The organism is Hungatella sp. SB206, assembly GCF_051132295.1.
GTDB classification, from domain to species: Bacteria; Bacillota; Clostridia; order Lachnospirales; family Lachnospiraceae; genus Hungatella; species Hungatella effluvii.
This window is the reverse complement of record NZ_CP096603.1, coordinates 4733033-4790078: the sequence shown is the minus strand read 5'-3', so window position 1 is coordinate 4790078 and position 57046 is coordinate 4733033. Positions and strand designations below refer to the sequence as shown.

Annotated in this window: 61 protein-coding genes and 3 tRNA genes (2 of these 64 cut by a window edge); 49 read left to right on the top strand and 15 right to left on the bottom strand. The window is 49.4% G+C overall.

Annotated features, from left to right (window positions below; genetic code table 11):
- The 4 genes from M1L66_RS21305 to M1L66_RS21290 form a co-directional block, all read left to right on the top strand.
- Positions 1-214: the final stretch of a hypothetical protein gene (locus M1L66_RS21305; RefSeq protein ID WP_243270149.1), read on the top strand. It extends 2030 nt beyond the left edge of the window; the window shows 214 of its 2244 coding nt (coding positions 2031-2244); the start codon falls outside the window, past its left edge; it ends in the stop codon at positions 212-214.
- Between the two features lie 265 nt (positions 215-479).
- Positions 480-1070: an SOS response-associated peptidase gene (locus M1L66_RS21300; protein WP_434688059.1), complete on the top strand. Its 591-nt coding sequence runs from the start codon at positions 480-482 to the stop codon at positions 1068-1070.
- Between the two features lie 54 nt (positions 1071-1124).
- Positions 1125-1547, top strand: a complete 423-nt coding sequence (locus tag M1L66_RS21295) for a putative ABC transporter permease (protein WP_434688057.1) — start codon at positions 1125-1127, stop codon at positions 1545-1547.
- 314 nt (positions 1548-1861) lie between these two features.
- Positions 1862-2611: a M15 family metallopeptidase gene (locus M1L66_RS21290; protein ID WP_187018954.1), complete on the top strand. Its 750-nt coding sequence runs from the start codon at positions 1862-1864 to the stop codon at positions 2609-2611.
- A 127-nt stretch (positions 2612-2738) separates the two neighbouring features.
- Here the strand turns inward: M1L66_RS21290 and M1L66_RS21285 are convergent, their stop codons facing one another.
- From M1L66_RS21285 to M1L66_RS21270, 4 genes are all read right to left on the bottom strand, one after another.
- Complete coding sequence (locus M1L66_RS21285) at positions 2739-2849, bottom strand: hypothetical protein (protein WP_434694297.1); 111 nt, start codon at positions 2847-2849, stop codon at positions 2739-2741.
- A gap of 17 nt (positions 2850-2866) precedes the next feature.
- Entirely contained in the window at positions 2867-3007 is a 141-nt protein-coding gene (locus tag M1L66_RS21280) for a hypothetical protein (RefSeq protein WP_434688054.1), read from the bottom strand.
- 26 nt (positions 3008-3033) lie between these two features.
- Complete coding sequence (locus M1L66_RS21275) at positions 3034-3273, bottom strand: CD3324 family protein (protein ID WP_434688052.1); 240 nt, start codon at positions 3271-3273, stop codon at positions 3034-3036.
- A gap of 933 nt (positions 3274-4206) precedes the next feature.
- Complete coding sequence (locus tag M1L66_RS21270) at positions 4207-5175, bottom strand: alpha/beta fold hydrolase (RefSeq protein WP_434688050.1); 969 nt, start codon at positions 5173-5175, stop codon at positions 4207-4209.
- Between the two features lie 240 nt (positions 5176-5415).
- Here M1L66_RS21270 and M1L66_RS21265 point away from each other — a divergent pair, with 240 nt between their 5' ends.
- Complete coding sequence (locus M1L66_RS21265) at positions 5416-5769, top strand: hypothetical protein (protein ID WP_434688048.1); 354 nt, start codon at positions 5416-5418, stop codon at positions 5767-5769.
- Positions 5770-5869: 100 nt separating this feature from the next.
- Here the strand turns inward: M1L66_RS21265 and M1L66_RS21260 are convergent, their stop codons facing one another.
- Complete coding sequence (locus M1L66_RS21260) at positions 5870-6331, bottom strand: helix-turn-helix domain-containing protein (protein ID WP_055661024.1); 462 nt, start codon at positions 6329-6331, stop codon at positions 5870-5872.
- A gap of 443 nt (positions 6332-6774) precedes the next feature.
- On the opposite strand from M1L66_RS21260, the gene M1L66_RS21255 reads away from it, so the two are divergent.
- Together M1L66_RS21255 and M1L66_RS21250 are read left to right on the top strand one after the other, a co-directional pair.
- Complete coding sequence (locus M1L66_RS21255) at positions 6775-6951, top strand: hypothetical protein (RefSeq protein WP_187018963.1); 177 nt, start codon at positions 6775-6777, stop codon at positions 6949-6951.
- Between the two features lie 48 nt (positions 6952-6999).
- The gene (locus M1L66_RS21250) at positions 7000-7248 is read left to right on the top strand and encodes a hypothetical protein (protein WP_434688045.1); all 249 of its coding nucleotides are present in this window, start codon (positions 7000-7002) and stop codon (positions 7246-7248) included.
- A gap of 272 nt (positions 7249-7520) precedes the next feature.
- Here the strand turns inward: M1L66_RS21250 and M1L66_RS21245 are convergent, their stop codons facing one another.
- The 3 genes from M1L66_RS21245 to M1L66_RS21235 all read right to left on the bottom strand — a co-directional run bounded on the left by M1L66_RS21245 (position 7521) and on the right by M1L66_RS21235 (position 8437).
- Positions 7521-7904: an NUDIX hydrolase gene (locus M1L66_RS21245; RefSeq protein WP_187018967.1), complete on the bottom strand. Its 384-nt coding sequence runs from the start codon at positions 7902-7904 to the stop codon at positions 7521-7523.
- 347 nt (positions 7905-8251) lie between these two features.
- Positions 8252-8325, bottom strand: a tRNA-Met gene (locus tag M1L66_RS21240).
- A 39-nt stretch (positions 8326-8364) separates the two neighbouring features.
- Positions 8365-8437 (bottom strand) — tRNA-Val (locus M1L66_RS21235).
- Positions 8438-8604: 167 nt separating this feature from the next.
- Here M1L66_RS21235 and M1L66_RS21230 point away from each other — a divergent pair.
- From M1L66_RS21230 to M1L66_RS21170, 13 genes are all read left to right on the top strand, one after another.
- On the top strand, positions 8605-9531 hold the full coding sequence (locus tag M1L66_RS21230; protein WP_187018969.1) for a diacylglycerol/lipid kinase family protein: 927 nt from the start codon (positions 8605-8607) through the stop codon (positions 9529-9531).
- 156 nt (positions 9532-9687) lie between these two features.
- A complete protein-coding gene (ispF, locus tag M1L66_RS21225) occupies positions 9688-10233 on the top strand; it encodes a 2-C-methyl-D-erythritol 2,4-cyclodiphosphate synthase (protein ID WP_002603272.1) in 546 nt (181 codons plus the stop codon).
- Positions 10234-10250: 17 nt separating this feature from the next.
- On the top strand, positions 10251-11654 hold the full coding sequence (cysS, locus tag M1L66_RS21220) for a cysteine--tRNA ligase (protein WP_187018971.1): 1404 nt from the start codon (positions 10251-10253) through the stop codon (positions 11652-11654).
- A complete protein-coding gene (locus tag M1L66_RS21215) occupies positions 11639-12091 on the top strand; it encodes a Mini-ribonuclease 3 (RefSeq protein ID WP_002603274.1) in 453 nt (150 codons plus the stop codon). Before cysS ends, M1L66_RS21215 begins: the two co-directional genes overlap by 16 nt.
- On the top strand, positions 12088-12825 hold the full coding sequence (gene rlmB, locus M1L66_RS21210) for a 23S rRNA (guanosine(2251)-2'-O)-methyltransferase RlmB (RefSeq protein WP_055660440.1): 738 nt from the start codon (positions 12088-12090) through the stop codon (positions 12823-12825). The genes M1L66_RS21215 and rlmB overlap by 4 nt, the downstream gene beginning before the upstream one ends.
- 50 nt (positions 12826-12875) lie before the next feature.
- Positions 12876-13886 (top strand): transglutaminase-like domain-containing protein, encoded by a 1011-nt coding sequence (locus M1L66_RS21205; RefSeq protein WP_243270150.1) that lies wholly within the window; start codon positions 12876-12878, stop codon positions 13884-13886.
- Positions 13887-13915: 29 nt separating this feature from the next.
- Positions 13916-14968, top strand: a complete 1053-nt coding sequence (locus M1L66_RS21200) for a type II secretion system F family protein (protein WP_270816349.1) — start codon at positions 13916-13918, stop codon at positions 14966-14968.
- 11 nt (positions 14969-14979) lie between these two features.
- The gene (locus M1L66_RS21195) at positions 14980-15300 is read left to right on the top strand and encodes a hypothetical protein (protein ID WP_187018976.1); all 321 of its coding nucleotides are present in this window, start codon (positions 14980-14982) and stop codon (positions 15298-15300) included.
- A gap of 18 nt (positions 15301-15318) precedes the next feature.
- Positions 15319-15798: a DUF4860 domain-containing protein gene (locus M1L66_RS21190; protein ID WP_187018978.1), complete on the top strand. Its 480-nt coding sequence runs from the start codon at positions 15319-15321 to the stop codon at positions 15796-15798.
- Positions 15799-15802: 4 nt separating this feature from the next.
- Positions 15803-16306, top strand: coding sequence for a hypothetical protein (locus M1L66_RS21185; RefSeq protein WP_187018979.1), 504 nt, complete (start codon positions 15803-15805; stop codon positions 16304-16306).
- Between the two features lie 13 nt (positions 16307-16319).
- Complete coding sequence (locus tag M1L66_RS21180; protein WP_434688038.1) at positions 16320-16799, top strand: short-chain dehydrogenase; 480 nt, start codon at positions 16320-16322, stop codon at positions 16797-16799.
- 48 nt (positions 16800-16847) lie between these two features.
- Positions 16848-17915, top strand: a complete 1068-nt coding sequence (locus M1L66_RS21175) for a type IV pilus twitching motility protein PilT (RefSeq protein ID WP_002603282.1) — start codon at positions 16848-16850, stop codon at positions 17913-17915.
- Between the two features lie 68 nt (positions 17916-17983).
- Positions 17984-18946, top strand: coding sequence for an L-lactate dehydrogenase (locus M1L66_RS21170; RefSeq protein WP_187018983.1), 963 nt, complete (start codon positions 17984-17986; stop codon positions 18944-18946).
- Between the two features lie 55 nt (positions 18947-19001).
- Here M1L66_RS21170 and M1L66_RS21165 read toward each other — a convergent pair whose 3' ends face one another.
- Positions 19002-19274 (bottom strand): helix-turn-helix domain-containing protein, encoded by a 273-nt coding sequence (locus M1L66_RS21165; protein ID WP_002603284.1) that lies wholly within the window; start codon positions 19272-19274, stop codon positions 19002-19004.
- Positions 19275-19422: 148 nt separating this feature from the next.
- Between M1L66_RS21165 and M1L66_RS21160 the strand changes: the two genes are divergently transcribed.
- The 3 genes from M1L66_RS21160 (at position 19423) to M1L66_RS21150 (ending at position 21622) form a co-directional block, all read left to right on the top strand.
- Complete coding sequence (locus M1L66_RS21160) at positions 19423-19770, top strand: hypothetical protein (protein WP_434688033.1); 348 nt, start codon at positions 19423-19425, stop codon at positions 19768-19770.
- 314 nt (positions 19771-20084) lie between these two features.
- A complete protein-coding gene (gene tnpA / locus M1L66_RS21155) occupies positions 20085-20513 on the top strand; it encodes an IS200/IS605 family transposase (RefSeq protein WP_187018650.1) in 429 nt (142 codons plus the stop codon).
- 14 nt (positions 20514-20527) lie between these two features.
- A complete protein-coding gene (locus tag M1L66_RS21150) occupies positions 20528-21622 on the top strand; it encodes an RNA-guided endonuclease TnpB family protein (protein ID WP_434688031.1) in 1095 nt (364 codons plus the stop codon).
- A 146-nt stretch (positions 21623-21768) separates the two neighbouring features.
- On the opposite strand, the gene M1L66_RS21145 is transcribed toward M1L66_RS21150, so the two are convergent.
- From M1L66_RS21145 to M1L66_RS21130, 4 genes are all read right to left on the bottom strand, one after another.
- Entirely contained in the window at positions 21769-22644 is an 876-nt protein-coding gene (locus M1L66_RS21145) for a hypothetical protein (RefSeq protein ID WP_434688029.1), read from the bottom strand.
- Between the two features lie 13 nt (positions 22645-22657).
- The gene (locus M1L66_RS21140) at positions 22658-23149 is read right to left on the bottom strand and encodes a zinc ribbon domain-containing protein (RefSeq protein ID WP_434688027.1); all 492 of its coding nucleotides are present in this window, start codon (positions 23147-23149) and stop codon (positions 22658-22660) included.
- A gap of 933 nt (positions 23150-24082) precedes the next feature.
- Positions 24083-24226, bottom strand: coding sequence for a hypothetical protein (locus M1L66_RS21135; protein ID WP_155521551.1), 144 nt, complete (start codon positions 24224-24226; stop codon positions 24083-24085).
- 208 nt (positions 24227-24434) lie between these two features.
- Positions 24435-24507 (bottom strand) — tRNA-Thr (locus tag M1L66_RS21130).
- A gap of 160 nt (positions 24508-24667) precedes the next feature.
- On the opposite strand from M1L66_RS21130, the gene M1L66_RS21125 reads away from it, so the two are divergent.
- The 10 genes from M1L66_RS21125 to M1L66_RS21080 all read left to right on the top strand — a co-directional run bounded on the left by M1L66_RS21125 (position 24668) and on the right by M1L66_RS21080 (position 36657).
- Positions 24668-27217, top strand: coding sequence for a transglycosylase domain-containing protein (locus M1L66_RS21125; RefSeq protein ID WP_434688025.1), 2550 nt, complete (start codon positions 24668-24670; stop codon positions 27215-27217).
- Positions 27218-28118: 901 nt separating this feature from the next.
- Complete coding sequence (gene mgtE / locus M1L66_RS21120; RefSeq protein ID WP_002603357.1) at positions 28119-29468, top strand: magnesium transporter; 1350 nt, start codon at positions 28119-28121, stop codon at positions 29466-29468.
- 129 nt (positions 29469-29597) lie between these two features.
- Complete coding sequence (locus M1L66_RS21115) at positions 29598-30077, top strand: GNAT family N-acetyltransferase (RefSeq protein ID WP_187018993.1); 480 nt, start codon at positions 29598-29600, stop codon at positions 30075-30077.
- 193 nt (positions 30078-30270) lie between these two features.
- Complete coding sequence (locus M1L66_RS21110; protein WP_187018995.1) at positions 30271-31203, top strand: NTP transferase domain-containing protein; 933 nt, start codon at positions 30271-30273, stop codon at positions 31201-31203.
- A gap of 5 nt (positions 31204-31208) precedes the next feature.
- Positions 31209-32234 (top strand): XdhC family protein, encoded by a 1026-nt coding sequence (locus M1L66_RS21105; protein WP_434688021.1) that lies wholly within the window; start codon positions 31209-31211, stop codon positions 32232-32234.
- Entirely contained in the window at positions 32231-32872 is a 642-nt protein-coding gene (locus tag M1L66_RS21100; protein ID WP_434688019.1) for a nucleoside-triphosphatase, read from the top strand. The genes M1L66_RS21105 and M1L66_RS21100 overlap by 4 nt, the downstream gene beginning before the upstream one ends.
- Positions 32872-33885 carry a FecCD family ABC transporter permease gene (locus M1L66_RS21095; protein WP_434688017.1) on the top strand — a complete coding sequence of 338 codons (1014 nt, stop codon included), beginning with the start codon at positions 32872-32874 and terminating at the stop codon, positions 33883-33885. Before M1L66_RS21100 ends, M1L66_RS21095 begins: the two co-directional genes overlap by 1 nt.
- 13 nt (positions 33886-33898) lie before the next feature.
- A complete protein-coding gene (locus M1L66_RS21090; protein ID WP_187019002.1) occupies positions 33899-34681 on the top strand; it encodes an ABC transporter ATP-binding protein in 783 nt (260 codons plus the stop codon).
- 3 nt (positions 34682-34684) lie between these two features.
- The gene (locus M1L66_RS21085; protein WP_207729044.1) at positions 34685-35443 is read left to right on the top strand and encodes a Rossmann-like domain-containing protein; all 759 of its coding nucleotides are present in this window, start codon (positions 34685-34687) and stop codon (positions 35441-35443) included.
- 20 nt (positions 35444-35463) lie between these two features.
- Positions 35464-36657, top strand: coding sequence for an ABC transporter substrate-binding protein (locus M1L66_RS21080; protein ID WP_434688015.1), 1194 nt, complete (start codon positions 35464-35466; stop codon positions 36655-36657).
- A 484-nt stretch (positions 36658-37141) separates the two neighbouring features.
- On the opposite strand, the gene M1L66_RS21075 is transcribed toward M1L66_RS21080, so the two are convergent.
- Both M1L66_RS21075 and M1L66_RS21070 read right to left on the bottom strand, forming a co-directional pair.
- Positions 37142-37264, bottom strand: coding sequence for a hypothetical protein (locus M1L66_RS21075; RefSeq protein WP_279288617.1), 123 nt, complete (start codon positions 37262-37264; stop codon positions 37142-37144).
- A gap of 594 nt (positions 37265-37858) precedes the next feature.
- A complete protein-coding gene (locus tag M1L66_RS21070; RefSeq protein ID WP_070102457.1) occupies positions 37859-38029 on the bottom strand; it encodes a DUF1540 domain-containing protein in 171 nt (56 codons plus the stop codon).
- Between the two features lie 179 nt (positions 38030-38208).
- Here M1L66_RS21070 and M1L66_RS21065 point away from each other — a divergent pair, with 179 nt between their 5' ends.
- The 16 genes from M1L66_RS21065 to gltB form a co-directional block, all read left to right on the top strand.
- A complete protein-coding gene (locus tag M1L66_RS21065) occupies positions 38209-39561 on the top strand; it encodes an MATE family efflux transporter (protein WP_434688012.1) in 1353 nt (450 codons plus the stop codon).
- Between the two features lie 5 nt (positions 39562-39566).
- Positions 39567-41480, top strand: coding sequence for an NAD(+) synthase (locus tag M1L66_RS21060; protein ID WP_187019006.1), 1914 nt, complete (start codon positions 39567-39569; stop codon positions 41478-41480).
- Positions 41477-42256 (top strand): TrmH family RNA methyltransferase, encoded by a 780-nt coding sequence (locus M1L66_RS21055; protein WP_187019007.1) that lies wholly within the window; start codon positions 41477-41479, stop codon positions 42254-42256. Before M1L66_RS21060 ends, M1L66_RS21055 begins: the two co-directional genes overlap by 4 nt.
- A 142-nt stretch (positions 42257-42398) precedes the next feature.
- Complete coding sequence (locus M1L66_RS21050) at positions 42399-42839, top strand: NfeD family protein (protein ID WP_055657192.1); 441 nt, start codon at positions 42399-42401, stop codon at positions 42837-42839.
- A 1-nt stretch (position 42840) separates the two neighbouring features.
- The gene (locus M1L66_RS21045) at positions 42841-43779 is read left to right on the top strand and encodes an SPFH domain-containing protein (RefSeq protein WP_002603372.1); all 939 of its coding nucleotides are present in this window, start codon (positions 42841-42843) and stop codon (positions 43777-43779) included.
- A gap of 133 nt (positions 43780-43912) precedes the next feature.
- Positions 43913-45067: a patatin-like phospholipase family protein gene (locus tag M1L66_RS21040; RefSeq protein WP_187019009.1), complete on the top strand. Its 1155-nt coding sequence runs from the start codon at positions 43913-43915 to the stop codon at positions 45065-45067.
- 163 nt (positions 45068-45230) lie between these two features.
- On the top strand, positions 45231-46166 hold the full coding sequence (gene argF / locus M1L66_RS21035) for an ornithine carbamoyltransferase (protein WP_187019011.1): 936 nt from the start codon (positions 45231-45233) through the stop codon (positions 46164-46166).
- Between the two features lie 3 nt (positions 46167-46169).
- A complete protein-coding gene (locus M1L66_RS21030) occupies positions 46170-46478 on the top strand; it encodes a DUF6637 family protein (RefSeq protein WP_002603375.1) in 309 nt (102 codons plus the stop codon).
- Positions 46479-46483: 5 nt separating this feature from the next.
- Positions 46484-47461 carry a biotin--[acetyl-CoA-carboxylase] ligase gene (locus M1L66_RS21025; RefSeq protein ID WP_187019012.1) on the top strand — a complete coding sequence of 326 codons (978 nt, stop codon included), beginning with the start codon at positions 46484-46486 and terminating at the stop codon, positions 47459-47461.
- A 2-nt stretch (positions 47462-47463) separates the two neighbouring features.
- The gene (mutY, locus tag M1L66_RS21020; protein WP_187019015.1) at positions 47464-48561 is read left to right on the top strand and encodes an A/G-specific adenine glycosylase; all 1098 of its coding nucleotides are present in this window, start codon (positions 47464-47466) and stop codon (positions 48559-48561) included.
- Positions 48562-48566: 5 nt separating this feature from the next.
- Positions 48567-49469, top strand: a complete 903-nt coding sequence (locus tag M1L66_RS21015) for a diacylglycerol/lipid kinase family protein (RefSeq protein ID WP_110324376.1) — start codon at positions 48567-48569, stop codon at positions 49467-49469.
- 106 nt (positions 49470-49575) lie between these two features.
- On the top strand, positions 49576-50721 hold the full coding sequence (gene rpoD, locus M1L66_RS21010; RefSeq protein WP_002603379.1) for an RNA polymerase sigma factor RpoD: 1146 nt from the start codon (positions 49576-49578) through the stop codon (positions 50719-50721).
- Positions 50722-50881: 160 nt separating this feature from the next.
- Complete coding sequence (locus tag M1L66_RS21005; RefSeq protein WP_055656956.1) at positions 50882-51505, top strand: epoxyqueuosine reductase QueH; 624 nt, start codon at positions 50882-50884, stop codon at positions 51503-51505.
- A gap of 100 nt (positions 51506-51605) precedes the next feature.
- Positions 51606-51872 carry an HPr family phosphocarrier protein gene (locus M1L66_RS21000; protein ID WP_002603381.1) on the top strand — a complete coding sequence of 89 codons (267 nt, stop codon included), beginning with the start codon at positions 51606-51608 and terminating at the stop codon, positions 51870-51872.
- A gap of 105 nt (positions 51873-51977) precedes the next feature.
- A complete protein-coding gene (locus tag M1L66_RS20995; protein ID WP_434688005.1) occupies positions 51978-52475 on the top strand; it encodes a kinase in 498 nt (165 codons plus the stop codon).
- A 446-nt stretch (positions 52476-52921) separates the two neighbouring features.
- Positions 52922-57046, top strand: partial view of a glutamate synthase large subunit gene (gltB, locus tag M1L66_RS20990; RefSeq protein WP_187019016.1) — the 5' portion only. It continues 435 nt past the right edge of the window; only the first 4125 of its 4560 coding nucleotides appear in the window; its start codon is at positions 52922-52924; its stop codon lies beyond the right edge, outside the window.

Below are 57046 nucleotides of genomic sequence, written 5' to 3'. Positions count from 1 at the left end.
TATGGACGCAAAGCCGGTATCCCTGACTTCGGAGAAGAACCCGTCCCCGCGCACCGTGCAGATCATTCTGCGCACCGGTGAAATCAAGGAAAAGGATAAGAGCACCGCTGCAGAGGTGGATGAGAGCTACCACCCGGAGGGAAATGTGTTCCACCGCATCGCCAGTATCTTTACGCGGATCTGGAATATGATTACGTCGCTGTTTCATAAATAAAGAATTGTGAGAAAAGGTTCCGGAGCTGTTAAAAGCGGCCGGGGCCTTTTCTTTATGGGATATCTAAACATCGGGCGCGATATGACATTGCATTTGACAGAGTAGTACAAAGGCATTAAAATTGATAGAATATAAAGCATATTCATATATTAACAGGAATCGCGGCAATCCTGTGTGGCTGCCCGATCGGCGGCCTCGAAGTGTATTTTTAAGGAAAACATGGAATACTACCAGTAAAAACAGGGCAAAAGGACGGGAGAATCATATGTGCGGACGATATTATGTGGATGACGAGACGGCGCGGGAGATCGAAAAATTAGTGGAAACAGTCAATGACAAGCTTCGTCTGGAGCGGCTGAGAAAGGATATTCATCCCACAGATGAGGCGCCGGTTCTGGTGGCGGGAGACCGGGAAATGAAGCTGGAATGGCAGCACTGGGGCTTTCCTAATTTTCAGGGGAAGGGCGTGATCTTTAACGCCAGGTCTGAAACGGTGCTGGAAAAGAAGATGTTTCGCGAGAGCATTCTGCATCGGAGAATCATCATTCCCTGTACCTGGTTTTATGAGTGGAACCGGAAAAAAGAGAAAGTGACATTTTACCGGGAGGACGCTCCGGTGATCTTCCTGGCCGGTTTTTACAATGTGTTTGGAGACGAAAAGAGATTTACGGTTTTAACGACGGAAGCCAACCAGTCGATGGTCAGCACCCATGACCGGATGCCGTTTATCGTCGAGCCGGATCAGATGAAAGACTGGGTACTGGATGACACAAAGTTCAGCGGAATGCTGAAACAGACCCCGGTGCTGCTGGAAACGAAACAGGAATACGATCAGCAGGAACTGAAATTTCTATAGCAATTTACGGCAGAAAGAAGCATATCCTTTACAAAGAGTCTGAGGCGGAGGGGTATGCAGGTGAAACAGACGGGCAAATATCTGCTCCTGTTTGTAACAGGGGGCCTTCTATATAATATCATAGAGATTTTACTGCGTGGCTGGAGTCACTGGACCATGTTCATTCTGGGCGGCGTCTGTTTTATCTGCCTTGGTTTGATCAATGAACTGCTTCCGTGGACGCTGCCCCTGTGGAAGCAGATGCTTCTGGGGGCGGCGATCATTACATATTTTGAATTGATTACGGGGTGTATCGTCAACATCTGGCTGGGGTGGAATATCTGGGATTACAGCGGACTGCCCGGTAACATCCTTGGGCAGATCTGCCCGCAGTTTTCCTTCTTATGGCTCTGGATCAGCCTTGCCGGGATTGTTCTGGATGACTGGCTGAGATACTGGCTTTTCGGAGAGGAGCGGCCCCGTTACAGACTAGTATAGCGTTTCGAAATTAACCAGACTAAAAACGCAGGATAGATTTTCGAGAGTGCCGGACTAAAAACGTAGGCGTAGCGGGCTACGCTGAGGCTTTTAGTCCGGTGCTATCGGAAATATAGACAAGTTTATAGTCTGGTTAATTTCGAAACGCTATACTAGTATGAGACGACCGCTAACGTGAGCCGGGACACGACTGTCCACGAACTGTCATATGATATCTTAGAGACGCTTATGTTTGCGCATGAAAGGAGCGGCTTTCAACAGTGGAAGACGTCAGCCTCCCTTCGGCCGGAAACATGAGGAAAGGAGATAATCAGATGAAAGATATCACATTGTGCCATCCCCGTCTGCAGGTATTGGCCGCCAATATGGTGGAAGAGTGCAGAAAACAGGGACTGGCAGTTAAAATAGGCGAGACGCTGCGCACCAGAGCGGAGCAGGATGCGCTTTACGCACAGGGCCGTACAAAACCAGGCAGTATCGTGACCAATGCGCCGGGAAGCTCTTACAGTTCGTTTCATCAGTGGGGAACCGCCTTTGACATCTATCGAAATGACGGGCAGGGAGCCTATAACGAGTCCGGCGGCTTTTTCGAAAAAGCCGGCGCGGTAGGTGTGTCGTTGGGCCTCATATGGGGTGGAAACTGGAAATCGATCGTGGACAAGCCGCATTTTCAGCTGGCCGATTGGGGCAGCTCCACGGAGGGGATCAAACGGCTGTACAAAGACCCTGCTGAATTTATGAAAACCTGGGTTACGGGAAAGGCAAAGACAGGCTGGATTGAAGATGTGTACGGCCGCTGGTACCGCCATGACGACGGAAGCTATACGAAAAATGACTGGGAAAAGATCGACGGTAAATGGTACTGGTTCAATGAATCGGGATACGCCTACCGCAGCCAGTGGGTGCTGAGTAAAGAGAAATGGTATTATTTAGGCGAGGACAATGCCATGGTTACAGGCCTTCAGGTGGTCGATAACAGCGCATACTTTTTTGATGAAACCGGGGCAATGGCTACCGGGAAGATTACGCTGGAGACAGACGAAAAGGGAGCACTGCGCGGCTGAGAAGCCGGCGGAAAGGCGGCAGGAGTTTTTGAAACTGCCGCCTTAAAATGGTAAAAGATCAGGGGACCGGAGAGGGATTGCACTCAGCTGTTCCCTGGCTTTTCCGTTTATGAAGTGTCTCCCGGTGTCATTTAAAATACTGGGAGTATGCAGACAGAAATAAATCATACTCATTTTTCTCTGTAATCCAGATAATTACGTAGTATTCTTCGATTCCAAGGCGGGAATAGGCTTCCAGTCGATGATTGCCGTCATTTAACTCGAATTCCCCTCGGTTTTGCCGTCCTCGATCAGGTAGTGGACGATTAATGGGGGCATATCCGTTTCTTTCTTAAGAACCTCCGATAGCTCGTTTACATGCTTCTCAAACCATTCCTCATTAATCCGCCATTTCATGTTTTCTTCAGGGCCGCAGCAGCGGGTCAAGAGCCATAAGGGCATTTATAGTATTCATCAGCTAACTGTTCAACGCTGGCGCCCGCATTAAATTTTGACTTGATGTCACGATTGCGTTCTATGAGATACTGTTTATATCCCGACGTCTCGCCCCATGCACGTTTTTTGTCACTCGATGGGATATAGACCAGCTTGCCGGATACGTACTTCTGTATTTGCTTTAATAGCCGTTCGGGAAAGAGATCTCTGCCGTTTTCGTATTTCAATTCTATCATCTCCTTTCAAGAGTATTCTATCGGAGTATTGCTGTATTTGATATAGAACGAATTTGTATAGTTGTTTTTTACCTATGATTTTGCAGGGGAGGCAGCACGCAGCCGACAAAAAGAACCGGTGTGTCAACACGGTAGCGGTGGGGAATACAGGTACATTAGAGCATCAGCAGCATGCATAAAGGGCAGGATAAGCCACTGGAAGGTAAGTCAGGATTTCTCAGATAAAATAAACGTCTGTATATATTTATCCATATTAGAGAAAGCCTGCTTTTTCAACTGCTTCTGAAGAAAAATCAGCAGGACACAAACCGCTAGACCGCATAGCCCGCCAAAAAAGCCGGGAAGCGTAAAACTGAAGATGCCAATACATGAAATACCGGCCAGGATTATAAGGATAAGCGCGTGAATGAACGTTAAAAACCTGTCCCTTATATAGGTTAATTCAAGCAGAGAGTCGGAGCAGTCTACGCGAAATGTGCATTGAAACCGATAGATTCCGTTTTCTATAGTTTTTATCGTTCTGATTCCGGGAATTGCATTTTTATTGTGGTAAAGGCTGATTATTTACCAGGAGTCCATACGTGCTGTCTGCGAAGATGAGAAGCGTTTCAATAATTCCCATTCTTTCATGTGACAATGGTAGGTAAGTTGTGATTTCATAAGATCTCCTTATTGGAAATTACATGCCTTCGCAGAACATAGGCAACATTATCTTTTCCATTCCATCGGCGTAAACCTAAGGCTATTAACCGTCTGCTCCACATCTATATCATGGAGACCTAACTTGTGATATACGGGACGGAATGGGGGTGATAAGACAGGTATCGAACTGATTAAAATGATTTTAACATACAATGAACGAAATGGATACAAAAAGTGAGGGCGGTGAGTAGAGAAGCCTGTCATATTGAAGGTGTGTTCCCCTTATTTTGTAAGAGATTTCATAAAATTTATACTTTCTCCTGCGATCACATCCGGCATTTCGTCGTGAACGTAGTGGCCGCAGTCTAAAAACATATAGTGGGCATTCTCAAAGGATGAAAGATAATCTGTTACAGTATCCCGCCAGCCGGGAGTTACCTGGGAACCATCGGAAATGAAATAGTAAACAGGGATTTTTACGGGTTTACCCAGACTGTCAACGTTTACGGCATTATCATAACAGGATCTGGCCTCGTCAGCCATGCTGCCGGTCATAAAGCTGCGCATAACAACCGCTCTGTACATTCCCTTTTCTTCATCAGATAAGACATCCATAGTCATGGCCGGGTCCGTATTGTAGATTTCAGGCTGAAGCCGCACCAGACCGGACCGGTAAAAGAACGAAAGGAGTTTCATATGATCGGCGGTGTCCTCCAGCAATTGCTTTCCCCAGGAAAGATAAAGGGTGGGCACTGCGGCATCAAGGCCGATGATGGCTTTTACCTCATCGGGATATTTCTGTCCCCAATAGAGCGCTTCGATGCCGGACAAAGAGTGAGGAAACAGAATATAGGGACCATTTTCCCCGGACAGCGTCAGGGCCGAGCGTGTCTCCTCCAGCACGGTATCGATATCTCTGGGAACGTCTGCGGTCTCACTGAACCCATAACCGGCTCTTTCCACGACTACGATGTGGTACTGATCGCTTAATCTGCTGTAGAGCGCCTTAAAATCCAGAGCAGGGGCAGCAGTTCCCGAGCCGGACAGAAATACAAGTGTTTCATTGCCATTGCCTTCGCCATACACATGCATCTGGTGGCCATTTACTTCCACCATTTTTCCGACAGGCGGATAGTTTCTGCTTTCGTCCCATAGACTGATTTTATGAAAGCCATATAAGGCCCCGCAGAGGATTACAGGTACTGCCAGCAGAAATAGTATAATTCTTAGGATTCGTCGTCTTAAACGCATTTGTTATTACCTCCTCAACCATTTTAGTCTATCACATAAGGCCCAGTTGCTGTAACTGCCTGACGGGCAACTTTCGGTTGCATTGACTAATATATTTCCATTGCAGCGTGACATTGGGGCAATCTTCATGGTTTGCGGACTCTGGAAGCAGAGACGGCAATTTGTGATTGGCTGATTCTCATGTATAGGCTATAATAGAATCCAGAAGAGTTCAATCAATCACAGAATAAGGAGGCTCAAATGAAAAAGACGTTTGAGAGCTGCGGACATTCTTTTGACGCAGAATTTTTTTCGGCCGAAAGCTCTTGTATGATCCGTTTCTATGACAGCAAAAATGAAGACTTTGGCGGTTCTCTCCATGATTTGGTGATTGCAGAACCGAGTTACGGTTTTTTGCTTGTACAGTATATCGGCGATGATGCTGTTATGAGCGGAGTGTTAAATGAAAAGTATTTTTCGAAAAATATGACGGAGGATATCCTCTGTTTTCTGGAGGACAGTCTGCCGCAATGCAGAAATGTCTACTTCCCGTATCATATCGATTTTGCTGCGGTTACCGGATGTGATGAGTACAATGGGGAGTATTCTGCCTGAGCGATCGGGCGCGATTTGCAGTTTCCAGCATATGGTTCCCCATGTGCCGGAAGAAGTCCGTTCAGAGAATCGTAAAGAATCAGAAATAAAAAGCACCCGGCTAATTCGGATGCTTAAAATTGAATTCAATTTGATTGTAATCCTCAGTATCAGCCACAAAAGGTTTACCGACCGACAGCTTTTCGTTGATTTCCCTCTGTGTTACGTAATATTCATTTCTAGCCTTCATTAAGATCGAGGCGCGGGAATCCTGAGATGAGTTTTGGAACCAGTAGAGCAGCAGCGACTCTTCTTCAGATAACAGCTTTTCGACTACGGTTCCTGCTTCTTCGGGTCTCAATGCAGTAATGAGAGGTTGGTTCAGTTCTGGTAAATCAAATAGATTGTAGATCGTCGTTCCCAGTGCCTTCGCGATGGTCTCCATGTAAGCGGTTTTTACATTGATGACAGTTCCGTTGATAATTCGATTAAGAGTGGTAGCTGGGATACCTGTTAAAGCAGATAGCTGTGTTTTATTAATATCCTTTAGCTTCATATACATTAAGATTTTATTGTTTACCATTTGTGCAACCCTCCATAATGGATTATAGCAGAAATGGAAAAAAATGTAAATAAATGTCGAATGGATGGAGGAGGAGAATTTATTTTCGTATATAATAGAGCAGAGCACAATTCAAGTGTATACAGTCAGATTATCCGTAAGCTGAAGCAAAAAGGTTGGGTGAAGCAGGTTTGCAATGAGCATAACAACAGGAAATATAATCTGTTTTTTACCGAGGCAGGCTGGCAGGTATTTCGCGATCATGATAATTTTAGGAAGTCCTGTTATAAACGCACCTTTCAGGGATTGGCGGCTGGTTTGGCAGCACCGATAGTAATACTTTCGCACGAAAGAACTCGGGCGTCTAACCGAATATTCATATCTGTATCTGTAACAGTTTTTGAATAAAAGAACTATTTCTGTGAATACTTTTCGTATATTATGGATATACGAGGTATTTTGCTATGAATAATAATAGAGACAGAGTTTTGTTATTTACAGAGGAGTTTACGAAAAAACACGGGTATACGCCAACAACATATCAAATTTCAAATGAACTGTATATACCGCATGATAAGGTATTCTCTATAATGGAAGCTTTAAGGGCCGATGGGAAAATCCAGATCAACAGGCCGTTATAAGCATCTTGAATCAGTTTCTCTCGCAGTATACAAATATATAGGGTTAAAATGATCGAAAATAAGAGAGTAGCCTATGGTATTCGCTTTTCTTTCAATAGTTCTGCAGAGGTGTATCTTTTTGCGGTCCGTCCAAATATCGTGATAGCTAGCGTAAAAAACACCAGTTTTGTGTTATTATATTGGCGACGAAACCAAACGACACAAATCGAAGGCTTTATGAAGAATCCAAAGGATATGGCAGCATTTATCTATGGAATCCGTGACGAGGTGATTTTGCTTGGGCTGGATATCATCTGAGAGACCCTGGAAGACTGTGAGATTGTAAAAACAGGCCAAAAGAAACTAGTTACATCACTGGGTAAAGTCTCGTTCCGATAACACTGTTTAAACGCAAGGAGACCGGAGAGAGATGCTATCTGCTGGAAAGGATTATGGGAATAGACAGCCATGAGCGTCTGACCGAAGATTCACAGCCTGAAGTTTCCGGAAGAGTCAAAACCGGTAAAAAAGAAGGCTGTGAACTATCTGTAGCTTATCTTTATTTTTGATAATCGTAAGTAGCATTTTATTTAAAGTCCCAGGAACGGGCATAGAAAAACCACCCTTTCAACATAGCCTATATCCTCCAGCCCGTCCCATAACATTATCTCTGCCATTTCGTCATTTGCTCCGCTTACGAACGGCCTGAGAGCATCTAATTTTCCATAATACGCAGCTTGGTATATTATATCCTTTTTTGCTGTTTTTACTTTAAACAGCCCTTTAAATACTAATTTATCCACTGTTTGATGTGTTTCTTCAAATAGCTCTCTAACTGCAGCTTGCCTTGCTGTTTCTTTTTCTTCAATTCCTCCGGCTGGAAACTCCCATTGACCTCTCCATGAATTATATCCTATTAAGAACATACCATTTACAGTGATTATTGCAAATGCACCTGTTACATTAGGATACATCCTTTAACCTCGTTACATAATATTTTATCTGACTCCCAAAATGCTATTTTGTCATATGATATATCACATTCTTTAAGTGAATCTTCAAAGTTAAAGCAGTCTGATATTGAAAAGAAGTTATGCATTGATATATTATGTTCTTCCGAATCGATATATAAATAATTCTCAAGAAACCGTATCCAATCAGAATAGCTTAAATTATAATGTACATCATCAGCATATTCAAAGTTAACACTTACTCCGATAGGGGCCTTTGAGTTGTTAGTCCAAATCAAAAGTTATCAAAACATTTTAAAACAAAAGCCCTAAAAACCTAATAAAATCAAGGCTTTCAGGGCTCGAAAGAGTAGCGGAAGGGAGATTTGAACTCTCGACACCACGGGTATGAACCGTGTGCTCTAGCCAACTGAGCTATTCCGCCATATGAAATTGTTTGATAAATAAGTAGTTTATTTATCAGTGGGACCTACAGGGCTCGAACCTGTGACCCTCTGCTTGTAAGGCAGATGCTCTCCCAGCTGAGCTAAGATCCCATGCTTGTCTCAGAACTTTTTGTTTCTGTGTTCCCGACTGCTTTGCTAGTATAATATGAATTGTGTAAATTGTCAACACTTTTTTGGAAATATTTTTAAGAAAATTTTATTATTCATTTTATATGATTTATGATATACTTAAGATTAGCAAATGGTGGAGGGATTCCATGTACTATTTTATCATAAACCCAAACGCGCGATGCGGGCGGGGGAAGAACGTATGGAAAAAACTGGAAAGGATTCTGGAGCGTGAGAACGCCCAGTATCAGGCGTATATAACTGAGAAGCCGGGAGATGCGAAGGTTTTTGCCAGAAAGCTGACAGAAGGGTGCAGGGAACCGCACGTAATCGTTGCAGTCGGCGGGGATGGCACTGTCAACGAGATTCTGGATGGTCTTTCTTTCTGCAGCCCCGTTACCTTAGGTTATATTCCTGCCGGTTCAGGCAATGATTTAGCTAGAAGCTTGAAATTGCCGAGAAAACCGGGACGCTGTCTAAAGAAGATTCTGTCTCCAAAGTACCATAAGCAGTTGGATTACGGAGTGCTTACATATGGAGGAGATGAGATTTCCTGCAGAAGATTTATGGTCAGCGCAGGTATTGGCATGGATGCGGCGGTTTGTCATAACATTCTTTATTCCAGGACAAAGGGAATTTTAAATAAGCTTCATATAGGAAAGCTGACCTATCTTTTGATCGGTGTCAAACAGCTCTTGCTTGCAAAGCCTGCTAAGGGCTATTTGCTGTTGGATGGAGTTCAGAAGGTGGAGTTTAATCATGCCTATTTTATTTCCGCACATATTCATCCGTATGAAGGCGGCGGTTTTAAATTTGCGCCGGATGCCAGCTATGACGATGGAAAACTTTCCATTTGTGTAATGAATAACAGAAAAAAGAGAAAACTAATACCGGTGCTTTTAAACTCCATGTTTGGAAGGCAGTCCCATAATAAGGGAACCCGGTTTTATACATGCGGGGAGGCCATGGTTCATGTGGATAAGCCGATGGCGGTTCATGTGGATGGAGAGAGCTGTTTCTGTCAGAACGACATACAGCTGCGCTGTATCAAAAAGGCGGTCCGCATGATTGTTTAATATTTTATTTAGAAATACAGTCAGAATTTAATTTTAATCCTGGCAACCGGATAAAATGGCAGCACAGCTGCTATGTTATTCTGTTTTTTGTATTCTGGACTTAGAATGTAAATTAAAATAAATATACAGATTTCAGAAAGGATATTAAGATATCATATGAGAATCGGACAGGGATACGATGTACACAAATTGACGGACGGAAGAGATTTGATTCTCGGAGGAGTAAAGGTCCCCTATGAAAAAGGACTTTTAGGCCATTCTGACGCGGACGTGTTAGTTCACGCGGTGATGGACGCCCTGCTCGGCGCGGCGGCGCTGGGGGATATCGGGGAACATTTTCCGGATACGGATCCGGCTTATAAGGGAATATCCAGCGTGGAACTCTTAAAGCGCGTCGGAACGCTTCTTGAAGAGAAGGGGTACGTGATCGAGAACATCGATGCGACAATCATTGCTCAGAGGCCCAAACTTAAGGATTACAGACCGCAGATGGCGGAGAATATCGCTGCCGCCCTTGGAATACCGGCAGACCGCGTCAGCGTAAAGGCAACGACCGAGGAAGGTCTGGGCTTTACGGGCAGCGGGGAAGGAATTTCAGCACAGGCAATTACCTTATTGACGACAGTGGGGGATTACTGTTATGATGATAAAATCATGGACAGCGGCTGTCAGGGCTGTAGTGGTGGCTGCTGCGGGAAATAATCAAACAGGAGGGAACTATGAAAATTTTTAATACATTGACGAGGCAGAAGGAAGAATTTGTGCCGCTGGAACCGGGAAAGGTCAAGATGTATGTCTGCGGACCGACGGTATACAACTTCATTCATATAGGAAATGCGAGGCCGATGATCGTGTTTGATACGGTCAGACGGTATTTTGAATACAAGGGCTACGAGGTGAATTTTGTTTCCAACTTTACCGATGTGGACGATAAGATCATAAAGAAGGCCATTGAAGAGGGCGTGGATGCTGATACCATTTCCAAGCGTTATATCGAAGAATGCAAGAAGGACATGGAAGGACTGAATGTGAAGCCGGCCACGAAGAATCCGCTCGCTACAGAGGAAATCTGCGGGATGCTGGATATGATCGGCAGTCTGATCGAGAGCGGCCATGCTTACGTGGCAGCCGACGGAACCGTTTATTTCCGTACAAAATCATTTGACGGCTATGGAAAGCTGTCCCATAAGAATATCGAGGATCTGCAGTCCGGCTTCCGTGAGATCAAGGTGACGGGAGAGGAAGGCAAAGAGGATCCGACGGATTTTGTTCTCTGGAAGCCCAAAAAAGAAGGGGAACCTTACTGGGAGTCCCCATGGTGCGAGGGACGTCCTGGCTGGCATATCGAGTGTTCTGTCATGTCCAAGAAGTATTTGGGCGACCAGATCGATATCCATGCGGGCGGAGAGGACCTTGTCTTTCCGCATCATGAGAATGAGATTGCTCAGAGTGAGTCGGCTAACGGCAAAGAGTTTGCAAAATACTGGATGCACAATGCATTTTTAAATATTGATAACAGGAAGATGTCGAAATCCCTGGGCAATTTCTTTACTGTCAGGGAGATCAGCGAGAAGTATGATTTATCGGTGCTTCGTTTCTTTATGCTGAGCGCTCACTACAGAAGCCCGCTGAATTTCAGTGCGGAGCTGATGGAATCTTCCAAGAATGGATTAGAGCGAATTCTGACTGCGGTTCAAAAGCTTAAGGATCTGGAGAGCAGCGCGGCAGGCGATTCGTTTAAAGAAGGCGAGAGCAGGGAAGCTGTTGACGAGCTGGTTGCAAAGTATGAGGCAGCCATGGATGACGATTTTAACACCGCAGATGGTATTTCTGCTGTCTTTGAACTCGTCAAGCTGAGCAATTCCACAGCAGGGCCAGACAGTTCCAGGGCTTATGTAGTATATTTGAAAGAGACCATCGAAAAGCTGTGCGACGTGCTGGGCATCGTCACCGAGAAAAAGGAAGAGATACTGGATTCTGAGATCGAAGAGATGATTGCGGCGAGACAGCAGGCGAGAAAGGATAAGAATTTCGCGCTGGCCGATGAGATTCGCGGACAGCTTCTTTTAAGGGGAATCGTTCTGGAAGACACCAGAGAAGGTGTAAAATGGAAGAGGGCGTAAGAGAAGAGGTCGGTTTCCAGACCTTTTGCAATGAGGCGCTGAGGCTGAAGGAGATGGATCCGAGGACGTATTCTCCGCTGGCGCTGGCCTATATCGGAGATGCCGTTTATGAACTGATTGTCCGCACCATGGTGATCAATCATGGAAGCATTCAGGTGAACAAGATGCATAAGAAGAGTGCGTCGCTGGTCAATGCAGGTACTCAGGCAGAGATGATACGGCTCATTTTGGAAGAGCTTACCGAAGAAGAGACGGCGGTCTACAAACGTGGACGCAATGCTAAGTCGGTGACGACGGCGAAGCATGCGACCGTGGTGGACTACAGAACGGCTACGGGCTTTGAGGCGCTTTGCGGTTACCTCTACCTGACGGGCCGTCTGGAGCGGCTGGTCACACTGATCAGCCACGGATTTGAGAAAATAGGAGAACTGGAATGACGGAAGAATTTACAATAGAAGGAAGAAACGCCGTGCTGGAGGCATTCCGTGCGGGAAAGACCATTGATAAGCTTTATGTGCAGGATGGCGTAAAGGACGGTCCTATCCAGTCCATTATCAGAGAGGCGAAAAAACAGGATACGATCGTGAATTTCGTTTCCAGGGAACGTTTGAATCAGATGTCGGAGGAAGGCCATCACCAGGGAGTGATCGCACATGCTGCGGCTTATGAATATGCTGAAGTAGAAGACATTTTGAAGGCGGCTGAGGAAAAAGGGGAACCACCGTTTATTTTCCTGCTGGATGGGATTGAGGATCCCCATAATCTGGGCGCGATCATCCGTACGGCTAACTTAGCGGGGGCCCATGGAGTGATTATTCCAAAACGCCGCGCTTCCGGCCTTACTGCGGTAGTGGCAAAGACCTCAGCGGGAGCCCTCAACTATACACCGGTGGCGAAGGTGACAAACCTGGCGGCCACGATTGAAGAGTTGAAGGAAAAGGGACTTTGGTTCGTCTGTGCGGATATGAACGGCGAACTGATGTACCGGCTGAATTTAAAAGGGCCTGTCGGTCTGGTGATCGGCGGCGAAGGAGACGGTGTGGGAAGACTCGTCAGGGAAAAATGCGACATGGTTGCATCGATCCCCATGAAGGGCGATATCGACTCGCTGAATGCTTCCGTGGCCGCGGGTGTGCTCGCTTACGAGATCGTCAGACAGCGTCTGGGCTAGTGCCGCCCGGCACCAGGGCCTGTTTCTATGTGAGATGGAGATGAAGAAAGATGAAGAAGAATAGAATTGTGGTTCTGACCGCCTGCACCGCGCTTATGGTGTCGGTGAGCGGTTGCCAGAGCCAGAAGGCATCTGTGGCTGAATCGCAGACGATTGCCGCAGAGAGTACGGCTGCGCTGGCTGAAGAACCGGAGAGCCTGGCTGTCGTGACTGTCGAAGAGGAAGCGGTTCCGCTGTATTCAAAGCCGGCAGGGAGCAACGTGAGAACGCCGCAGGCTTCCGGTACGACGACTTACAGCAATAACTCTGTGACACTGGATGCGTCCAATCTGTCCCAGGGCTATGTGATGGTGCAGTATACGGGAGGCTCTTCCAAGATCAAGGTTCAGGTGATCAAAAGCGGCGGAGAGACGTATACGTATGATTTAAATGCCAGATCTGCCTATGAGGTGTTCCCGATGTCGGAAGGCAACGGCAGCTATACGGTGAGAGTGTTGGAACAGGTACAGGGCAACCAGTATGCGGTGAAGTTCAGCCAGGATCTGTCCGTATCTCTTGCAGACCAGTTTGCACCGTTCTTATATCCAAATCAGTATGTGAATTTCACTGCGGACAGCAGCGTAGTAAAGAAGGGCGCAGAGGTGGCCGCGTCTTCTGCGGATGCGCTGGAGGTTGTCTCGTCCGTTTACAATTATGTGGTCACCAACATTACATATGATACGGCAAAAGCCAACTCCGTTCAGTCCGGATATCTTCCGAACTGCGATTCTATCCTGTCTCAGAAAAAGGGAATCTGTTTTGATTACGCTGCGGTTATGACGGCGATGCTGCGTTCCCAGAATATTCCGACCAAGCTGGTGGTGGGATATACGGGCAGTCTGTATCACGCATGGATTAATGTTTATATCGAGGGCCAGGGCTGGGTGGACAATATCATCTACTTTGACGGCCATGACTGGAAACTGATGGATCCGACATTCGCCTCCTCCGGCAAGGGAGATCCGGCGATTGAAGAGTATATCAAGAACAGCTCGAATTATAAAGCAAAATACTCTTATTAAAATTTCATATCATAAAGGAGAAGCGATACATGGCGAAGGAATTGAAAAAACATTATTCCGCCCGGGAGCTTTCGGCTTTCTGTCTTCAGATATCTCTTCTGCTTCGCGCGGCAATCCCTCTTGACGAGGGATTGTCTGTTATGGCGGAGGATGCGGCAGATGAAGAGGAGAAAAAGATTCTGTTACATATGTCTGAGGAAGTGGAGCTGGGAAGCCCGTTTTCTGTCGTTCTGGAGCAGGTAGGAAGTTATCCGTCTTATGTGATCCGGATGGCGAAGCTGGGCGAGGAAACAGGAACCCTGGATCAGATGATGGCGTCTCTTTCAGAGTACTATGAAAAAGAATACACTCTGATGAAAAGTATCAAAAACGCGGTGACGTATCCGGTCATCATGATTTTTATGCTTTTGGTTGTCCTGTTCGTCTTGTTTACGAAGGTAATGCCTATTTTTGAAAGTGTTTATGAGCAGCTGGGAGCGCGTCTCAGCCCTGTATCTATGGCGGCGACGAGACTGGGCGGCATATTCAGCGGAGTGGCTCTTATTGCGGGGATTCTTCTGGCCGCGGCGGCTTTCGTTATCTGGCTCATGGGAAGAGGCGGCAAAAAGATACAGGCGGCTCAGCACATGATGGACCGTTTTAAGAGAAAGAGCCGGATCGCGCTGGCGGTGGCGAACCGCAGATTTACTTCTGTGCTGGCTCTGACGCTACACAGCGGTCTGGAGCTGGAAAAGGGCATGGAGCTGGCGGCTGAGCTGGTGGAAAATCCTGCGGTAGAGGAAAAGATCAAGGCCTGCGGAGAGGAACTGGAGACAGGAACCGATTATTACAGCGCTATGAAGAACACCGGTCTGTTTGGCGGATTCCATGTTCAGATGATCAAGGTGGGCGTCAGAAGCGGCCGCCTGGATGAGGTGATGGAGGAGATATCCAGAAGCTGCGAAGAGGAAGCAGATACGGCGCTGGACAACATGGTGAACCGGCTTGAACCGACGATGGTAGCCGTTCTCGCTGTGGCTGTCGGTCTGATTCTTCTCTCTGTCATGCTGCCGTTAGTCGGTGTGCTTTCAGCCATTGGATAAGAGGTGAGCCGATGAAAAGATGGAAACAGACAGGGAAGGAAATTTATGGCTACGTCCTGTCCGTACTGGTATTTCTGTGCGTGCTGGCGCTTTTTGTAACGGGAATCATGTCCTTTTCAAAGAAGGCCGATGCGAGAGGTGCGGATACGCTGCGGGATGCCATACGGAGAGCTTCCGTGCAGTGCTACGCCATTGAAGGCAGATATCCGCCCAGTGTGGATTATCTGGAGGAAAATTACGGGATTTTGATTGACCGGAATAAGTATGATGTGTTTTACAGCGGATTCGCGTCCAACTTCATGCCGGATATTACGGTCAATCTTCATGAATAATAGCTGGGAGGTGCGCGGATGGGCCGCAGAAATGATCATAAGGGACAGCTGGTGAATACATTGTTTACCATGCTTCTGTTCCTCGTATTTGTGCTCTGTGCGCTGTTTGCGGTTTTGATCGGAGGGAAGGTCTACGAGAATATCAATGCCAGGACGGAGTCGACCTACCGCGGCGATGTGGCTCTGAGCTATATTGCCAACAAGGTAAGGCAGGGCGACGAGGACGGAATGGTGGGACTGACCGAGATGGAGGGTATCACAGTCCTACAGTTGAAGCAGGAGATAAACGGTTCTGAATACGTGACTTATATATACTATAGAGATGGAAAGCTTTGGGAGCTGTTCACCGATACGGAGAGCGGTCTGGGCGTAAATGACGGCTATGAGATTCTGGAGTGCGACGAAGTGGCCATGTCCATGGAGGGGGAATTGCTTTCCGTCTCAACCAGTGGCGATGGAGGCGGCCGGATCTGGCTGTCTTTAAGAAGCGGAGGATGAAAGGATGAGCAGGAAACAGCATTCGGGTATATTTATGATGGAGATGATCATGGTGGTCTTCTTCTTCATTCTCTGCTCCAGCGTCTGCATCATGGTCTTCGTGAAAGGGGACCGGATGAGCCGGGACGCCGCAGATTTGAACCAGTCGGTACTGATTGCCCAGAGCGTGGCCGAGGTATGGAAGCTGGAGGGACCGGAGGGACTGAAACAGCGTTTTGGCGCCAGTGTCTCTTCACAGGACGACGCCTCTGGAGCAGACGGCGATGACGCATTCAAAACAGATGATGATGAAGCCTCCGGGAACCGGTATGTGATGGAATTTGATAAAAATGGAAACCTTGCGGAAAACATTCCGGAGGGCGGCGGAGACGGAAGTGCGAGTGGAAAGATTTACACAGCAGTGCTTTCGGCGGACGAAGCGGAGAGTTCGGCGGAGATAACCGTCAGCCGTGAGAAAAACAGCGTCTACACGCTCTCTGTAAGCCGCCACGAGAGAGAGCAGGGGTGACAGGAGGAAACAGATGGCTAAACAGGAGAGCGGATTTAAGGCGAATATTGGAAGTTCTTTTCTGATACTGATTTTTATCGTCATGTGTCTCGTCACGTTCGGTATGCTGTCCCTGACCTCCGCAAAGAGTGATTTAAGCCTTGCAAACAGAAACGCGGACGCAGTTACGGAGTATTACAGGGCCGATACGGAAGGCGAGGCATTCTACCGCATGGTGGCAGGGGAAGTGAAGGCGGCCTGTACCAATGCCTCAGGGCATGAGGAGCGCCTTGCGCTGCTTGAGAAGGCACTGGGAGAATACTACAGAGGCGGCGCGGCGGTGACGGAAGTGGCCATGGAGCGTGCGCAGGCACTTCATATTGAGCTGGAACCGGATTTGGACGGGGAAGGCTCGGTGCGTGTGGCGAAATGGAACGTGATACAGACGGAAGATTACGAAATAGATGACTCCATGCCGGTATGGGGCGGAACGGCTGATACAGAACAGAAATAGTCCGTTTGCGGATTCCGGCGGGAAAGAAAGACAGGGAGATTTGCAGGTATGAAGGTAATTGATTTGTTGAGTTCGGCTGTGGAACAGAATGCGTCGGATATCTTTTTGGTACCCGGCATGCCGTTCTCTTATAAGCTGGGCAGCAGAATTGTCTGCCAGAATGAGGAGAAGCTGTTTCCGGCTCAGATGGAGACGCTGATCACAGAACTTTATGAACTGGCGGGGAACCGCAGTATGGAGAAGGTGAGAGAGCATGGAGACGACGATTTCTCCTTCGCCCTTCCCGGTGTGTCGAGATTCCGCTCCAGTGTGTTCCGGCAGAGGGGATCGTTAGCCGCAGTTATCCGGGTGGTTACGTTTGATCTGCCCGATTATGAGACGCTTCACATACCACAGAATATCATCGATATCGCCCAGCTGACCAAGGGCTTCGTCCTGGTCACGGGACCGGCCGGCAGCGGTAAGAGCACGACGCTGGCGTGTATCATTGACAAGATCAATCATACGAGAAACGCCCACGTCATTACGCTGGAGGACCCGATCGAGTATCTGCACCGTCATAAGAAGAGCGTGGTAACCCAGAGAGAGATCGTGACGGACACGGACAGTTATGTCTCCGGACTCCGGGCAGCCCTTCGTCAGGCGCCGGATGTCATTCTGGTAGGTGAGATGCGTGATTATGAGACGATCCAGATTGCCATGACGGCGGCGGAGACGGGCCATCTCGTCATTTCTACGCTTCATACGGTCGGGGCGGCCAATACCATAGACCGTATCATCGATAATTTTCCGCCGAATCAGCAGCAGCAGATCCGGATGCAGATATCCATGGTCATGCAGGCGGTTGTGTCCCAGCAGCTGATTCCCACGGTGGATGGCGGCGTTTATCCGGCCTTTGAGATTATGTTTTTCAACAATGCAATCCGGAACATGATCCGCGAGTCCAAGACGCACCAGATCGACAGCGTGATTGCCACAGGACAGTCGGAAGGAATGGTATCCATGGACACCAGCCTTTTAAACCTCTATAAGAAGGGGATGATTACAAAAGAAAGCGCCGTGATCTACAGCAGCAATGGTGAGCTGATGGCGAAAAAAATCGAACGTCAGGGTTAAGGATAAAGCATATTTTTCCCATAACCAGTTATACTATCCGTAAGACAAGACAGGAGAGTGAACTGATTATGAGAACGGATAAGAGAAAAGTGGCGCTCATCGGCACCGGTATGGTGGGTATGAGCTATGCATATTCCATGCTGAATCAGAATATCTGTAATGAACTGGTTCTGATTGACATCAACAGAAAAAGGGCAGAAGGCGAGGCGATGGATTTAAACCATGGACTTGCCTTTTCTGCGTCCAACATGAAGATTTACGCTGGGGAATATAAGGATACGTCAGACGCGGATATCGCCGTCATCTGCGCCGGTGTGGCACAGAAGCCGGGGGAGAGCAGGCTAAACCTGTTAAAACGGAATGCAGCGGTATTTAAATCGATTGTAGACCCGATTACGGAGTCGGGATTCAACGGAATATTCTTAGTGGCGACAAATCCGGTGGATATCATGACCCGGATCACGTATTCGCTTTCCGGCTTCAATCCGCGGAGAGTGCTGGGCAGCGGAACTGCCCTGGATACCGCCAGGCTGCGTTACCTTTTGGGAGAATCCCTTTCCGTGGATCCGCGTAATGTCCACGCCTACGTGATGGGAGAGCACGGAGACAGCGAATTTGTTCCGTGGAGTCAGGCGATGATCGCCACGAAGCCCATCCTTTCCCTTTGTGATGAACAGGGAGAAGGCGGGATGGAGGTCATCTGCGGGGAAGAATTAAAACGGATCGAGGAGGAGGTGCGCGGGGCTGCATACCAGATTATTGAGGCGAAGAGCGCCACATACTATGGAATCGGTATGGCGCTGTCCAGGATCACGAGAGCGATTCTGGGAGATGAAAACAGTGTGCTGACCGTATCCGCCATGCTGCGTGGAGAGTATGGGCAGAACGACGTATATGCCGGCGTTCCCTGTATTATCAACAAGAACGGCATTTTCCGCGTGCTTCCGCTGGATTTGAATGAAGAGGAAAAAAAGCGTCTGGGCGAGTCCTGTGACACGCTCCGGGCCAGCTTCGATGAACTGGAAAAATAATAGACAAAGGTACAACGGAAAAAGAAATAGAAGGACCAGCCGTCCGTTTGAGCGGCTAGTCCTTTTTCTTTTCTTCCGCGGCCTCGGATGCTTTGGTCTCTTCGGCGTTTAAATCTTCCTCATCGCTCACATACTCCAGAATTGCACTGATATCACAGTCCAGATACTCGCAGACTCTTGCCATCAGGGCCAGGTCGACGCGGGAGACCTTGTTGTTGCAGTAATTGTTCAGCTGAGTCCGCTGGACTTCACAGTGATAACAGACTTTGTTTTTGCTTTTGCCTTTTTCGAAGATTAAATCAGCCAGCTTGATATTAATATGCCCCATAAAATGCCTCCTTCCGTATAGTGATATTATATGTAAATAAATCTAAGAAAATAAGATGTATTTAAATAGATATATTATAGTAGATATATTTATGTAGATGTATTAAAATACAGGTATAATAAAATGCATAGAAGAAAGGAAGAACCGAATGAAGAGATGTTCCTGTTTTGCAGTCGCGGTTATTCTGATGGTGACACTATACAGAATGATACCACATTATGAGATATTAGCCCAGTACAGTTTCAGCTCTCCCGGCAGCAGGGAGACGACGATTCTGGCAGTCAGCCACACTGTCGGGCCAGCGCTTTACATATCAGGAGAAAATATCTTAAGACTGCACAGGAAACTGAATTACGATGTTCCTTCCAACCGGGTGATTCTAATGCTTTACGGAAAGAAAAGCGATGTGGAGAAAGGGAAATGCAGCGTAATCATGATTTATGAGGGTGAGGATGGCAGCAGGGAAGAAAATGCCGGTATTGTGTTGATAAAATGATCGCTGATGAAGAAAGGAAGAGTGCCGGAAATGGTCTGTTTCCGGCACTCTTCCTTTGAAAATTTTACCGGTGCATTCTCGTGATTTAAATCGTGAGTTAACCGGCAGGGTTTGTTCCGGATTCACTTTTGCAGCATGTAAATATATGTGTCTGTCGGCACGGCTCTAAAAAAATCCATTGTCAGTTTCCTGACTGTAACATAGTAAATCATCTTAAATAGTACTTGAAATAGTCAGACATTTTTCTATACAAAAACAGAACATACATTCGAAACTTTATTGCACAATTCATGCACATATGGTATAATTGATTTATGGAAAAAGTATATGAAATATCAGAGAAAACAAAATTAACATATGGTCGCGGATATGTATATTCTTTACAGTACCATCTTATCTGGTGTACCAAATATCGGAAGAAGGTATTAACAGATGGAATCGATATTCAATGTAAGGATATGCTGACAGAACTGGCGGACCAGTATTCTTTTCAGATCCTGGCGATGGAGGTTATGCCGGATCACATTCATCTGCTCCTGGACTGCCGCCCACAGTTCATGATATCAGACATGGTCAAAATCATGAAGGGAAACCTGGCCAGAAGGCTGTTCTTAGACCATCCGGAATTAAAGAAACAGTTGTGGGGAGGCCATCTCTGGAATCCATCTTACTGCGCAGTGACTGTCAGTGACAGAAGCCATGAACAGGTGAAACACTATATTGATTCCCAAAAAGAACGGTAACAGGGGGAAAGAGGATGAACAGGGCTTATAAGTATCGTGTCTATCCGACTGCAGAGCAGGAACAGCTTTTGACGGATACATTTGGAAGCTGCCGGTTTGTTTATAATCATTATCTTGCCCTGCAGTCGGAGAACTATCAGCAGGGCAAGGCATACAGGAATAAGACTGCCTGCAATAACGACTGCAACCGAATTCTCAAACAGGAGCAGCCATGGCTAAAACAAGTGGATAAATTTGCCCTGACGAATGCCATCTATGCGCTGGATTCGGCGTACCAGAGATTTTTCAGGAGACAGGGTGGTTATCCCAGATTCAAGAGCAGGCATCACAGCCGTATGTCCTACACTACGAACTATACGAATGGAAATATTGCCGTACTGGCTGGTGAGATCAAGCTGCCAAAGCTTGGGAAGGTGGGGGCAGTTGTGCACAGAAGGGCACCGGAAGACTGGCGTCTGAAACAGGCCACGGTATCAAGGGAAAGTGACGGCAGTTATTATGTGTCAGTCCTTTACGAGTATGAGGCTGCGATTATGTCGCAGGCAGTTAATCCAGAGCAGGTGATTGGACTGGACTATAAATCGGACGGATTGTATATGGACTCAGATGGCAGGTGCTGTGGCATGCCTCATTATTATAGAAAGAACCAGAGGAAGCTGAAAGCGAAGCAGCTGCAGTCAGTAAATTACCGGAAACAGCAGAAGAAAATTGCCCGTATTGCAAAAAAGGCAGCCAATCAGAGAAAAGATTATCTGCACAAAAAATCAACTGAGATAGCCAATCGGTACGATTTAGTGTGTGTGGAAGACTTAAGCTTGAGGGCGCTGGCAAACAGAGGGTTCGGGAACGGAAAAGCGACCATGGATAACGGGTATGGATCATTTCTTACGATGCTAAAGTACAAACTGGAGGAGAGAGGAAAGCGTCTGATCCGCATCGAAAAGTGGTATGCATCCTCGAAGACCTGTAGCCGTTGCGGTGCGGTCAAGATGATGCCGTTATCGGTCCGCCGTTATGAGTGTAACTGTGGAATGAGCATGGACAGAGATTTAAATGCTGCGATTAATATCAGAAACAGAGGGTATGAGATATATCTAAAGGCAGCATAGAAGTAATCATAGACTGTAGGGCCGGGACGGTCCGAACAGAATAATCAACGCCTGTGGAGCTGGCATAAGACCTGTTAATAGAAGGGCAATTGGCGCTGAAACAGGAAGCTCGTGTATTTATACATGAGTATGTTCACATGGAGACGTTATGGAACAATTCTGCATCCGGTGAGCTTTAAGTACTGCCCGTCGCTCACGGTGATATATTTCGAACCTTCAAAATTATCATTTGAGATAATCGAGTCGAGTACGTGGTAACTGTCCTTGGATATCTCGACATAGCCAAAACCGATAACGGAATCCTCATCTACCTCAATTTTATACTCTCCTGCCGGAATGTGTACGCCGACCTTAAACATACCGTCGCTGCTGGTATCCGGACTGCCTGCCTCTTCGATCGGAACGGCATAGCACCCGGTCATCTTAAAATACTGTCCATCGGAGATGGTGACGATGGAATTGGTGGAAATATTATCGTTGGCAATGATGGAGTCAAGGGTTCCGCTGCTGTCCTTTGCGGTCTCTATGTATCCCATGAAGGAGTCGCAGTACACGACGTATTCCCCTGCAGGAATGTCGCTTCCTACTTTGTAGGTGCTGGCTTTATACCTGGTTTTCGCCTGTTCGGAGGTTTCTCCGTTCTCTGCAGGGCCTGTGTTCTTTTCTTCTGTACCGGCTGGTTCACTCATGGATATTTCCGCGGCCGGCAGTACGGGGGGTGAAGTCTGCGAGCCGGTATTGGAGAGTCCGAAAATAAAAACGATTACATAGAAAAGAGTAATAATGACTCTGGCCGGTTTATTGAATTTTTTGTATTTCCACATCAGAAAGAGACCGATTGGGAAACAGCAGAACAGCAGCATCAGCATAATAAACCAAATTTTGGAATAGAATGGTTCCTTTACCGGTACTCCGTTAATACTTGTCTGGTGAGCCGGCGTTTCCGGTATTGTTTCCGTCGGTTCCCCACAGTTTGGACAGAATTTTCCATCAAATTCTGTCCCGCATTTTCGGCAAAACATTTTCATTAACTCCCTACATTTTAAATTTTTTGCCGCAGTTTAAACAGGTGACCTGAACTTTTTTGGCGCCCAGATTACCGGCTACCAAACCCAGCGGACCTACAAGCGCAGCGCCCACAACCGCTTTCCCGATGCCGAAGCCCTTCTTATTGCCTGACAGCGAAGTGGAGCCGCATCTGGGGCATTTCGCCATGGAATCGTATTGCTGCTGCTGTATTTTTAACTGTTCCTGCTGAACCTGCAGGGCCATAGCCTGTATCTTTACCTGAGCCTGCTGCAGCTGCAAGTCATTCTTGGCCTTTACCTGTTCCAGAGCGGTTTCGGACAGCGGTGCGCGGCAGTTGGCACAGAAGTTGGCGCCGCTGGAATTGACGGAGCTGCAGCCCGGACAAACAACGGAATCCCCAGGCAGCACCTGCTCCTCCGCTGGTTCGAGACGTTTTCCACAGGCAGAACAGAAGACGCTGCCGTCGGAGATGGCGGTATTACAATGTGGACAAGTCATAAAAAATCCCCCCTTTTGTTTTTTTTATTAAAACGCCAGTGGCTGTTTTAATTCTTGTGTACGGAATGTACAGAATATTTATTTATAATAACTATACAACGTTTTTGGTGTGATACGGCTGGAATATACTGGGAAAAGGGGGAGGCGGTGATGCAGTTACATGATGGCGCATGATCAGCTGCGGTGGCTGCGCTGTGCATAAATCCATCGATTCACACTATTCTTACTTGTCCCATATAATATTGTGTAGTGCAATATTAAAGGAGATAAATAATTATGAGTTGTGAAAATTATAAATGCAGATGTAGATGCAAATGTTATGAAAAATGTGAGCCTAAGCGTGAATGCAAATGCAGACATGAATGTGAATGCAGACGGGAATGCGAACCAAAACGCGAGTGCGAGTACAAGCCCAGACATGAGTGCAAACCGGAGTGTGAATATGAGCCCAGGCGCGAATATGAATGTGAATGCGAGCATGAACACGAGCAGGATCAGGGCAAAAACTGTGAATGGTTCGAAAAAGTATTAAGAGAATTTTACTGGAGCGGCTTCCATGATGGCTGTAAAAAATGTGGACGTAAAGAAAATGAATGTGGCTATGAAGGGTACGAAGAGTATAAAAAATAGTAAGAGAATAATAGAAGCATATGGATAAAAATGATAGAGGCGGTCTGCACAGGCCGCCTTATAATTTTGAGTGCGTATGCAAGAACCGGTATGCATTTATTGAATGGTATGCTGCAATGCAGAATCAATCTCTCGGAAATTATAGTGAGTAATGGGGAGAGCGATAAATGGCGAGAGAGATGGAGCGCATGATATTGTATCGGGTTACTGTGGTATTGCAGGTGATGGTCTTTACGGATTGTCCTGCTTTTATTATACCTTATTTTTTATTATATTATTATATCCATCATATCTTAGCTTGTTTTATTTTATTGTGCTGCCGGTTACATTCTCTTTAAGTGAAAGCTTCGTAATAGTATATCCCTCAAGGCTGGCCAGGCGGCACAGCATTTCTATAAGGTTTAATACCTTCTGATCTCTTTTCACATCATTGTTAATCTTATGCATATAAAATCCTCCTTAAAGTACGCCCCACCCTAAGTTAAATATATAATAGGGTGGAGCTGTTGGAGAAAAAAGGCAGTCTTAATTTACTGACTGCCAAAAGAAACGCTTATTAACTTTACCTTTCAATAGGGGAGTGCAGTGCCATTTCCGGCAGATGGGAAGTAAAGATAAATAGAAAAAAACCCTTGAATAATCAAGGGTTTTAACCAGCTGATGACGGGACTCGGACCCGTGACCTCCTCACTACCAATGAGGTGCGCTACCACCTGTGCCACATCAGCATTTTGTGTTTTAGCTCGTCAAGCGAACCTCATATATAGTAGCATGAGAAATTATATTTGTCAACAGAAAAATTATAAAATTTTTTATCCAAATCGAGAATCTTTGACGGAAGCTTTTTTCCGTGGTATACTGTTTCCACGTGGCGACAGGAGGTATTTCATGAAGAAGAAACGCAGAAAAAGAAAAAGTGCATGGGCCATATTTTTTAAGCCCATTAAAGTGATATTCTCAATTTTTTTAATTCTGATGATTCTGGGGCTGGGAGCCGGCGGCATCGTATATCTGAAGTTCGGGGATGAGATTTCGGCCTGTAAAGAACGGGCGGATCAGATTGTGGCACAATCAAAGAGAGAAGATTTTTCGCAGCCATCGGATACAAGGATCTACGATTCAGCGGGACAGGTGATCGGAATTATCAACACAGGACATTATGAGTATGTACCGATTACAGAAATCAGCGAGAATCTGCAGAATGCGTATATTGCCCAGGAGGACAAGCGTTTTTATAAGCATCACGGTGTGGATTTTATCGGCCTTGCGAGAGCGGGTGTGGCATTGGTTAAGAATAAGGGAGAGATTACCCAGGGCGGCAGCACTATCACACAGCAGGTCATTAAGAATACGTATTTAACGCAGGAAAAATCATTTATCAGAAAGATTACGGAGATATTTGCGGCGCCTCAGATGGAGGAAAAGTATTCCAAAGCCGATATCCTGGAATTTTACTGCAATACTAATTTCTATGCAAACCGCTGTTACGGAGTGGCCAAGGCCAGCCTCTATTATTTTAACAAAGAGGCAAAGGATTTAACCGTCTGGGAAGCGGCCACCCTTGCAGGAATCAGCAACAATCCGTCACGCTATAATCCAGTGGCCCACCCGGAGGCAGCCCTGGAAAAGAGAAATAAAATTATTGACAACATGCAGAAAAACGGCATGCTCACGGAGGCAGAGTGCGAGGAAGCGAAGGCACAGCCGCTTACAGTAGCCAAGGTAACCGAGGAAGGGACGAAGGAGACTTACCAGTCCAGCTATGCGGTCCACTGTGCGGCCCAGGAACTGATGAAGAACGACGGCTTCGAGTTCGAATACACCTTTGCCGATGAGACCGCTTACAACGATTATAAGGAGCGCTATCAGGAAGCATACCAGGAGAAGAGCGATTTGATCCGCAACGGCGGGTTTGAGATTCATACAAGCCTGGACAGTACGCTTCAGACGCAGCTTCAGGCAGGTATCGATGAGACGCTGGCGAAGTTCACCGACGTCTCGGACAATGGGAAATACGCGCTTCAGGGAGCTGCTGTCTGCATCGATAACCGGACCGGCTACGTGGTGGCGATTTCCGGCGGACGAGGAACCGATGATGAGTATAACAGAGGATTTTTAAGCAGACGTCAGCCCGGATCGACGATCAAGCCGCTGATTGACTACGCGCCTGCTTTTGAAACCGGGTATTACTACCCGTCGAGAATCGTAAACGACCATTTATTTGACAAGGGGCCGAAGAACAGCGGTAATAAATATTACGGTGAAGTCTCCGTAAGGGAGGCTCTTAACCGGAGCTTAAACACGGTCGCCTGGCAGGTGCTGGCGGATATCGGTGTGGATTACGGAACGAGCTATCTCGATAAGATGCATTTTGTGGGACTCAGCTATCTGGATAACTGGAATACCAGCATGAGTATCGGCGGATTTACCGAAGGCGCCCGTGTCGTGGACATGGCAAGGGGGTATTCCGTTCTGGCTAATGGCGGCATGTACAGCAACAATACGTGTATCACCGGCATTGACAGTCAGTACGAGGGCGACCTCTATCAGGAAAACCAGCCGGAGGAATGTATTTTCACTGAGGACACGGCATATATGGTCACTGATGTCTTAAAAGGTACTTTAAACCAGCCATACGGTACCGGATACGGTTTGGGACTCTCAATACCGGCAGCGGGGAAGACGGGAACGACCAACAGCAGTAAGGACACCTGGTTCTGTGGCTATACCAGGTACTATACCACCGCTGTCTGGGTCGGTTACGATACACCGAAAGCCATGCCGGGAGTCTACGGCAAGACGTATGCCGGTAAGATCTGGTATGATTTTATGAAGCAGTGCAATGAGGGCCTTCCGGCTGAGGACTGGGTTATGCCGTCAACGGTGGCCTACTATAATGTGGACTCCAGAGGCGAGAAAACCAGCCAGGAGACCGGGAAACAGGATCTGTTTTCTTCTGTAGCAGAGCAGAATGCGAGGTCCAACTCCAAGAAGTGGGATGAGGAACAGAAGATGAAGGAAGAAAACTCCAGGGCTGCCGCCGAGCAGGCATCCAGAGACGCCGCGGCACAGGGCCAGGAACAGGCGGCCGCAGGGCTTACGGCGCTGATTGGTGAATTAAATGGCCTGACTTACCGGGATGAGGCGACACAGGAGATGATCAGCCAGGGACAGTCGATGCTGGACCTGCTGGCCGGAACGGAGCAGTATGATGCTTTGAAGCAGCAGTTCGATGAGGCGGCAGGCAGGGCGGAAGCACTTCCGTATGAGGAACAGAGCGTACCGCCGTCCCAGGAGATTGGGCCGGGAATCACCCATGAGGCGAGACCTGGCGAGGCGCCCTCCAGCACGGAGGAGGTCACCTCCGGCCAGGCCCCTGGAGTACAGCCGGGTGCGGCGCCAGGCGGATTCGAAGCAGTCGGACCGGGCGGTCAGTAAGGAAGGAAAACAATCGCTACGTTAAAAAGGAATTGTGAATAACTTTTCTTTTTAACGTAGTTTTTTAATTTTCTTCACTTACACACCGGTTTCCTCTGTAAACAGATTGAACAGCCGAAGCGCAGAGCGCTGCGGGCAGATTGCCATCGTGACAGCGCACGGGACAGGACAGGACAGGGGAATAGTACTAGTCTCTCCGCCACAGGAAAAAAAGCGCTTGCCCGGATAAATAATCCTGTGTTATACTGCTGTCAAAAACGGATGACAGCCTTTATAAGAAGCTATCGCCACCGGTATCCGGTTTCTTCCCGTATTCCTTTCTGCCAATTTCATCAGGCGTTCTCTGTCCGCTCGGACTTAAGAATTAAGAAACTGATCGAGAAGCTGGAATTGGATTCTTCAACTGCATCCAGATATATGGAAGAATTCTGGTCTGCGTTCTCCAAACAGTAGGTTGTATTTTAGGGTTGCTTTTTATTCGGATAGCTGTTATGCTAGATGAGGATTTTATAAAACAAGCGAGAATTCCCCCGCCTCTATAGGTGAAAGGATGAAACGCCAAAAACAAGCTGCGCATCTATAAGATGTAGTCGCACTCTGTGAAATTATCGAGAGTGGATTGAAACAAGAAATGAGTTAAAATAAATGATGAAGGGAAGTGAACCAGAGTGGAAGGTCGAAGTCAGAAGATGGAAGCAGACAATTATCATAAGCGAGTGGTAGTGTGGGCAGAGTCGATGACTTCGGAACTGCTCTGTCTTCACTGCCGTTAAAGAATAGTCTTTTGCGCTTATGATAGCCATTTCCTGGGGGTATGTCCCTCAGGGATGGCTATTTTTGCGTGCTGCTTCCACGGTAAACCACACTTGAAAAATAAGGTTCGTATGGAAGGAGAAGAAAAATGCAGGAGAATTTTAACATGGAAGAACTGATGGATCTGCTGTTTACCCGTCAGTTTCGTAAATTAAAAGACATATTGACAGAGATGAACGAGGTGGATATCGCCACCTTTATCGAAGAACTGGATTCAGAGAAGACGGTGGTAGTCTTCCGGATGCTGCCCAAGGAGTTAGCCTCGGACGTATTTGCGTGTCTGGAGGTGGATAAGCAGGAGCATATTATCAACAGCATTACGGACTATGAACTGGGGACCATTGTGGATGATCTGTTCGTGGACGATGCGGTTGATATGCTGGAGGAGCTTCCGGCCAATGTGGTAAAACGTGTGCTTAAAAATGCCAGGCCCGACACGAGAAAACTGATCAACCAGTTTTTAAACTATCCGGAAAACAGCGCCGGCAGCATCATGACGGCAGAGTATGTAGGGCTTAAGCAGTCCATGACCGTGGAGCAGGCGTTTGCCTATATCCGGAAAAACGGGGTGGATAAAGAGACTATTTACACCTGCTATGTCATGGATGCGAAACGGAGGCTGGAAGGTGTTGTCACGGTAAAGGACTTACTGATGAATCCCTACGAGGAAATAATCGGAAATATCATGGATACCCATGTTATTAAGGCTTTTACCACCGAAGATCAGGAAGAAGTGGCGGATAGTTTCCAGAAATACGACCTTTTGAGCCTTCCGGTGGTAGATCATGAAGAACGCCTCGTCGGTATTGTGACGGTGGATGACGTGGTCGATGTCATGGAACAGGAGGCAACCGAGGACTTCGAAAAGATGGCGGCCATGCTTCCCAGTGAAAAGCCGTATTTAAAGACAGGTGTCTTCCAGCTGGCCAAAAACAGGATTGCCTGGCTGTTGATTCTGATGATCAGCAGTATGATAACCGGCGGAATCCTGGCAAAGTACGAGGCCGCTTTCGCGGTGATCCCGCTTCTGGTAACCTTTATTCCCATGCTGACCGACACCGGCGGTAACGCAGGAAGCCAGAGCAGCACCATGATTATCCGTGGTATGGCAGTAGGTGAGATTGAGCCGGGCGACTTATTTAAAGTGCTCTGGAAAGAGCTGCGTGTGGGAATTATCGTCGGAGCCATTCTGGGTTTCGTCAATTACGTCCGCCTCGTAATTCTTTATCCGGGCAAAGAAATGCTGTGCCTGACCGTAGTTCTGAGCCTGATGGTAACCGTTGTTATTGCCAAAACCATCGGATGCGTGCTCCCGATTGCGGCAAAAGTGTTCCATATGGATCCGGCCATCATGGCGGCTCCGCTGATAACGACGATTGTGGATGCGGTGAGTTTGATTATTTATTTCCAGCTGGCGTGTTCGCTGCTGGGCTTATAGAATAGGAGGTACGCCCCATGTCTTCTGGGTGTTTTGGGGAGAGGTGGGGCGGGGGAACCAAACCACCCGGAAGTTATGGGGCTGGGTACTGGCCGCCGCTAGAGGTTTGTGTGAAAGGGAGTATTATTTATGATAGAGTATAAGAAAATCAGTGATTTTCCAAAAGGAACATTATACAGCCAACTAAGCAGTGCATATTCTTTCCATGATAGTTTTAAAAAATATTGGGAAGAAATGTGGAAAGAGTATGACTGCTTTTTTTATTCTAATTTAAATATTGCAGACAAATGCGGGTTCATAACTGTCTTGAATGGGAAAGCAATCGGTCACATTTCATGGGATCCGAGGAATAATCCGGACTATGTGATCATAGGTCATAACTGCATTTTAAGTGAATATAAAGGCTGCGGTTATGGGAAAGAGCAATTGCGGGAAGCAATTGCAAGAATTAAAAAGAGCGGGACCCAAAAAGCTGTTGTAACAACGAATGGTATACTAATACCCGCTCAAAAAAATTATGAAAGTGTAGGATTTAAGAAAACATCAGTAAGAGAAAATAAAGATACGCCATTTGCAGGTGACTATATAGATTATGAACTGATATTTTAATCAGAATCCCGCTTCTAGTTCGAATCCCGTTCTATTTATCTCTTGCTTTTTACTTATGGAGCCTCTCCTCCATCACTGGGGCGTACTCATCTCCCCTTATTTCCATGTATTCCCTTTACATTCCCCGTATAATATGCTACACTTTACCTATCGTAATGTTTTTGTAAAAATAACGCTAGAGAGGAGGAAATCAATGACCACAGGAGCAGTTATACTTGCTGCGGGCCATAAAAGCTCGACTACCAGCTTCCAGCCCATGCTTCCGGTCGGGGACACGACTGCGGTGAAGCGGATTATCATAACGCTTCAGAGAGCCGGCGTGGAGCCGGTGGTGGTGATTACGGGAGACAGGGGAGAGGAACTGGAGAAGCATATTTCCAAGATGCGCGTGGTATGCTTAAGGAATGGAGAGTATGCGACGACTCAGCTGTTCGACAGTATCTGCATGGGATTAAACTACATCGAGGACCTGTGTGACCGGGTGCTGGTCATGCCGACAAAGGTTCCGCTGCTGCTGTCGGAGACCATCGAAAAGATTATGGAAAGTGAAGCGACACTGTGCTGTCCCGTATATGAGGGCAGAAGAGGCCATCCGGTGATGATAGCAGCGGACTGGATCCCGAAGATCCTGAACTACCAGGGAGAGTACGGGCTGCGCAGTTTTTTGCGGGAGCCGGAAGCGGATGCGGTGCTGGAGGAGATTCCGGTGGATGACAGAGGGATCATTCAGGCCGTGGAGACGGATGAAGACTGTGCCATGGCCATGAGCGGAAATCATGGCAAGCTGCCGCTTCACAGCCGTATGTCACTCTATCTGGAATGCGACGAAGTCTTTTTTGGACCGGGAATCGCCCAGTTTCTGTCGCTGATCGATCATACCGGGTCCATGCAGACGGCGTGCAAACAGATGCACATGTCCTACAGTAAGGGCTGGAAAATCATGAAGACCGCGGAGCGGGAGCTTGGCTATCCGCTATTAATCACCCAGTCGGGCGGAGCGGAGGGCGGCTTTTCACAGCTGACTCCGAAGACGAAGGACTTTTTAAACCGTTTTTTGCAGATGGAGCAGGAGATGAACAGCCATGCTTCACGATTGTTTGAAAAATATTTTGGAGATGAGAGGTAATGGGGATGAAACAGTTATTCGAAGAGATGAAGCAGATTCTGGAGCAGGGAGACAACCTGGTACTGGTGACGGTGATCGCCGGTTCTGGTTCCACGCCGAGGGGCGCGGGAGCCAGGATGATCGTCAGAAAAGACGGGACAACCATGGGAACCATTGGCGGCGGCGCGGTAGAATATCAGGCGGAACGCATGGCTCTCGATGTGCTGGAGAGTAAAAGCTCCTTCAGCAAGGGCTTTAAACTGGTAAAAGGCCAGGTGGCGGATTTAGGAATGATCTGCGGCGGAGACGTAGTGGTCTATTTCCAGTATGTAAGCCCGGACAACCAGGATTTTCTTGCCATCTGTGAGGAAGGCATCCAGGCGTGTGAGCGGGATGAGGACAGCTGGATTATTACTGATATTACGGACGAGACGGCCTGGGCCGTGGGGCTCTATTCGGAAAGCCGTGGATTTGCCGGAATCACCGTGGAGGGCGATATAGAACCGCTGACTCAGGCAAAGGCGGTGCAGACCTCCGTAAGCGGCAGAAAGTATTACAGCGAGCCGCTTCAGAGAGCCGGTACGGTATACGTGTTCGGCGGCGGCCATGTGGCGCAGGAGCTGGTTCCGGTGATTGCCCATGTGGGATTCAAATGTGTGGTTTATGATGACCGCCCTGAATTTGCCAACAGCAGACTATTTCCGGATGCGGTGAATACCATAGTCGGTGATTTTACAAGTGTCTTTGATAAGGTGACAATCCGTGAGCAGGATTACGTTGTGATCATGACGAGAGGCCATCAGTGTGACTACGACGTTCAGAAACAGGTTCTTAAGACGCCGGCTCACTATATCGGAGTGATGGGAAGCCGCCAGAAACTGATGACACTTGCCGGAAAACTGAAGGCGGAGGGCTTCACCGACCAGGATATCGAGCGGTTCTACAGCCCGATCGGACTGGCGATTCTGGCGGAGACTCCCGCGGAAATCGCCATCAGTGTGGCGGGCGAACTGATTATGGTCAGAGCCAGGAGAGAGGGCCGGACGAAATGACAGAGCGCCATCTCTTTTTAAAGGGACGGTCCGGGGCCGGGAAGACGACGTGTCTCCTGTCCTGCCTGGAGCCTTACTGGAAGGGCGCGGGGGGATTTTTGACCCAGCGCCTGACAGACGGAGACGGTGAGACTGCGGGGTTTCGCCTCCTGCCGGTGGAGAACATGGAAGTAATACCTTCTGTGACGAGGACCTATGAGCCTGGCATAAAGGGCATTTTCATTGAGCGGACACCGGAGGGATGGAGAAAATATCCGGAAGTGTTTGAGACGCTGGGAGCGGAGATACTGAACCGCCTGCTGGAATATCCGGAACAGTACCGTTTCTGCTATATCGATGAGATCGGCGGCGTGGAACTGAAGGTAAAGCCGTTCATGGAGCGGCTGGAACGGCTGCTCGGGAGTCCGGCCTTCTGTGTCGGAGTTCTGAAGCATTCGGGAAATCTGGCCTCTTTGGGTACGAGAATTCCGCTTCCAGCCAATGCAGCTCCCGACAGGGAGTGGCTGGAAGCACAGATGGAGCAGCGCTTCGGCTGCCGGATTCTGGCCTTTGACGGAGGCGAAGCGGAGAAAATGGAAATCAGGCGGATCATAGACCTGCGGCTTTCCGGAACAACAGAGAAAGGGAGTGAAAAGTGATGGCAGATAAACATCGGGTGCGAGTGCGGCTCACCGCAATGGTGGTTCTGTTTGCAGTCTGCTTTTTCGGTTCCTTCATGCTGGGAAGATATCCGATTGAACCATGGACGCTGATTCGGGTGCTGGCATCGAGAGTCATTCCAGTTACACCGGACTGGCCTTCGCAGGTAGAGACGGTTCTTTTCAACGTCCGCCTTCCCCGGGTGTTAATGGCGGCGCTGATCGGTGCAGGACTGGCGGCGGCGGGAGCAGCCTATCAGGGAATATTTAAGAATCCCATGGTCTCGCCGGATGTGCTGGGAGCGTCGTCAGGCGCCGGATTTGGAGCCGCCCTGGGGCTGTTCCTCTCATTCTCCTACCAGGGAGTATCGTTTCTGGCGTTTGTTCTGGGACTGTCGGCTGTTGGGGCGGTCTGTCTGATCAGCAGCCGCGTGAAATACAACCAGACGCTGGGCCTGGTGCTGGCCGGAATGATGATCAGCTCCCTGTTTACGGCGGCTGTGTCATTTTTAAAGCTCGTGGCGGACCCCAACAATACGCTGCCGGTGATCACATACTGGCTCATGGGAAGCCTGGCCTCGATCCGGCCTAAGGATTTAGCCTTTGCGGCGCCGTGGATCATCGGCGGGATCATCCCCATTTACCTGCTGCGCTGGAAGATCAATGTGCTGACACTGGGTGAGGAAGAAGCGCGCTGTATCGGTGTCAATACCAGTGCGGTCCGGCTTGCCGTGGTGCTCTGTGCGACGCTTATTACATCGGCGGCCGTGTCGGTCAGCGGTCTGATCGGCTGGGTGGGGCTGGTAATACCTCACTTTGCCCGGTTGCTGGTGGGAAGCGACTACCGGAAGATGCTTCCAGCCTCTCTGCTTTTGGGCGCAAGCTTTTTACTGGTGGTCGATAACTTCGCCAGGCTTCTGGCGACCAGCGAGATACCCATCGGAATTCTCACCGCATTTGTGGGAGCGCCGTTTTTCCTCTGGCTGATCCTGAGGGAAGGAAATAAACTTTGAGAGGTGGTAGAATATGGGGCTGATCGTAGAAAATCTGACCTTCGGCTACCGGTGCTTTCCCGTCCTGAAGGGCGTGGATTTTTCCGTGGAAACGGGAAATCTCGTCTGTATGCTGGGGAAAAACGGTGCCGGTAAGAGCACGCTGTTCCGGTGTATTCTGGGCCTCTTAAAGGGGTACCACGGGAAAATCATGGCCGATGGGGTGAACCTCCGAACGCTTAAAGAGAAAGAACTGGCCAGAAAGATTGCCTATATCCCCCAGAATCACGATCAGGCGTTTGCCTTTTCGGTTTTGGACATGGTGATGATGGGAACCACATCGTCGCTTCAGGGATTAAAGAGCCCTGGCAGGGAACAGCGGGAGGCGGCATTTGATGCGCTTAAGACCATGAGGATCGACGCGATGGCGGAGCGCTCTTACGCGCATTTAAGCGGAGGGGAACAGCAGTTGGTGCTGATAGCCAGGGCGATCGCACAGCAGGCTGGAATTCTCATTATGGATGAGCCGTGTGCAAACCTGGACTACGGCAATCAGGCCAGAGTCATGGAGGAGTTAAAGCGGCTTGCCGGCGAGGGATATTTAATCGTACAGTCTACCCACAGCCCGGATCAGGCGTTTCTCTATGCCGATCAGGCTGCGGTGCTTTCAGACGGGATGATAAAGGCATTTGGAAAGCCGGAGGAGGTGCTGACAGAATCGCTTCTGGAGACCATGTACGGCATACCGGTTCGTTTGTTTGATGCGGGAGACACGGGGAGAAAGCTGTGTATGCCCGATCGGGTGAAGGGGGAATAAATTATGTGGGAACTGTATGAACGGCTGATAGAGCCGATACCGGACGATGTTCCGGTGGATGAAATAATCGTGGGAACAAGCTGTACCATGGTGAGAGCCGGAGGAGCGGCGGGGGCGGCCGCCAACCAGAGGCTGGAGAGCCGGCCGCGCATCCTGGAGGAAGAGGAATGGGAACGGGGCATGACCTGGAGACAGGCGGCGTCCCTGATTTCCTCCTGGAACTTTCTGGAGGCCGGAATCGGAGCGGCGGCCATCAACGCCTATTATAACCGGGAGTCTGTGCTGATGGATGGAATCGCCGCGTATGAGGGCGTAAAAATCCTGGAAAGCTGCGATACGTTTGCGGCGCCGGGAGACGCGTTTGCGGGAAAAAAAGTGGCGACTATCGGCCATTTCCATTATGCGGAGCGCTATCTGGAAAAGGCAGGAGGACTCTTTGTTCTGGAGAGGGAACCGCGGGAGGGAGACTATCCGGATACGGCCTGCGAATACATTTTGCCGGACATGGATTACATCTACATAACAGGGTTCACTCTGGTGAATAAGACGCTTCCAAGACTTTTGGAACTGTCCGGCAATGCCAGGGTGATTCTGGTGGGACCCAGCGTCCCGATGGCGCCGGCGCTGTTTGAATTTGGCGTGAAGGAGCTGGCCGGAACGCTGATTACGGATATGGCAAAGACAGAACGCTACATCCGCCACGGCAGCCACCGGGCGGTAGTGCGCTCCGGTATACCCGTGAGAGCAGGATATCAGAATTAACAAATAAGGGAGGCAATATCATGAAGAAAAGAAAAAACATATGGCTGGGCCTGTCACTCGCTGCAGTCATGATGATGGGACTTGGCGGCTGTGCCAAAGGATCCGGAAATGCCGGAGAGACACAGCAGACTGCGGTGGAGACCACTGCCGCGGCGACAGCGGACACGACAGCGGCGGCTTCACGGGAGACGGATAAGGCAGATTCTGCGGCCGGAGTCAAGGTTGCGCAGGCGGAAGGAACGAGAATTATCACGGACTCAGCCGGGAGAGAGGTGGAGATCCCTTCGGAAATCACGAAGATCGCGCCCTCCGGTCCCCTGGCCCAGATCGTACTCTACACGGTGAGCCCGGATAAGCTGGCAGGTCTGGCGGCTGATTTCTCCAATGAGGCGAAGCAGTATATCGATGAAAAGTACTGGGGACTGCCAAAATTCGGACAGTTCTACGGAAAGAACGCAAGTCTTAACATGGAAGCTCTGATTGCAGAAGCGCCGGAAGTCATCATTGACATAGGAGAGGCGAAGAAGACGGTGAAAGAGGACATGGATGCTCTTCAGGAGCAGTTGAATATTCCGGTTATCTTTGTAGAAGCGACGCTTCCCACTATGGCAGACGCCTACGAGATGCTGGGAGATATCACCGGCGAGAAGGAGCAGGCCGGGAAACTGGCGGATTACTGCCGGGCAGAGATCGGGAAGGCAGATCAGAATGCGGCGGCCATTGCTGACGCAGACAGAAAGAGCGTATATTTTGGACTTGGTGAAGACGGCCTTCATACCAATGCCAAAGGCTCCATCCACGCCGACGTGATCGATCGGATCGGAGCGGTCAATGCGGCCGATGTGGAAGCGGTATCCAGTGGAGGCGGAAGCGAAGTCTCCTTCGAACAGGTACTGCTCTGGAACCCGGATTTGATCATCGTGGATTCCCGGAAGCTCTATGATACGCTTACCGCGGATCCCATGTGGCAGGAGCTGGATGCTGTGAAAAACGGGAAAATCTTTAAAATACCGACTGCTCCATACAGCTTTATGAGCAGCCCGCCCTCTGTAAACCGTATGATCGGCATCGAGTGGCTTGGCAGTCTCGTATATCCGGAGATCTATATGTCGGATATTCAGGAAGAAGTGAAGAGTTTCTACCAGCTTTTCTATCATATCGATGTGACGGACGAAAAATTGGAGGCAATACTGAAGAATGCGGTTAGGGGATGAGGGTGCGCGGGTACGCGGACTTTTGCATAGGGATTGAGGAAAAGGGAGAGCAGGCGGCAGGGAGGGAAAGGTTCAGGGATTCCGAGGGGGTGGGACTAAGGGCGAACAGCCCCCTCAGCAGGGGTCCCGGGCAATTCGACCGAACGCCTGATGCGTTCGCTCTCAGTGCCCGCAAAATCGCGTCCTGAAAACGCGATTTTGCCCCTGCTCCGGCGGCTGTTCACCCTAAGTCCCACCGACCTCTGCATCATTCACCTTTCCCTCCCTGCCGCCCGCTCTCCCTTTTCCGGCCAGGCTGTGAAAAAGTCCGCTGTGTCCTGGCTCCATAAGGGGTGGAAAGACATCATTGAACCGGCCATAAAAACAGGTGGAAAGTATCTGGGATTATATCTTAGTCAATAAACAACGGTTTTATCTTAAGGCGGCGTTTCGTAATATTTTTTGCAGGTTTTGTCGGCCGCCTGTTTAAATTTTTCTTTTATCGTTATACATTATCCTCATCTTTTGCGAGAAACCACAGGTTCTTACTGATGGACAGGAGTGTCATTGTAAACAGGATTGATTCCCCAGTCCCTGCCAGAGCCAAGACATATACATGATCTCGCATATCATAATGTTTCCTTCTGTATGTATAAACTGTGTTGGCCTCTGATGTTTTGTGAAATTTCAGGGATCAAACGAATTGCAGTCAGTGTTTAATTCGGTCTGTTGCCAGACAGAACCGGGGGCGCTGACGGCCTCTTACCGCCTGCTTTTACAGCCAGTTCCATAGAGCAGAGCCAGCTATATCTTTCTTCCCTTGTGTAGCCAGTACCCAGCGGACTTTTTCGCAGCCTAGCCGGAAACGGAAGCGGGGGTGACAGGGAGGGAATAGCGAATGATGCAGAGGTCGGTGGGACTTAGGGAAAACAGTCCCCGGAGCAGGGGCGAAATCGCGTTTTCAGGACGCGATTTCGCGGGCACTGAGAGCGAACGCATCAGGCGTTCGGTCGAATTGCCCGGGCCCCCTGCGGAGGGGGCTGTTTTCCCTTAGTCCCCCCCCCTCGGAATCCCTGAGCGGTTCCCTCCCTGTCCCCCCGTTTCCGTTTCCTTGATACCTCACGCAAAAGTCCGCGTACCTCCCACACAAAACCCCAATTCTAAAAAAATACGCGAAGCCGGGAAATGGCTTCGCGTATTTTCTTCATTTATGCGCAGATATTTAAGCCTTGTTTACAAAAGACTCGCAGTCTGTACATTCCTTCATGGTCGGATTGGACTCGTGAGTACCTACCTTGATCGCTTCAAGAGTACAGTAATCCTCGTTCTTGGCATGGTAAGTGCAGTTATTGATTGTACAATGGATACATTCGTTCTTTCCGTTTACTAACATAATTCAATACCTCCTTCATCATTTTATCGGTAATATTATCTGCAGAAATGAAGAAAATATACGGATGAATGTCAGCGCAGTTTTTAAACACGCTCTGGGACTTGTTAGATTGTATGTTTGGGTGTATACTATTTTCATTGAAAAAAATTTGACAGAAAGGCTTTAGGGAGGTCGTAGGGGTGGGACAGAAACAGAAGACAAAACAGGTGATCATGACGGAAGGCGTAATCTGGAAGCAGCTTTTGGCGTTTTCCATGCCGCTTCTGGTAGGCAATCTTTTTCAGCAGCTGTATAATACTGTGGATTCCATCGTGGTTGGAAACTTCATCGGCAGCGAGGCACTGGCTGCGGTTGGTTCCAGCAACTCCCTGATCAATCTGATCATCGGCATGTTTATGGGAATCGCCACCGGCGCGGGAGTGATTATCTCCCAGTATTACGGGGCGAAGGACGATCAGAAGCTTCACTGGGCGGTGCATACATGCATGGCGCTGAGTCTAATCGGAGGCACGCTGCTGATCGTGCTGGGCGTGCTTCTGTCCCCTCTGATCCTGAAATGGATGGGCACGCCCGAAGAGGTTATGCCTAATTCTGTCGCCTACCTGCGCATCTTCTTCTGCGGTTCCCTGTTCAATCTGGTATACAACATGGGCGCTGGAGTGCTGAGGGCGGTGGGAGACTCCAGGCGGCCTCTCTATTATCTGTGTGTGTCTTCTGTGGTAAACATTATTCTGGACATGGTTTTTGTGGTGGTATTCCATATGGGGACGGCCGGTGTCGGTTATGCCACCGTGATAGCGCAGGCAGTTTCTTCCGTGCTTACGGTGCGGACGCTGATGAAAACGGAGGACAGCTACCGTCTGGTCCCTACCCAGATCAGGATCGACCGGCGCATGATGAAGCGGATCTTAAAGCTGGGCATACCGAGCGGAATTCAGCAGAGCATCATATCCCTGTCCAATGTTATCGTCCAGGCGAACATCAATGGCTTCGGAGCGGCCGCCATGGCGGGCTACGGCGCCTACAGCAAGGTGGATGGCTTCGCCATGCTGCCGCTTCAGAGCTTCTGTATGGCTTCGACCACCTTCACAGGCCAGAATATAGGCGCTAAAAAGGCAAAACGTGTCAAGGATGGAATGTTTCAGGGAATTGCCATCAGCCTGATTTATACGGCCTTTATCTCGGTCATCCTTTATTTAAATGCGGACAAGATTCTCCGCATCTTCTCGCCGGATGAGGCGGTTATCGCCTTCGGGCATACTACCATGGCCATCCTGCTTCCGTTTTACTGGTCCATTGCGATTCACCAGATCCTGATGGGAAGTATCCGGGGAAGCGGAAGAACCATGGTTTCCATGTTGATCGGCGTTGGAAACATGTGTATCCTGCGCATGATATATATTAATTTACTGGTTCCATTTTTTCCGAGTTTTGAGGCTGTCATGTGGTGCTATCCAATCACCTGGATGACGACGATGCTGATGGACTGCGTCTACAGCGCAAAGGCTAAATGGATTCCGAAAGGAGAATAGACGATATGAAACACGGATTTATCCGGGTGGCAGCTGCGACTCCGGATGTAAAAGTGGCTGATCCTCAGTTTAACAGGACAGAAATCTGCGCTCTTATCAGGGCGGGGATAGAGAGAAGGGCGAAGCTCATGGTATTTCCGGAGCTGTCGCTTACCGCATATACATGCGGGGATTTATTCGGCCAGGACGCGTTGCTGTCCGGAGCGAGAAGAGAGCTGAGAGAGATTTTAAAGGAGACGGAAGGCTCCGACTTACTGGCGTTTATCGGAATGCCGTGGGAGAGGGGCGGGAAGCTCTATAATGCAGCCGTGGCGGTTCAGAACGGCAGAATCCTGGGCGTGGTGCCGAAGACGAATCTTCCTAATTATGCAGAATTCTACGAGCGCCGTTATTTCGAGCCGGGCAATGAGATTCCGGTGATGGTAAGCTGGGAGGGACAGCGTTTCCCCATGGGGACGAATATACTGTTTGCCTGTGAGGAGATGCCGGGATTGATCGTAGCCGCGGAAATCTGCGAGGACGCCTGGGTTCCGTGTCCGCCTTCGATTCGCCATACGGCGGCCGGAGCGACCGTGATCGTCAACTGTTCAGCCAGCGACGAGACCACAGGAAAGGATATCTACCGCAGAAGCCTGATCACCGGCCATTCCGCCAGCCTCGTCTGCGGCTATGTCTATGCCAATGCGGGAGACGGCGAGTCCACCCAGGACCTGGTGTTCGGAGGACAGAATTTAATTACTGAAAACGGAACATGCCTGGCGGAGTCGAAACGGTTTGCAAACGATACGATTTTTGCGGATCTGGATCTGGAACGTCTGAACAATGAGAGAAGACGCCTTTCCACGTATCCGGTTCGCGACGACAGCGCATATTTTACCGTTGGATTTCATATAACGGAAGAGGAGTATGACCTGGAACGCCCCATCGATCCGATGCCGTTTGTTCCGACGGATGAAGGGCAGAGAAACAGACGCTGCGAGGAGATTTTGTCCATTCAGGCCATGGGCTTAAAGAAGCGCCTCTCCCATACCGGATGCAGCCATGCGGTTCTCGGCATTTCCGGCGGCCTCGATTCCACGCTGGCTCTGCTGGTGACGGTGCACGCCTTTGACATGCTGAAGATTCCGAGAAATCAGATTCATGCCGTGACCATGCCGTGCTTCGGAACCACAGACAGAACGTATCAGAACGCCTGCCTGATGACGAAGAAGCTGGGAGCCGAGCTGACTGAGATCGACATAAAGGAAGCGGTTACAATTCATTTTCGTGACATCGGTCATGACATCGACAACCATAATGTAACCTATGAAAATGCTCAGGCCCGGGAGCGGACCCAGATTCTCATGGATCTGGCGAACCGGTTAAACGGCATGGTGGTCGGCACCGGCGATATGTCGGAGCTGGCGCTCGGATGGGCCACCTACAACGGCGACCACATGTCCATGTACGGGGTCAACGCGTCGGTTCCGAAGACGCTGGTGCGCCATCTGGTGCGCTATTATGCCGATACGTGTGGGGAAGAAGAATTAAAAACGGTCCTTTTAGACGTGCTGGATACACCGGTTAGCCCGGAGCTTCTGCCGCCGAGGGAGGGCGAGATCGCCCAGAAGACGGAAGATCTGGTGGGACCCTATGAGCTTCACGATTTCTTCCTGTATCAGATTCTGCGGTACGGTTACCGTCCGGCCAAGGTGTACCGTCTGGCGAAGGCGGCCTTTGGCGGAGAGTATGGCGGCGAAACGATCTTAAAGTGGCTGAAAGTATTTTACCGGAGATTCTTCAGCCAGCAGTTTAAACGTTCCTGCCTGCCGGATGGCCCGAAGGTGGGCTCCGTCGCGGTTTCGCCGCGGGGAGACTTACGTATGCCCAGCGATGCCAGCAGCCGACTGTGGCTGGAAGAACTGGAGGGACTGTCATGATTACCAGCAGCGCCAACGGAAAAGTAAAACAGGTCATGAATCTGACGAAGAAGGCGAAGGCGAGGAAAGAGTCCAGACTGTTTGTGGCGGAAGGCCTCCGTATGTTCAAAGAGATTCCCAGGGATCGGATCGAAAACCTGTTCGTGTCGGAAAGCTTCTTAAAGAATCCAGAAGGCCGGAAGGTGATTGGTTCTATGAATTATGAGGAGGTGGCGGACGATGTGTTTAAGACCATGTCTGATACGGCCACGCCTCAGGGTGTCCTGGCCCTGGTAAAACAGTATGCATACACGATTGATGATATTTTAGACCGGCCGGGTCCGGCGCTCCTCATGATTCTCGACACCATTCAGGATCCGGGGAATTTAGGGACCATCCTGCGCGCTGGAGAGGGAGCGGGCATTACCGGAGTGGTCATGAACGACACCACAGCCGACATCTATAATCCCAAAGTGATCCGTTCCACCATGGGGTCCGTGTGCCGTGTGCCCTTTGTCTATACCGCCGGTTTACCGGAGACGCTGGCCAAAATAAAAAAACGCGGTGTCCGCCTTTACGCGGCCCATTTATCAGGCAGGAATAATTATGAGAAAGAAGATTATACTGTTGATACAGGGTTTTTAATTGGCAATGAAGCGGGCGGTTTAAGCGACGAGACAGCGGCTATGGCAGACACGTATGTTAAGATTCCCATGATGGGAAAAGTGGAATCCCTAAACGCGGCAGTAGCGGCCTCCGTGCTCATGTTTGAGGCGGCAAGGCAGCGAAGAAATTAGAAAATGCGGCCCGTCAGAAAATTGTAAGGCATTTTTAGACGGTAAATGTTGAGAAATGTCTGAAAATATAGTATGATTAGTGCAAATGAAAGATATGCCTGGCAGCTTTGCCTATTACTGGCTCAGGAAGGGGATTGATAAGATGGCAGCTATCTACTGGCTCATAGCCTTTGTAGTATTACTTGGGATTGAAGCCGCAACCATGGCTCTGACGACCATTTGGTTCGCAGGGGGCGCACTCGTTGCATTTGTACTGGCACTTTTGGGTGTCAGCGTACAGGTTCAGCTTGCTGCATTTGTAATCGTATCATTTATACTGTTGTTCTTTACGAGGCCGTTTGCCTTGAAGTACGTGAATCATAACACCGTGAAAACCAACTCGGAAAGTCTGATTGGTAAGCACGCGAAGGTTACCACCGAGGTGAATAACACCGAAGGAACCGGTGCGGCGGTATTGAACGGACAGGAATGGACGGCGAGAGCCGAGGACGACGGAAAGATTTATCCGGCCGGCACACTCGTGGAAGTAAAAGACATCAGAGGCGTAAAACTAATTGTAAGCGAGACTCAGGAGGAAGCGTAGTATGAATGGAGCAATAGGTTTTTTTGCAGTCATTATAGTATTAATAATCATTCTGGCAATACTGGCATCATGTATTAAGATTGTACCGCAGGCGCAGGCGCTGGTTGTAGAACGTCTGGGAGCCTATCTGGGAACCTGGTCAGTCGGTGTTCATATCAAGATGCCGATTCTCGACCGCGTGGCCAAACGCGTGAACTTAAAAGAGCAGGTGGCGGATTTCCCGCCGCAGCCGGTTATCACAAAGGATAACGTTACCATGAGAATCGATACGGTTGTCTTCTTCCAGATTACAGACCCGAAGCTTTATGCATACGGGGTTGAGAATCCGCTGATGGCGATCGAGAATTTAACGGCGACCACTCTCCGTAACATCATCGGTGATCTGGAACTCGACCAGACACTGACCTCCAGAGAGACGATCAACGCGAAGATGAGAGAATCCCTCGACATTGCCACCGACCCATGGGGCATCAAGGTCAACCGTGTAGAGCTTAAGAATATTATGCCTCCGGCAGCGATTCAGGATGCCATGGAGAAGCAGATGAAGGCAGAGCGTGAGCGCCGTGAGTCCATCCTTCGTGCGGAAGGTGAGAAGAAATCCACCATTCTGGTTGCAGAAGGTAAGAAGGAATCCGCGATTCTCGATGCGGAGGCTGAGAAGCAGGCGGCGATCCTTCATGCAGAGGCTGAGAAGGAAAAGAGAATCCGCGAGGCAGAAGGCCAGGCTGAGGCTATCTTAAAGGTTCAGCAGGCGAATGCAGACGGTATCCGCATGATCAGGGAAGCGGGAGCCGATCAGGCGGTTCTGACGATCAAGAGCTTAGAGGCTCTTAAGGCAGTAGCCGACGGCAAAGCAACAAAGATTATTATTCCATCCGAGATTCAGGGGCTGGCGGGTCTTGTATCCTCCATCACTGAGATCCCAAAGGATCCTAAATAGGAATGTGAAAGGTAATTAGAGAATTCGCAGCAGGGGGCATAAGCTCTCGTGCTGCGTTTTTCTCATTCAAATAAGTGAAGCAGCCGCGCTCCGGCGCGGCATTTGATCTGGCGATTGCAGGCAGGAGGCGTGTATGGTACTCAAACTGGATTTGACAAAGGAATACGGTATCGTTTTAGAGGGCGGGGGCGCCAAGGGAGCCTACCAGATTGGGGCGTGGAAGGCGCTTCGGGAGGCGGGCGTCCGAATTAAGGGCATCGCAGGAGCCTCGGTCGGTTCACTGAACGGTGCGCTGATCTGCATGGACGATTTGGAGAAAGCGGAAGATATCTGGAAGAACATCGAATATTCCCGGGTGATGGATGTCAGTGACGAGACCATAAAGGCCCTGAAAAAGAAGGATTTCAAGGCGCTTAACATGCAGGAGATTCTAAACAGCGGGTTCCAGTTCATCAAGGATGGCGGCTTCGATGTGACGCCCTTAAAGAATCTGATTGCCGAGGTGGTGGGAGATGAATCACGCATCAGGGAGTCGGATCGGGAACTCTTCGCCGTGACGTATTCCGTGTCGGAGCACAAGGAGCTGGCAGTGGATGTCAAGAGCGGTGAAGAGGGATCGGTGAAGGATATGCTGCTGGCCAGCGCCTATTTTCTGGCGTTTAAGAACGAAAAGCTGGGCGGTAAGCGGTACCGGGACGGCGGCGGCTTCAACAACGTTCCCCTGGGCGTTCTGCTGGATAAGGGCTACGAGGATATCATTGTGATCCGTATCTACGGCTGGGGCTTTGATAGCGAAAAGGTGACAAAGATTCCGGATGGAGCCAACGTGTATCACATCGCTCCCCGCCAGGATTTGGGCGGAATTCTGGAATTCGACAAGAAACAGAGCAGAAAAAACATGACTTTGGGGTATTATGACGCGAAAAGGTTCTTATATGGACTTGCCGGGCGTATATATTATATTGATGCACCAGGTTCCGAGCCGTACTACTTTGATAAGATGATGTCGGAACTGGAACTTTTAAAGATTTATGTCGAAGAAGATCTGGATCAGGAGACACGGGAGAGCCTGAATGGTTACCGGAGGTTTACGGAGACCCTGTTTCCAAGGATGGCTGTGGAGTTTAAACTGAAAGACGACTGGAACTACAGGGATTTATATATCGCGATTCTGGAGGATTTGGCAAAGCGGCTGAAGATCAACCGTTTTCAGATTTATACGGTGGACCGCCTGATCGGAAAAATAATGATGAAGCTGCACTCTCTTGACAGCCGGATTCCATTATAGTAATGTAATAGGAAGAAAAGGCGCGCCAAATGTCGAATGGCTGCAGGATAAACTTATAAAATTACAAGTTTATTCTGGAATGACAGAAAAAAAGATTGCATGTTTATGCATGATATACTATAATAGCGTATAAAAATACAAAAAGAGAAGTGGAGGAAGCATTATGAATTTAAAAGGTAGAAGTTTTATTACATTAAAGGACTATACACCGGAGGAAATCGGATATCTGCTGGATCTTGCCGCGGATTTAAAGGCTAAGAAGAAAAAAGGCGAGACCGGAAGTTCTCTGAAAGGGAAGAATATCGCCCTTATATTTGAAAAACCATCCACGCGTACCAGGTGTTCTTTCGTCGTGGCCGCGGTGGATGAAGGGGCTCATCCCGAATATTTAGGCAAGGATGACATTCAGCTGGGACACAAGGAGAGTGTCGAGGACACGGCCCGCGTGCTGGGCAGAATCTTTGATGGAATCGAATTCCGTGGATTTAAACATAAAACAGTGGAAGATCTGGCAAAATACGCCGGTGTGCCGGTGTGGAACGGTCTGACGGACGATTACCACCCGACCCAGATTCTGGCGGACTTACTTACCATGAAGGAACATTTTGGTTACTTAAAAGGGCTGAGCTTTGTCTATGCAGGCGATGGACGCAATAATATGGCCAACAGTCTGATGATCGGTATGAGCAAGATGGGCGTCAACTTCACGATTCTGGCTCCGAAGTGTTTATGGCCGAAGGACGAGCTGGTCACGCTGTGTCAGGGCTATGCGAAGGAAAGCGGAAGCACCGTCACTCTGACCGAGAACGTGGAGGACGTAAAGGGCGCGGATACGATCTATACCGACGTATGGTGTTCCATGGGCGAGGAGGATAAGGCGGCCGAGCGTGTGGCGCTTCTAAAGCCTTACCAGGTGAATGCTGCGCTGATGGAGAAGACGGAAAAGGATACTACCATCTTCATGCACTGTCTTCCGGCCGTAAAGGGCAACGAGGTGACGGAAGATGTGTTTGAATCAGAGGCCTCCGTGGTCTTTGACGAAGCAGAGAACAGAATGCACACCATCAAGGCTGTGATGGTGGCGACGTTAGGAGAATAGAACATGTATATACAGGAACGAAGCAGAAACCCGAGAAACTTGTCCATGATGCTGGATGCGGCCCATATTATCATAGGAATCCTGATCGTCGCGCTGGCGGTCATCTCATTTTTGAACCCGGAGGACCATATGCTGCTGTTTCCGGTCATTTTCCTCCTGGCGGCATCGCTCAATATCATGAATGCGGTCTTTAAGATCCGTATGAGCGGCCGCGAAAAGAAGAAAAAGGCCTCGGGGATTCTGGTTCTCCTGTTTGGAATTGTGCTGCTTGCCCTCGCTGTCATCAGTGCGGTCAGCATCTGGTGGGGGTGAGAGCGGTGAAGACAGAGATTTTGAAAGCTATAAAAGAAGAGGCCGGATTCGTATCCGGACAGGAGCTGTGCGACCGGTTCGGCGTGTCACGGACGGCCGTGTGGAAGGCCATCGGCCAGCTGAAGGAAGAAGGATTTCAGATCGAGGCGGTACGCAATAAGGGGTACCGTCTCTTAAGCAGCGATGATGTGATCACGGAAGCCGAGCTTATGAGCAGCATGGAAGGCGGTTTTATCAAGAAGATCGTATACTATGAGGAGACTGATTCCACCAATATTCGCGCCAGAAAGCTGGCGGAGGAAGGCGCTCCGGACGGGACCCTGGTGGTCACGGACTTTCAGAACGCAGGGCGGGGCCGGCGGGGCCGGATGTGGGTATCTCCTTCCGGGACGGGCATTTTCATGAGCCTGATCTTAAGGCCGGACATCCTTCCGTCATCTGCCTCCATGCTGACGCTGGTGGCGGCTCTCGCAGTCTATGACGGCATTAAGGAGACGACTGGGCTTGAAACGGTCATCAAATGGCCCAATGATATCGTGGCGGAAGGAAAGAAGCTCTGCGGTATTTTGACAGAGATGAGCGCCGAGCTGGAAGGAATCCACTACGTGGTCACCGGAATCGGCATCAATGCCAATATGACCGAGTTCCCGGAGGAAGTGGGGGAGTCAGCCACCTCCTTAAGTATCATGACCGGAGGCCCAGTGCGGCGCAGCAGGCTGATTGCCGCTGTGATGAAGGCATACGAGGGATACTATGAAAAGTTTAAGTCATGCGGCAGTTTAGCCGGCCTCATGGATGTATATAATGAACATATGGCAAATCTCGGCAGGGAAGTGAAGGTCCTGGATCCCGCGGGCGCCTATACGGGCAAAGCGTTGGGCATTGATGAGAAAGGCGAGCTGATCGTTGAGAAGGCCGATGGAAAGGTGGTCCGTGTGGTCTCCGGAGAGGTATCTGTCCGGGGAATTTATGGATATGTATAAGTATGAATAATTATTCTTTTTACGATCAACTGCAGACGCTGGAGCCGAAGAAGGACGAGTTTTCGAAGGAAGAGCGGTTGAAGGCCATGGAGAAGCCGCTGCTTTCCTGGTACAAGAACCATGCGAGAGTTCTTCCGTGGCGGGAAAATCCTGAGCCATACCGCGTATGGATTTCTGAGATTATGCTGCAGCAGACGAGAGTAGAGGCTGTGAAGCCGTATTTTGAGCGGTTTATGGCGGCGCTTCCCGATACGGCGGCGCTGGCGGCAGTGCCAGAGGACAGGCTCTTTAAGCTGTGGGAAGGGCTCGGCTATTACAACCGGGCCAGAAATTTAAAAAAAGCGGCGGGTGTCGTTATGGAGCAGTACGGAGGAGTTATTCCGGCTTCCTGGGAAGATCTTAAGACACTTCCGGGGATTGGATCCTATACGGCAGGTGCTATCGCCTCCATTGCTTATGGAATTCCCGTTCCCGCCGTGGATGGCAACGTTTTACGGGTGATATCCCGTGTGACGGGGAGCAGGGAAGACATTTTGAAGCAGTCGGTCAAAAAACAGATGGAGGAGCTGCTTCTCGGCGTCATGCCCAAGGAGGGGGCCGGAAGCTATAATCAGGCGCTCATTGAGATTGGGGCCATCGTCTGTGTTCCCAACGGGGAGCCGCTTTGCGGAGAATGTCCCATGGCCTCTGTGTGCGTGGCGAGGCGTGACGGTCTCACAAAGGAGATTCCTGTAAAAACACCGAAAAAGTCCAGAAAGATCGAGGAGAAGACCATCCTTATTCTGGAGTGGGAGGGGCGCACGGCGATCCGCAAACGGGATAGCAGCGGCCTTCTGGCCTCCCTCTATGAGCTTCCGGGCGTGGAAGGATGGCTGGAAGATGAGACACTTGCGCAGATGTACCGTGTCCCGCTGGCAGCGGTCCGCCGGCTTCCGGAGGCGAAGCATATCTTCAGCCATGTGGAGTGGCGTATGAGGGGATTTGCCGTGGAACTGCAGGAAAAACCGGCCGGAGACTACCTCTGGGTGACGCCGGAAGAGATCAGGGAGACATATTCACTGCCAAGTGCATTTAAGGCGTATACTATGATGATAAGGTGAGAATAATGAGAAAAATGCTGTTTATCTTTAATCCACGTTCCGGGAAGGCTCAGATAAGAAACCGGTTGATGGATATTCTGGATATCTTCACAAAAGCCGGGTATGAAGTTTCTGTTCATGTGACCCAGCGGCCTAAGGATGCCATGGAGGTTGCCGCGGCAAGAGGCAATGACGCTGACTTAATCGTCTGCAGCGGCGGCGACGGGACCTTGAACGAGACCATAAGCGGTATGATGCTGCTGGACCGGATTCCGGATCTTGGATATATTCCCGCCGGTTCCACCAACGATTTTGCCTCCAGCTTAAAAATCCCGAAGAACATGATTGCCGCGGCGCATTTGGCGGTGGAGGGGGAAGCGTATCCTGTCGATATCGGAAGCTTCTGCGGGGACAGGAATTTCGTTTATATCGCGGCCTTTGGTGCATTTACGGAAGTGTCCTACTTAACGCCCCAGGATAAGAAGAATATGCTGGGCCATCAGGCTTATATGCTGGAGAGTGTAAAGAGCCTGACTTCCATCAAGTCCTACCGCCTGCGTGTGGAGAGCGAGGAGATTACGCTGGAAGGGGAATTTATCTTTGGAATGGTGACGAATACCATCAGCGTGGGAGGCTTCAAGGGCCTGGTCACGCAGAATGTGGCTTTAAATGACGGAGAATTCGAGGTGCTCTTAATCAGGACGCCGAGAACACCTCTGGATCTAAGCAACATTGTCAACTATATGTTCTTGAAGGAAGAGCCTAACGAGTACGTTCATAAGTTCAGAACGAAGGCACTCACGGTGATTCCGGAAGAACCGGTGGACTGGGTTCTGGATGGGGAATTCGGAGGTACACGCATGGAGACTCAGATCATAAATCTGCAAAAACAGATCCGGATTATGAGAAATCCTTCCAAAAAACAATAAATCTGCAATTTAGCGCAGAAAAATGTTGAAATATGTAATCCGGTAGTATATAATGAAAAGTTGTGTGGACTTTTATGTATACTTCTTAGCGAAAGGACGTTATTAAGTGGAAAAAGATAATTTTTTAGAGAAGCTGGGGAAGCTCGTGGAACTGGGAAAATCAAAGCATAATGCTTTGGACGTAACGGAGATTAACAACTTCTTTATGGGGGAATCACTGACCCCGGAGCAGATGGATCAGATCTATTCGTACCTGGAGAATCGCGGCGTTGACGTGATCCCGGTAATTGACGACTCGATACTGGCTGATGATGTGCTCCTGTCAGATGATGCTCTGCTGCTCGACGATGATCTGGATGACAGCTTTATTAAAGGGGCGGACGAGGAGGATATCGACCTCGATGCCATTGACTTGCTGGAGGGAATAGGTACAGAGGATCCTGTCCGCATGTATTTAAAAGAGATCGGTACCGTTCCGCTTTTAAGCGCGGACGAGGAACTGCGTCTTGCAAAGAGAAAAGCCGATGGCGATGAAGATGCGAAGGAGCGCTTGATTGAAGCGAATTTAAGACTGGTTGTCAGCATCGCAAAACGGTATACCGGCCGCGGTATGAGCTTTTTAGACCTTGTTCAGGAAGGGAATTTAGGTCTTATTAAGGGCGTTGAGAAGTTCGATTATACAAAAGGTTATAAGTTAAGTACATATGCTACGTGGTGGATTCGCCAGTCCGTAACAAGGGCGCTTGCCGATCAGGCAAGGACAATCCGTGTTCCGGTGCATATGGTCGAAACCATCAATAAAATGTCAAAAATGCAGAGAAAGCTGACGCTGGAACTGGGCTATGAGCCCTCCGTCACTGAGCTCGCAGACGCGCTCGACATGTCTGAGGACAAGGTAATGGAGATCATGCAGATTGCCAGGGAACCAGCTTCTTTGGAGACCCCGATCGGTGAAGAGGATGACTCTAACTTAGGCGATTTTGTCGCCGACAACAATGTGGTGACTCCGGAAGGAAACGTGGAGTCCGTAATGCTCCGTGAGCATATCGACGCATTGCTCGGTGATTTAAAGGAGAGGGAGCGTCAGGTTATTGTACTGCGCTTCGGCCTTGAGGATGGACATCCGCGCACACTGGAAGAAGTGGGCAAAGAATTTAATGTAACACGTGAACGCATACGGCAGATCGAGGCGAAAGCACTCAGAAAGCTCAGAAACCCGGTGCGGAGCAAACGAATCAGAGACTTCTTGTAAGAAGCAGAAAGGAGGCGTGGCATGAGAGTGCTCACGCCTTTTTGTGCTTTGCAAATGTAGATGCAGGACGGCAATACATACGGAGATTTTAGACGGCGGCGGGTTCCGCTTCAGCGGAGCATCGGTCTTTGCCTGTGAATCAGAGAAGGAGAATAAAAGGATGAACCACAGAAATTATCAGAAAGAGCTGGACACCATACTGGAAGACTTTGAGAAACAGGGGAAGGTGCCGAGACTGCTGCTTCACAGCTGCTGTGCTCCCTGCAGCAGCTACGTTCTGGAATACTTATCAAAATACTTTGAGATTACGCTGTACTATTATAACCCGAATATCTATCCGCTACAGGAGTATATGAAGCGGGTGAAGGAACAGGAGAAGCTGATCTCTGAGATGAAGCTTGCGCATCCCGTGCTCTTTCGTACCGGCCCCTACGAACCGGACGAATTCTTCCGCATTGCCAAAGGACTCGAGAAGGTTCCCGAGGGCGGAGAACGCTGCTTTAAATGTTTCGATTTACGGCTCCGGGAAGCCGCCAAGGTCGCATCTGCCGGCCGTTATGATTATTTCACGACGACGCTTACCATCAGCCCCTTAAAAAATGCAGAGAAACTGAATGAGATCGGAGAGAAGCTGGCGAAGGAGTACCGCGTGGCGTATCTTCCATCCGATTTTAAGAAAAAAGACGGCTATAAGCGGTCTGTGCAGCTGTCGGAGGAGTACGGTCTATACCGGCAGGATTACTGCGGATGCGTCTATTCTAAGGAGGCAGGCCAGGCTCAGTAAAGATGGCAAACGTGGACTGAAACAACTTGACACCCAATGGGAATTGTAATAAAATTAACGATAAGGAGTATATAGATTAGAGGATAAAGGAGAAAATATTATGTTAACAAAAACACTTACTGTTGTAAACCCATCCGGACTTCATTTAAGACCAGCGGGAGTTCTTTCCCAGACAGCCATGAAGTTTAAATGCGACATCATCATCGAGTGCGGTGAGAAGAGAATTGTTGCAAAGAGCGTATTAAATGTTATGGCAGCAGGCATCAAGTGCGGTACAGAGATCAACTTAATCTGTGACGGTGAAGATGAAGAAGAGGCTATGAAGAGCATGAGCGAGGCGATCGAAAGCGGACTCGGCGAGATGTAATGGACAAGTTTCGATAAGTGAATGATATGCAGAAACTGGCGGAAAGGAAGCGATTCTTTTCCGCCAATTTATGTTATAGTTCTGACGAGGGATAGGGGAAGATACATGGCAAAATTAATCATAATCAGAGGCAATTCGGGAAGCGGAAAAACGACTGTGGCCAGAGCGCTGCAGCGCAGATTTGGAGATCACAGCATGCTTATTTCCCAGGATATGGTCCGCCGGGAAATTCTTCATGTAAAGGGCGAAAAGAATACGCTGGCTTTGCCGCTTATGCAGGAGCTCCTGGCATATGGCCGGGACCACTGTGAGATGACGATTCTGGAGGGAATCTTAAATTCCCAGCGGTATGAGCCGTTGTTCGATTCTGCAAAGACGCTGTTTGGAGACGCGGTTTTTGCCTACTACTATGACCTGCCTTTTGAGGTTACTCTGTTACGCCATCAGACGAAGAGTAACAGGGAAGAATTTGGGGAAAGCGACATGCGTGACTGGTGGAGAGAGAAAGATTACCTGAAAAATATTTCTGAAAACGCATTGACGGCGGAAATGAGCATGGAGGAAACGATCGAGCGGATTTATCGCGATGTGACGCTGGCTTGAGGCGACGTAATTTCAGAAAATTGAGAAATACTGGATGAAGATCATTTTTATGCAAAAATACCGCTGAATTGTTAGGTGAATACAAGATTAAGAACAAAAATTAGAAAAATAAAAGGCTCATACACATAAATTGTCAAATAAACTGACAACTGCTGTGAAAAAAGGGGTTTACAAATGGAAACAGATGTAGTATTATCTAAAAAAAGTTGAAGCACAGGCAGAGGCTGGCAGAAGCCGGAGATGCCATGGTAATAAAACAGTATCGTAAAATATGGAACACAGGCCCGACGACGAGCATAGAAAGCCGCGGGTCTGTGTTTTTTTATTTTATAGGAAAAGGAAGGAGTCCTGGTCTTTTACCGCTTCCGCTGCTCTGTGCTTCGACGAAAAACCTGCTGTCGCTTTGCACCCCTGATAAAAGAGTACAGCCAGAAAGGAATGAAATTATGGTTAAAAATTCAAAATCCCCCACACCAGGAAAAACGCCGGAATTATATGATTCCAGGTTTGAGCATGACAACTGCGGAATCGGAGCAGTTGCCAACATGAAAGGCGTAAAGAGCCATAAGACGGTGGAGCAGGCCCTTCATATCGTCGAGAATCTGGAGCACCGCGCCGGTAAGGACGCGGAGGGAAAGACGGGCGACGGAGTCGGCATCATGCTCCAGATATCACATAAATTCTTTAAGAAGGTGACAAAATCTCTCGGTATCGAGATTGGAGGCGAGAGAGAATATGGAGTCGGCATGTTCTTCTTTCCCCAGGATGAGCTTGCCAGAAACCAGGCAAAGAAGATGTTTGAAATCATCGTAAAGAAGGAGGGCCTGGAATTTTTAGGCTGGAGAGATGTGGAGACGCACCCGGAGCTGATCGGCGAGAGGGCGGTGGACTGTATGCCCTGTATCGCCCAGGGCTTTGTGAAGAAGCCGGCCGACACGGAAAAGGGACTGGATTTTGACCGGAAGCTTTACGTGTCACGCCGCGTATTTGAGCAGAGCAACGACAATACATACGTGGTATCGCTGAGCAGCCGTACGATTGTATACAAGGGAATGTTCCTGGTGAAGGAGCTGCGCAGATTTTTCCCTGACTTACAGGATAAGGACTACGAGTCGGCCATCGCCGTGGTACACTCCCGGTTCAGCACCAACACGAATCCAAGCTGGATGAGGGCGCATCCCAACCGTCTCATCGTCCACAACGGAGAGATCAACACCATCCGCGGTAATGTGGATAAGATGATGGCACGGGAAGAAACCATGGAATCGAAGTATTTTAAGTACGATATGCACAAGGTGCTCCCGATCATCAATCAGGAAGGCTCCGATTCGGCCATGCTGGACAATGCCCTGGAATTTATGGTGATGAGCGGTATGGAACTCCCTCTGGCCGTCATGGTGACGATCCCGGCTCCATGGGCCCATGATAAATCCATGCCTCAGGAGATCAAGGATTTTTACAGCTACTACGCGACTATGATGGAACCGTGGGACGGTCCGGCCTCCATCGTATTTTCCGACGGTGATCTCGTCGGCGCGGTTTTAGACAGAAATGGGCTGCGGCCTTCCAGATACTACATCACGGATGACGATCAGATGATCCTTGCTTCCGAGGTGGGAGCGATCGACACAGAGCAGGATCACGTGGTGAGAAAGGACCGCCTCCGTCCCGGGAAAATGCTCCTGATCGACACGGTAAAGGGCTGCCTTGTGTCAGACAGCGAGCTAAAGGAAATGTATGCGTCGAGACAGCCCTACGGCGAGTGGCTGGATTCCAACTTAATCGAGCTGAAAGATTTACCGATTCCCAACAAGGGAGTCGCGGACATGAGCGCAGAGCAGCGTTCCAGACTCCAGAAAGCCTACGGCTACACCTACGAGGAATACAAGACGATGATTCTTCCCATGGCCTTAAACGGGGCTGAGGCGGTATCCGCTATGGGAGCCGACAGTCCGCTGGCGGTCTTAAGCAGAAAGCATCAGCCATTGTTTAATTACTTTAAGCAGATGTTTGCACAGGTGACAAACCCGCCGATCGACGCCATTAGAGAGGAGATTGTGACTTCCACTGCCGTGTATGTCGGTGAAGAGGGAAATATTCTGGAGGAAACAGCGGAGAACTGCAAGATTTTAAAGGTCAACAATCCGATTTTAACGTGTACGGACTTGATGAAGATCAAATACATGAAGAGGCCCGGGTTCCAGGTGGAGGTCATTCCGATCACATATTATAAGAATACTTCTCTGGAAAAGGCAATCGACAGGCTGTTTCTGGAGGTGGACCGGGCGCACCGGGACGGGGCGAATATCATCATCCTTTCCGACCGTGACATCGACGAGAACCATGTGCCGATTCCTTCGCTTCTGGCGGTATCCGCCCTGCAGCAGCATCTGGTGAAGACGAAGAAGCGCACCTCAGTGGCTCTGATCCTGGAGAGCGGAGAACCCAGAGAGGTACACCATTTCGCTGCGCTGCTGGGATATGGAGCCTGCGCGGTCAATCCATATCTGGCGCAGGAATCCATTCGGGCGCTGATCGAAAGCGGGATGCTTTATAAGGACTATTACGCAGCGGTGGAAGACTATAACAGCGCGGTGCTCCATGGAATCGTTAAGATTGCCTCCAAGATGGGCATTTCCACGATCCAGTCGTACCAGGGAGCACAGATCTTCGAGGCCATCGGCATTTCAAAGAGCGTGGTGGAAAAGTATTTTACCGATACGGTGAGCCGGATCGGAGGCATTACGCTGGACGATATCGCAAATGATGTGGATACGCTTCACTCCATGGCCTTCGATCCCCTCGGTCTCGATGTGGATTTAACTCTGGAGAGCGTCGGAAGCCACAAGGCCAGGGCTGGACAGGAAGAACATCTCTATAATCCGCTGACCATCCACCTGCTCCAGGAGGCGGCCAGAACGGGAAGCTATGAGACGTTTAAACAGTATACACATGCGCTGAATGAAGAAGGCCAGATGGTGAATTTAAGGAGCTTGATTGACTTCGATTATACGAAGCAGAAAGCGGTTTCCATCGACGAGGTGGAAAGCGTGGAATCTATTGTGAAACGGTTTAAGACCGGGGCCATGTCCTACGGCTCCATCTCCGGGGAAGCTCATGAGACGCTGGCTGTCGCCATGAACCGGATCCACGGCAAATCCAACAGCGGTGAGGGCGGAGAGAGTCTGGAGCGTCTGACTCCCGGAGCCGACGGGGTGAACCGGTGCTCCGCAATCAAGCAGGTGGCCTCCGGGCGGTTCGGCGTTACCTCGCGCTATCTGGTGAGCGCCAAAGAGATACAGATCAAGATGGCCCAGGGAGCGAAGCCCGGAGAGGGCGGCCAGCTTCCCGGAGGCAAGGTATATCCGTGGGTGGCAAAGACTCGGCATTCCACAACGGGTGTTGGCCTTATATCACCGCCGCCTCACCACGATATCTACTCCATTGAGGACCTGGCGCAGCTGATCTACGACTTGAAAAATTCCAACACGGAGGCCAGAATCTCGGTGAAGCTGGTATCTGAGGCTGGAGTCGGCACCGTCGCGGCAGGCGTCGCCAAGGCGGGAGCACAGGTGATCCTGATCTCCTCCTTTGACGGCGGAACGGGGGCGGCGCCGAGAAATTCCATTTACAATGCAGGGCTTCCATGGGAGCTGGGAGTGGCGGAAGCACACCAGACCCTGATTATGAACGGCCTCCGCGACAAGGTGATCCTGGAGACTGACGGCAAGCTGATGACAGGCCGTGATGTGGCGATTGCCTGTATGCTGGGGGCGGAGGAGTTCGGATTTGCGACGGCTCCCCTTGTAACCATGGGATGCGTGATGATGCGGGTCTGCAATCTGGATACGTGCCCGGTGGGGATTGCGACGCAGAATCCGGAGCTTCGGAAGCGTTTTAAGGGGAAACCGGAATACGTGGTCAATTTCATGTATTTCATTGCGCAGGAGCTGCGGGAGTATATGGCGAAGCTTGGAGTCCGCACGGTGGATGAACTGGTGGGACGTACCGATCTGCTGAAAAAGAAGGAGCATATTTCTTCGAAAAGGGCGGATAAGGTGGATCTCTCGGCCATTCTTGGCAATCCATATACCGATAAAAAGCTGGCCGGCTATAACCACAAATCGGTCTACGACTTCGAACTGGGAAAGACCATCGATGAAAAGATCCTGCTGAAGAAATTGAAACCGGCACTGGTGAATGGGCAGAAAAAGAGCATTCAGATCGATGTTTCCAACACGGACCGTGCGCTGGGAACCATATTCGGATCCGAGATCACCAGGCTGTACCCGGAGGGACTTCCGGAGGATACGTATACCGTAAACTGTACGGGAAGCGGCGGCCAGAGCTTTGGCGCATTTATCCCGAAAGGGCTTACGCTGGAGCTGGTTGGAGACAGCAACGATTACTTCGGCAAGGGCTTGTCCGGAGGAAAGCTGGTGGTCTATCCGCCGAAGGGCGTGACCTTTAAAGCCGAAGAAAACATCATTATCGGCAATGTGGCCCTTTATGGGGCGACCGGTGGGAAGGCGTTTATCTGCGGCGTGGCCGGTGAACGGTTCTGTGTGAGA

Bases quoted from the DNA above. Each gene is read 5' to 3' on its own strand.
- M1L66_RS21300 (WP_434688059.1), top strand. From the start codon at position 480: ATGTGCGGACGATATTATGTGGATGACGAGACGGCGCGGGAGATCGAA.
- M1L66_RS21295 (WP_434688057.1), top strand. From the start codon at position 1,125: ATGCAGGTGAAACAGACGGGCAAATATCTGCTCCTGTTTGTAACAGGG.
- M1L66_RS21290 (WP_187018954.1), top strand. From the start codon at position 1,862: ATGAAAGATATCACATTGTGCCATCCCCGTCTGCAGGTATTGGCCGCC.
- M1L66_RS21280 (WP_434688054.1), bottom strand. From the start codon at position 3,007: ATGAAATGGCGGATTAATGAGGAATGGTTTGAGAAGCATGTAAACGAG.
- M1L66_RS21270 (WP_434688050.1), bottom strand. From the start codon at position 5,175: ATGCGTTTAAGACGACGAATCCTAAGAATTATACTATTTCTGCTGGCA.
- M1L66_RS21265 (WP_434688048.1), top strand. From the start codon at position 5,416: ATGAAAAAGACGTTTGAGAGCTGCGGACATTCTTTTGACGCAGAATTT.
- M1L66_RS21260 (WP_055661024.1), bottom strand. From the start codon at position 6,331: ATGGTAAACAATAAAATCTTAATGTATATGAAGCTAAAGGATATTAAT.
- M1L66_RS21255 (WP_187018963.1), top strand. From the start codon at position 6,775: ATGAATAATAATAGAGACAGAGTTTTGTTATTTACAGAGGAGTTTACG.
- M1L66_RS21250 (WP_434688045.1), top strand. From the start codon at position 7,000: ATGATCGAAAATAAGAGAGTAGCCTATGGTATTCGCTTTTCTTTCAAT.
- M1L66_RS21245 (WP_187018967.1), bottom strand. From the start codon at position 7,904: ATGTATCCTAATGTAACAGGTGCATTTGCAATAATCACTGTAAATGGT.
- M1L66_RS21230 (WP_187018969.1), top strand. From the start codon at position 8,605: ATGTACTATTTTATCATAAACCCAAACGCGCGATGCGGGCGGGGGAAG.
- ispF (WP_002603272.1), top strand. From the start codon at position 9,688: ATGAGAATCGGACAGGGATACGATGTACACAAATTGACGGACGGAAGA.
- cysS (WP_187018971.1), top strand. From the start codon at position 10,251: ATGAAAATTTTTAATACATTGACGAGGCAGAAGGAAGAATTTGTGCCG.
- M1L66_RS21215 (WP_002603274.1), top strand. From the start codon at position 11,639: ATGGAAGAGGGCGTAAGAGAAGAGGTCGGTTTCCAGACCTTTTGCAAT.
- rlmB (WP_055660440.1), top strand. From the start codon at position 12,088: ATGACGGAAGAATTTACAATAGAAGGAAGAAACGCCGTGCTGGAGGCA.
- M1L66_RS21205 (WP_243270150.1), top strand. From the start codon at position 12,876: ATGAAGAAGAATAGAATTGTGGTTCTGACCGCCTGCACCGCGCTTATG.
- M1L66_RS21200 (WP_270816349.1), top strand. From the start codon at position 13,916: ATGGCGAAGGAATTGAAAAAACATTATTCCGCCCGGGAGCTTTCGGCT.
- M1L66_RS21195 (WP_187018976.1), top strand. From the start codon at position 14,980: ATGAAAAGATGGAAACAGACAGGGAAGGAAATTTATGGCTACGTCCTG.
- M1L66_RS21190 (WP_187018978.1), top strand. From the start codon at position 15,319: ATGGGCCGCAGAAATGATCATAAGGGACAGCTGGTGAATACATTGTTT.
- M1L66_RS21185 (WP_187018979.1), top strand. From the start codon at position 15,803: ATGAGCAGGAAACAGCATTCGGGTATATTTATGATGGAGATGATCATG.
- M1L66_RS21180 (WP_434688038.1), top strand. From the start codon at position 16,320: ATGGCTAAACAGGAGAGCGGATTTAAGGCGAATATTGGAAGTTCTTTT.
- M1L66_RS21175 (WP_002603282.1), top strand. From the start codon at position 16,848: ATGAAGGTAATTGATTTGTTGAGTTCGGCTGTGGAACAGAATGCGTCG.
- M1L66_RS21170 (WP_187018983.1), top strand. From the start codon at position 17,984: ATGAGAACGGATAAGAGAAAAGTGGCGCTCATCGGCACCGGTATGGTG.
- M1L66_RS21165 (WP_002603284.1), bottom strand. From the start codon at position 19,274: ATGGGGCATATTAATATCAAGCTGGCTGATTTAATCTTCGAAAAAGGC.
- M1L66_RS21160 (WP_434688033.1), top strand. From the start codon at position 19,423: ATGAAGAGATGTTCCTGTTTTGCAGTCGCGGTTATTCTGATGGTGACA.
- tnpA (WP_187018650.1), top strand. From the start codon at position 20,085: ATGGAAAAAGTATATGAAATATCAGAGAAAACAAAATTAACATATGGT.
- M1L66_RS21150 (WP_434688031.1), top strand. From the start codon at position 20,528: ATGAACAGGGCTTATAAGTATCGTGTCTATCCGACTGCAGAGCAGGAA.
- M1L66_RS21145 (WP_434688029.1), bottom strand. From the start codon at position 22,644: ATGTTTTGCCGAAAATGCGGGACAGAATTTGATGGAAAATTCTGTCCA.
- M1L66_RS21140 (WP_434688027.1), bottom strand. From the start codon at position 23,149: ATGACTTGTCCACATTGTAATACCGCCATCTCCGACGGCAGCGTCTTC.
- M1L66_RS21135 (WP_155521551.1), bottom strand. From the start codon at position 24,226: ATGCATAAGATTAACAATGATGTGAAAAGAGATCAGAAGGTATTAAAC.
- M1L66_RS21125 (WP_434688025.1), top strand. From the start codon at position 24,668: ATGAAGAAGAAACGCAGAAAAAGAAAAAGTGCATGGGCCATATTTTTT.
- mgtE (WP_002603357.1), top strand. From the start codon at position 28,119: ATGCAGGAGAATTTTAACATGGAAGAACTGATGGATCTGCTGTTTACC.
- M1L66_RS21115 (WP_187018993.1), top strand. From the start codon at position 29,598: ATGATAGAGTATAAGAAAATCAGTGATTTTCCAAAAGGAACATTATAC.
- M1L66_RS21110 (WP_187018995.1), top strand. From the start codon at position 30,271: ATGACCACAGGAGCAGTTATACTTGCTGCGGGCCATAAAAGCTCGACT.
- M1L66_RS21105 (WP_434688021.1), top strand. From the start codon at position 31,209: ATGAAACAGTTATTCGAAGAGATGAAGCAGATTCTGGAGCAGGGAGAC.
- M1L66_RS21100 (WP_434688019.1), top strand. From the start codon at position 32,231: ATGACAGAGCGCCATCTCTTTTTAAAGGGACGGTCCGGGGCCGGGAAG.
- M1L66_RS21095 (WP_434688017.1), top strand. From the start codon at position 32,872: ATGGCAGATAAACATCGGGTGCGAGTGCGGCTCACCGCAATGGTGGTT.
- M1L66_RS21090 (WP_187019002.1), top strand. From the start codon at position 33,899: ATGGGGCTGATCGTAGAAAATCTGACCTTCGGCTACCGGTGCTTTCCC.
- M1L66_RS21085 (WP_207729044.1), top strand. From the start codon at position 34,685: ATGTGGGAACTGTATGAACGGCTGATAGAGCCGATACCGGACGATGTT.
- M1L66_RS21080 (WP_434688015.1), top strand. From the start codon at position 35,464: ATGAAGAAAAGAAAAAACATATGGCTGGGCCTGTCACTCGCTGCAGTC.
- M1L66_RS21075 (WP_279288617.1), bottom strand. From the start codon at position 37,264: ATGCGAGATCATGTATATGTCTTGGCTCTGGCAGGGACTGGGGAATCA.
- M1L66_RS21070 (WP_070102457.1), bottom strand. From the start codon at position 38,029: ATGTTAGTAAACGGAAAGAACGAATGTATCCATTGTACAATCAATAAC.
- M1L66_RS21060 (WP_187019006.1), top strand. From the start codon at position 39,567: ATGAAACACGGATTTATCCGGGTGGCAGCTGCGACTCCGGATGTAAAA.
- M1L66_RS21055 (WP_187019007.1), top strand. From the start codon at position 41,477: ATGATTACCAGCAGCGCCAACGGAAAAGTAAAACAGGTCATGAATCTG.
- M1L66_RS21050 (WP_055657192.1), top strand. From the start codon at position 42,399: ATGGCAGCTATCTACTGGCTCATAGCCTTTGTAGTATTACTTGGGATT.
- M1L66_RS21045 (WP_002603372.1), top strand. From the start codon at position 42,841: ATGAATGGAGCAATAGGTTTTTTTGCAGTCATTATAGTATTAATAATC.
- M1L66_RS21040 (WP_187019009.1), top strand. From the start codon at position 43,913: ATGGTACTCAAACTGGATTTGACAAAGGAATACGGTATCGTTTTAGAG.
- argF (WP_187019011.1), top strand. From the start codon at position 45,231: ATGAATTTAAAAGGTAGAAGTTTTATTACATTAAAGGACTATACACCG.
- M1L66_RS21030 (WP_002603375.1), top strand. From the start codon at position 46,170: ATGTATATACAGGAACGAAGCAGAAACCCGAGAAACTTGTCCATGATG.
- mutY (WP_187019015.1), top strand. From the start codon at position 47,464: ATGAATAATTATTCTTTTTACGATCAACTGCAGACGCTGGAGCCGAAG.
- M1L66_RS21015 (WP_110324376.1), top strand. From the start codon at position 48,567: ATGAGAAAAATGCTGTTTATCTTTAATCCACGTTCCGGGAAGGCTCAG.
- M1L66_RS21005 (WP_055656956.1), top strand. From the start codon at position 50,882: ATGAACCACAGAAATTATCAGAAAGAGCTGGACACCATACTGGAAGAC.
- M1L66_RS21000 (WP_002603381.1), top strand. From the start codon at position 51,606: ATGTTAACAAAAACACTTACTGTTGTAAACCCATCCGGACTTCATTTA.
- M1L66_RS20995 (WP_434688005.1), top strand. From the start codon at position 51,978: ATGGCAAAATTAATCATAATCAGAGGCAATTCGGGAAGCGGAAAAACG.